General features: G+C 64.6%; 52 protein-coding genes (1 of these 52 only partly in view). 34 read left to right on the forward strand and 18 right to left on the reverse strand.

The genetic code is table 11. The features are described 5' to 3' along the window. Positions 1–1,273: cytochrome c biogenesis protein DipZ (locus AAHM38_RS06055; RefSeq protein ID WP_342234282.1), on the forward strand; the 1,273-nt coding region annotated here is incomplete at its 5' end. Between the two features lie 253 nt (positions 1,274–1,526). On the opposite strand, the gene AAHM38_RS06060 is transcribed toward AAHM38_RS06055, so the two are convergent. From AAHM38_RS06060 to AAHM38_RS06105, 10 genes are all read right to left on the reverse strand, one after another. Next, positions 1,527–1,787: a hypothetical protein gene (locus AAHM38_RS06060; protein ID WP_004633335.1), complete on the reverse strand. Its 261-nt coding sequence runs from the start codon at positions 1,785–1,787 to the stop codon at positions 1,527–1,529. 24 nt (positions 1,788–1,811) lie between these two features. Then, positions 1,812–2,273 (reverse strand): hotdog family protein, encoded by a 462-nt coding sequence (locus AAHM38_RS06065; protein ID WP_012761118.1) that lies wholly within the window; start codon positions 2,271–2,273, stop codon positions 1,812–1,814. Next, entirely contained in the window at positions 2,270–3,073 is an 804-nt protein-coding gene (locus tag AAHM38_RS06070; protein ID WP_116575841.1) for a beta-ketoacyl synthase chain length factor, read from the reverse strand. Before AAHM38_RS06070 ends, AAHM38_RS06065 begins: the two co-directional genes overlap by 4 nt. Then, positions 3,070–4,287, reverse strand: coding sequence for a beta-ketoacyl-[acyl-carrier-protein] synthase family protein (locus tag AAHM38_RS06075; protein WP_116575842.1), 1,218 nt, complete (start codon positions 4,285–4,287; stop codon positions 3,070–3,072). The genes AAHM38_RS06070 and AAHM38_RS06075 overlap by 4 nt, the downstream gene beginning before the upstream one ends. Positions 4,288–4,360: 73 nt before the next feature. After that, entirely contained in the window at positions 4,361–5,224 is an 864-nt protein-coding gene (locus AAHM38_RS06080) for a polysaccharide deacetylase family protein (RefSeq protein ID WP_116575843.1), read from the reverse strand. Continuing rightward, positions 5,221–7,641 (reverse strand): MMPL family transporter, encoded by a 2,421-nt coding sequence (locus AAHM38_RS06085; protein ID WP_116575844.1) that lies wholly within the window; start codon positions 7,639–7,641, stop codon positions 5,221–5,223. Before AAHM38_RS06085 ends, AAHM38_RS06080 begins: the two co-directional genes overlap by 4 nt. Before the next feature lie 13 nt (positions 7,642–7,654). Beyond that, positions 7,655–8,251, reverse strand: a complete 597-nt coding sequence (locus AAHM38_RS06090) for a LolA family protein (RefSeq protein ID WP_012761123.1) — start codon at positions 8,249–8,251, stop codon at positions 7,655–7,657. Beyond that, positions 8,248–9,210, reverse strand: a complete 963-nt coding sequence (locus AAHM38_RS06095) for an LpxL/LpxP family acyltransferase (RefSeq protein WP_012761124.1) — start codon at positions 9,208–9,210, stop codon at positions 8,248–8,250. Before AAHM38_RS06095 ends, AAHM38_RS06090 begins: the two co-directional genes overlap by 4 nt. Then, positions 9,207–10,904 (reverse strand): AMP-binding protein, encoded by a 1,698-nt coding sequence (locus tag AAHM38_RS06100; RefSeq protein WP_116575845.1) that lies wholly within the window; start codon positions 10,902–10,904, stop codon positions 9,207–9,209. The genes AAHM38_RS06095 and AAHM38_RS06100 overlap by 4 nt, the downstream gene beginning before the upstream one ends. 25 nt (positions 10,905–10,929) lie before the next feature. Further along, on the reverse strand, positions 10,930–11,604 hold the full coding sequence (locus AAHM38_RS06105; protein ID WP_116575846.1) for a COG4648 family protein: 675 nt from the start codon (positions 11,602–11,604) through the stop codon (positions 10,930–10,932). A 412-nt stretch (positions 11,605–12,016) separates the two neighbouring features. Here AAHM38_RS06105 and AAHM38_RS06110 point away from each other — a divergent pair, with 412 nt between their 5' ends. Beyond that, a complete protein-coding gene (locus AAHM38_RS06110) occupies positions 12,017–12,277 on the forward strand; it encodes a phosphopantetheine-binding protein (protein WP_065859639.1) in 261 nt (86 codons plus the stop codon). Positions 12,278–12,331: 54 nt separating this feature from the next. After that, a complete protein-coding gene (locus AAHM38_RS06115; protein ID WP_037027631.1) occupies positions 12,332–13,102 on the forward strand; it encodes a glycosyltransferase family 2 protein in 771 nt (256 codons plus the stop codon). A 16-nt stretch (positions 13,103–13,118) separates the two neighbouring features. On the opposite strand, the gene AAHM38_RS06120 is transcribed toward AAHM38_RS06115, so the two are convergent. Genes AAHM38_RS06120 through AAHM38_RS06135 form a run of 4 tightly spaced genes read right to left on the reverse strand, consistent with a single transcriptional unit; the run spans position 13,119 to position 14,525 of the window. Further along, positions 13,119–13,478 (reverse strand): TetR family transcriptional regulator C-terminal domain-containing protein, encoded by a 360-nt coding sequence (locus AAHM38_RS06120; protein ID WP_257019854.1) that lies wholly within the window; start codon positions 13,476–13,478, stop codon positions 13,119–13,121. 39 nt (positions 13,479–13,517) lie between these two features. After that, positions 13,518–13,625 (reverse strand): TetR family transcriptional regulator, encoded by a 108-nt coding sequence (locus tag AAHM38_RS06125; protein ID WP_116575848.1) that lies wholly within the window; start codon positions 13,623–13,625, stop codon positions 13,518–13,520. A 50-nt stretch (positions 13,626–13,675) separates the two neighbouring features. Then, positions 13,676–14,089, reverse strand: a complete 414-nt coding sequence (locus AAHM38_RS06130) for a DUF6691 family protein (protein ID WP_012761132.1) — start codon at positions 14,087–14,089, stop codon at positions 13,676–13,678. A gap of 1 nt (position 14,090) precedes the next feature. Next, positions 14,091–14,525, reverse strand: coding sequence for a YeeE/YedE family protein (locus tag AAHM38_RS06135; RefSeq protein ID WP_116575849.1), 435 nt, complete (start codon positions 14,523–14,525; stop codon positions 14,091–14,093). A gap of 332 nt (positions 14,526–14,857) precedes the next feature. Here AAHM38_RS06135 and AAHM38_RS06140 point away from each other — a divergent pair, with 332 nt between their 5' ends. Then, the gene (locus tag AAHM38_RS06140; RefSeq protein ID WP_116575850.1) at positions 14,858–15,829 is read left to right on the forward strand and encodes an alpha/beta hydrolase; all 972 of its coding nucleotides are present in this window, start codon (positions 14,858–14,860) and stop codon (positions 15,827–15,829) included. 58 nt (positions 15,830–15,887) lie between these two features. After that, complete coding sequence (locus tag AAHM38_RS06145; protein WP_116575851.1) at positions 15,888–16,682, forward strand: hypothetical protein; 795 nt, start codon at positions 15,888–15,890, stop codon at positions 16,680–16,682. 19 nt (positions 16,683–16,701) lie between these two features. Here the strand turns inward: AAHM38_RS06145 and AAHM38_RS06150 are convergent, their stop codons facing one another. Beyond that, on the reverse strand, positions 16,702–17,211 hold the full coding sequence (locus AAHM38_RS06150) for a gluconokinase (protein WP_065859648.1): 510 nt from the start codon (positions 17,209–17,211) through the stop codon (positions 16,702–16,704). A gap of 232 nt (positions 17,212–17,443) precedes the next feature. On the opposite strand from AAHM38_RS06150, the gene AAHM38_RS06155 reads away from it, so the two are divergent. The 5 genes from AAHM38_RS06155 to AAHM38_RS06175 all read left to right on the forward strand — a co-directional run bounded on the left by AAHM38_RS06155 (position 17,444) and on the right by AAHM38_RS06175 (position 22,982). Continuing rightward, positions 17,444–19,159, forward strand: a complete 1,716-nt coding sequence (locus tag AAHM38_RS06155; protein ID WP_116575852.1) for an AMP-binding protein — start codon at positions 17,444–17,446, stop codon at positions 19,157–19,159. A gap of 701 nt (positions 19,160–19,860) precedes the next feature. Next, positions 19,861–21,147 carry a hypothetical protein gene (locus AAHM38_RS06160; protein WP_116575853.1) on the forward strand — a complete coding sequence of 429 codons (1,287 nt, stop codon included), beginning with the start codon at positions 19,861–19,863 and terminating at the stop codon, positions 21,145–21,147. Between the two features lie 123 nt (positions 21,148–21,270). Continuing rightward, complete coding sequence (locus tag AAHM38_RS06165; protein ID WP_065859091.1) at positions 21,271–21,705, forward strand: hypothetical protein; 435 nt, start codon at positions 21,271–21,273, stop codon at positions 21,703–21,705. Positions 21,706–21,721: 16 nt separating this feature from the next. Next, positions 21,722–22,405: a C39 family peptidase gene (locus AAHM38_RS06170; RefSeq protein WP_116575854.1), complete on the forward strand. Its 684-nt coding sequence runs from the start codon at positions 21,722–21,724 to the stop codon at positions 22,403–22,405. Positions 22,406–22,448: 43 nt separating this feature from the next. Then, positions 22,449–22,982 (forward strand): hypothetical protein, encoded by a 534-nt coding sequence (locus AAHM38_RS06175; RefSeq protein ID WP_065859093.1) that lies wholly within the window; start codon positions 22,449–22,451, stop codon positions 22,980–22,982. Positions 22,983–22,987: 5 nt separating this feature from the next. Here AAHM38_RS06175 and AAHM38_RS06180 read toward each other — a convergent pair whose 3' ends face one another. From AAHM38_RS06180 to ilvA, 3 genes are all read right to left on the reverse strand, one after another. After that, a complete protein-coding gene (locus tag AAHM38_RS06180; RefSeq protein WP_116575855.1) occupies positions 22,988–24,298 on the reverse strand; it encodes a transporter in 1,311 nt (436 codons plus the stop codon). A gap of 224 nt (positions 24,299–24,522) precedes the next feature. Further along, positions 24,523–25,359 (reverse strand): NADPH-dependent 7-cyano-7-deazaguanine reductase QueF, encoded by an 837-nt coding sequence (gene queF / locus AAHM38_RS06185; RefSeq protein WP_012761142.1) that lies wholly within the window; start codon positions 25,357–25,359, stop codon positions 24,523–24,525. After that, positions 25,359–26,879 (reverse strand): threonine ammonia-lyase, biosynthetic, encoded by a 1,521-nt coding sequence (gene ilvA / locus AAHM38_RS06190; protein ID WP_012761143.1) that lies wholly within the window; start codon positions 26,877–26,879, stop codon positions 25,359–25,361. The genes queF and ilvA overlap by 1 nt, the downstream gene beginning before the upstream one ends. Positions 26,880–27,022: 143 nt before the next feature. Between ilvA and AAHM38_RS06195 the strand changes: the two genes are divergently transcribed. From AAHM38_RS06195 to AAHM38_RS06310, 24 genes are all read left to right on the forward strand, one after another. Beyond that, positions 27,023–27,940 carry an ion channel gene (locus tag AAHM38_RS06195; protein WP_012761144.1) on the forward strand — a complete coding sequence of 306 codons (918 nt, stop codon included), beginning with the start codon at positions 27,023–27,025 and terminating at the stop codon, positions 27,938–27,940. Between the two features lie 31 nt (positions 27,941–27,971). After that, the gene (locus tag AAHM38_RS06200) at positions 27,972–29,219 is read left to right on the forward strand and encodes a nucleoside recognition domain-containing protein (RefSeq protein WP_116575856.1); all 1,248 of its coding nucleotides are present in this window, start codon (positions 27,972–27,974) and stop codon (positions 29,217–29,219) included. 57 nt (positions 29,220–29,276) lie between these two features. Next, positions 29,277–29,858, forward strand: a complete 582-nt coding sequence (locus tag AAHM38_RS06205) for a YqaA family protein (RefSeq protein ID WP_116575857.1) — start codon at positions 29,277–29,279, stop codon at positions 29,856–29,858. Positions 29,859–30,058: 200 nt separating this feature from the next. After that, positions 30,059–34,096, forward strand: coding sequence for a DUF3683 domain-containing protein (locus tag AAHM38_RS06210; protein ID WP_116575858.1), 4,038 nt, complete (start codon positions 30,059–30,061; stop codon positions 34,094–34,096). Further along, the gene (locus AAHM38_RS06215) at positions 34,093–34,545 is read left to right on the forward strand and encodes an HIT family protein (protein ID WP_012761148.1); all 453 of its coding nucleotides are present in this window, start codon (positions 34,093–34,095) and stop codon (positions 34,543–34,545) included. The genes AAHM38_RS06210 and AAHM38_RS06215 overlap by 4 nt, the downstream gene beginning before the upstream one ends. Before the next feature lie 114 nt (positions 34,546–34,659). Then, complete coding sequence (locus AAHM38_RS06220) at positions 34,660–36,504, forward strand: ABC transporter ATP-binding protein/permease (protein WP_012761149.1); 1,845 nt, start codon at positions 34,660–34,662, stop codon at positions 36,502–36,504. 31 nt (positions 36,505–36,535) lie between these two features. After that, complete coding sequence (locus AAHM38_RS06225; RefSeq protein WP_012761150.1) at positions 36,536–36,952, forward strand: gamma-butyrobetaine hydroxylase-like domain-containing protein; 417 nt, start codon at positions 36,536–36,538, stop codon at positions 36,950–36,952. A 52-nt stretch (positions 36,953–37,004) separates the two neighbouring features. Further along, the gene (ubiE, locus tag AAHM38_RS06230) at positions 37,005–37,736 is read left to right on the forward strand and encodes a bifunctional demethylmenaquinone methyltransferase/2-methoxy-6-polyprenyl-1,4-benzoquinol methylase UbiE (RefSeq protein WP_012761151.1); all 732 of its coding nucleotides are present in this window, start codon (positions 37,005–37,007) and stop codon (positions 37,734–37,736) included. Between the two features lie 127 nt (positions 37,737–37,863). Continuing rightward, positions 37,864–38,910 (forward strand): Tim44 domain-containing protein, encoded by a 1,047-nt coding sequence (locus tag AAHM38_RS06235; protein ID WP_027693098.1) that lies wholly within the window; start codon positions 37,864–37,866, stop codon positions 38,908–38,910. Positions 38,911–39,055: 145 nt separating this feature from the next. Then, on the forward strand, positions 39,056–39,718 hold the full coding sequence (locus AAHM38_RS06240) for a ubiquinone biosynthesis accessory factor UbiJ (RefSeq protein WP_012761153.1): 663 nt from the start codon (positions 39,056–39,058) through the stop codon (positions 39,716–39,718). After that, entirely contained in the window at positions 39,715–41,292 is a 1,578-nt protein-coding gene (gene ubiB, locus AAHM38_RS06245) for a ubiquinone biosynthesis regulatory protein kinase UbiB (protein ID WP_009239137.1), read from the forward strand. The genes AAHM38_RS06240 and ubiB overlap by 4 nt, the downstream gene beginning before the upstream one ends. Positions 41,293–41,315: 23 nt before the next feature. Then, entirely contained in the window at positions 41,316–41,945 is a 630-nt protein-coding gene (locus AAHM38_RS06250; RefSeq protein WP_012761154.1) for a methyltransferase domain-containing protein, read from the forward strand. Between the two features lie 232 nt (positions 41,946–42,177). Next, complete coding sequence (locus AAHM38_RS06255) at positions 42,178–43,617, forward strand: sodium:solute symporter family protein (protein WP_037027599.1); 1,440 nt, start codon at positions 42,178–42,180, stop codon at positions 43,615–43,617. A gap of 252 nt (positions 43,618–43,869) precedes the next feature. Next, the gene (locus tag AAHM38_RS06260; RefSeq protein ID WP_116575859.1) at positions 43,870–44,211 is read left to right on the forward strand and encodes an FmdB family zinc ribbon protein; all 342 of its coding nucleotides are present in this window, start codon (positions 43,870–43,872) and stop codon (positions 44,209–44,211) included. 30 nt (positions 44,212–44,241) lie between these two features. Then, positions 44,242–44,979: a DUF502 domain-containing protein gene (locus AAHM38_RS06265; protein ID WP_012761157.1), complete on the forward strand. Its 738-nt coding sequence runs from the start codon at positions 44,242–44,244 to the stop codon at positions 44,977–44,979. 98 nt (positions 44,980–45,077) lie between these two features. Continuing rightward, the gene (gene aspS / locus AAHM38_RS06270) at positions 45,078–46,904 is read left to right on the forward strand and encodes an aspartate--tRNA ligase (RefSeq protein ID WP_116575908.1); all 1,827 of its coding nucleotides are present in this window, start codon (positions 45,078–45,080) and stop codon (positions 46,902–46,904) included. Positions 46,905–47,051: 147 nt separating this feature from the next. After that, the gene (locus AAHM38_RS06275) at positions 47,052–47,912 is read left to right on the forward strand and encodes a hypothetical protein (RefSeq protein ID WP_116575860.1); all 861 of its coding nucleotides are present in this window, start codon (positions 47,052–47,054) and stop codon (positions 47,910–47,912) included. 102 nt (positions 47,913–48,014) lie between these two features. Then, positions 48,015–48,500: a dihydroneopterin triphosphate diphosphatase gene (gene nudB, locus AAHM38_RS06280; protein ID WP_116575861.1), complete on the forward strand. Its 486-nt coding sequence runs from the start codon at positions 48,015–48,017 to the stop codon at positions 48,498–48,500. Between the two features lies 1 nt (position 48,501). Then, a complete protein-coding gene (locus AAHM38_RS06285) occupies positions 48,502–49,248 on the forward strand; it encodes an endonuclease/exonuclease/phosphatase family protein (protein ID WP_037027591.1) in 747 nt (248 codons plus the stop codon). Continuing rightward, positions 49,245–50,513, forward strand: a complete 1,269-nt coding sequence (gene clsB, locus AAHM38_RS06290) for a cardiolipin synthase ClsB (RefSeq protein WP_116575862.1) — start codon at positions 49,245–49,247, stop codon at positions 50,511–50,513. Before AAHM38_RS06285 ends, clsB begins: the two co-directional genes overlap by 4 nt. Before the next feature lie 44 nt (positions 50,514–50,557). Further along, a complete protein-coding gene (locus AAHM38_RS06295; RefSeq protein ID WP_116575863.1) occupies positions 50,558–52,222 on the forward strand; it encodes an acyl CoA:acetate/3-ketoacid CoA transferase in 1,665 nt (554 codons plus the stop codon). 404 nt (positions 52,223–52,626) lie between these two features. Next, positions 52,627–53,217 (forward strand): TetR/AcrR family transcriptional regulator, encoded by a 591-nt coding sequence (locus tag AAHM38_RS06300; protein ID WP_021196492.1) that lies wholly within the window; start codon positions 52,627–52,629, stop codon positions 53,215–53,217. Between the two features lie 51 nt (positions 53,218–53,268). Next, the gene (locus tag AAHM38_RS06305) at positions 53,269–55,056 is read left to right on the forward strand and encodes an acyl-CoA dehydrogenase C-terminal domain-containing protein (RefSeq protein WP_116575864.1); all 1,788 of its coding nucleotides are present in this window, start codon (positions 53,269–53,271) and stop codon (positions 55,054–55,056) included. A gap of 75 nt (positions 55,057–55,131) precedes the next feature. Further along, a protein-coding gene (locus tag AAHM38_RS06310) for a 3-hydroxyacyl-CoA dehydrogenase/enoyl-CoA hydratase family protein (protein WP_116575865.1) crosses the window boundary here: on the forward strand, positions 55,132–57,054 show its 5' portion. 558 nt of this gene lie beyond the right edge of the window; only the first 1,923 of its 2,481 coding nucleotides appear in the window; the start codon lies at positions 55,132–55,134; the stop codon falls past the right edge of the window.

The raw sequence follows: 57,054 nt of genomic DNA on the forward strand, positions 1-57,054 counted from the left end.
GGTGGGGATGGCCTCCACTTTTACAGCGGTCGGAACACTTGGCGCTGCGGCAGGCAGTTGGGCAGTAGAAGCCAACGAGTACGGCCGAATCGCTGCAACCGCGTTGCTAGGGCTCATGGGAGCTGCGATGGTCTTTCCTCGCCTAGCTGAACGTCTCACACGCCCCCTGGTCTCTGTTGGCTTGGATCTGTCCAATGCCGCCAATGCACATACTGCAATGGCCGGGAACTGTGTGCTCCCCTCCTTTATTCGGGGGGTCGCGACGGGGCTTCTATGGGCGCCATGTGCCGGTCCGATACTTGGATTAATTCTTACTGGCGCTGTTCTTCAAGGGCCAAACGTCAAAACCTCTCTGTTGCTGTTAGCGTACGGCGCTGGCGCCGTGAGTTCTCTTGCACTGGTTCTCCTGACCGGCCACAGGATTTTTGCCGCCATGAAGCGCTCCCTCGGCATTAGCGAGTGGTTTCGAAAAGGTCTAGGGATCACAGTGCTTTCTGGCGCGGTCGTAGTCATGACCGGCGTAGACACAGGGTGGCTTGCTCAAGTTTCATCGGGCAGCGTCGAAGCGTCGGTTGAAAGAATGCTGCTCCAACATTTCGCTCCAAGGCAGACCGGGAAAATGCCTATCGTTGACGGGCAACAGCAGGCAAAAAGGAATGCACCCGGAGGTCGTCTCATCCTTGTACAGGCGCAGCAGAATCGACAACCCCTGAATTTGCCAGTTGAGGGGCTTTTTCCACCGTTGACTGGCGCCGTTGACTGGTTGAACTCACCTCCGCTCACGGTTGAGGCGTTGCGCGGCAAGGTGGTGCTGGTGAATTTCTGGACCTTCGGTTGTATCAATTGCCGCAACGTCCTGCCCTATGTGCGCGAATGGGACCGGAAATACAAGGACCAGGGACTTGTTGTCGTGAGTGTTCATGCCCCCGAGTTTGCGTACGAAAAGAACATCGAGAACGTAAAGCGTGCCGCAAGCGAACTTGGCGCGACCTTCCCCATAGCGATCGATAACCGATTTGAGATATGGAAAGCCTTCAACAATAACTACTGGCCGGCCAATTATTTTATTGATTCCCAGGGGCGCATTCGCTTCCATCATTTCGGTGAAGGCGAGTACGAAAAGTCAGAGCGTGTGATTCAGCAACTCCTCAAGGAGGCGCGAGTCGGAAATCGACCGGTACCCATGACCGAGACCACGCTTGAAAAGCTGAACGCTGCTTTGGCGCTCCAACGCGCGGGAGATTTCGTTGCGGCTGGAGGTGGCGCTGGATGACGAGCAGTAGTGGTCAGTCCGGCTCGGTTTAGCAACATGCCTGGCGCATACAGATAACGAAATTTGATCCCCTTGTGTTTGACAGAGTCTGCGGAGTTGTTCGTAGTTTGTTATTAAATCAATGGGTTATTGGAGATTCCACAGTGGGTGGTTCCTAACCTTTTTGAATCCGTCTCACCACATAACAAAAACCCGGCAGTCCGCCAAGGACGCCGGGTTTTTGTTGCCTGCAGCGCGCAGACCTGCCGCCGCTCTAGTCACTCTCGCAAGGTTTCTTGAAGACATGCTTCACCCCGCATTTGGTTGCATGCGCCGCGTTTTTCACGCCATGCCCGACTGCTCGTGCGGCGTTGGCCGTCGCATGCCCGGCTTCCTTCGCGGCATGACCGGTTTTTCGGGCGGCTTCCTTCGTGTCCTGCTTGATGTTCTCCTTGGTCTCGGACAAGTCGGCATGGGCCAGGGGGCTGAGCAGCGCCACCAGCAACGCGGGGATCAACAGCAGACGACCATTCACGGCGGGAATCCTCACAAAACAGGTTCATGCAACGGTCGCGTCGAGCACCACGGCGGCGCGACCGGTCAACAGGATGCGTGCGCCACTGCGCACGGTAAAGCGGTACAGCACGTTGATGCCGTCGCCGCCGATGCGTTCGGCTTCGACGTCGAGCGGCGTCTCGATTGTGTCGAGGCGCGGTACGTGTGCCTCAATGCTGCGCACACTGGCGAGAAAGCCGGCGCGCGGACGTGCTTGCGCAGCATCGCACAGGGCGCCATGCACGGCCATCGCCTGAGCGGCGTATTCGATGCCACAGACGGCGGCCAATTGACCGTGCGAACGCAGCGGGTTGGCAATGTCACGATGGCTCGTGGCGCTGCAATAGATGTGTGCTTCGTCCCAGGCGATGACAGCGTCGAGCAGACACATCGCGCCGCTGTGCGGAATGCGTGCCGCAATCCAGTCGCGATCGAGCGGCGGGGTTGGCTGCGCGCTGGACGTCATGTCGTGCCGAGAGTGATGTCGACCTGCACGCGGGTTTCTGCCAAATACTCCAGCACCACCCGGCCTTGGCGCCCTTCGGCCAACGCTTCTAGCAGCGGCAGCGCGCGGGCTGCGGCGTTGCCGTGCCACAGCGTTTCGAGCCCGGGTTGTGCCAACGCCGTTAGCGGCGCGTCGGTCAGCGCAACGTCAATGCGCGCGAGCGTGCGCGGGCCGGCTTCGGGCGCGAGCACCAGCGCCACTGCAAACAGATCGGGCACGGCGCGCACCGCGTTCAGCGGTTCCGGGTAGTCGCCGTCATAGGCGATCAGCAGCGTTGGCGTGGCGTCAATTGCGACCTGGCAGAGGCTGTCCAGCAGGCCGGCGGCAAAGCTGCCGTCGTACGCGCACAGCACGTTGGACGGTGCCATCGCGTGCGTGGCGATGCTCCAGTAGCCGGCTGGCGCGTTGTGCACGGAGTTGTGAAAACGCGTAGGTGAGAGCTTGCGGTCGTCCCCCGCCAGGGTTTCACAGATGGCGTTGCAGTTATGGCCGTCGCCGCCGGACGAACTGAAGACCGTGGCCAGCGTAGCGGCATCGCGTCCGCTGGCAGCGACAGCCTCGTGGCCGACTGCCAGGGCGAGCTTGACCACCGGCCCCGTGCGGCGGCGTTCGGCCGACGGCAGGCCGGCTGGCGGCGGCAACTCGGTCGGTGCGTGTGCGTAGCGCGCACGGCCGGCAAGCACGTCTGTCGTATGCGACCAATCCGGCAGACCGGGCCCGAGGATGCCGACGCTCTCGATGAAGGCGCTGAGTCGGGTCATGACGACAGGCCCAGGTGATCTGCGCGGCCGAAGACCAGGCTGCAATTCGTGCCGCCAAATCCGAAGGCGTTGCTGAGTGCCGTGCGAACGCGGGCGTGGCCGCGCTCCGTCAGATAGTTGGCGATGAGCGCCGGGTCCGGTTGCGTGGTGTTGATGCCGGCAGGCAGAAATTGATGGCGCAGCGCCAGTGCTGTGATCACGGCTTCCAAAGCTCCGGCCGCGCCCAGCGTGTGGCCGGTCGCGCCCTTGGTCGAACTGCACGCCGTGCTGTGGAACAGCGCCTGGATGGCGCGGGACTCCGCTGCGTCATTGCTGGGTGTGCCGGTGCCGTGCAGGTTGATGTAGTCGATGTCCGCCGTGCTCAGGCCGCTGGTAGCGAGCGCTTGCGCCATGGCAGCGCGTGCCCCCAGCCCTTCGGGGTGCGGCGACGACATGTGATGCGCATCGCTCGATTCGCCAATGCCGAGCAGCAGGATGGCATCGTCGTCCAGCGCGTCGTTTGCCTCGGGGGCACGCTCCAGCAGCGCAAAGGCGGCGGCCTCGCCGATGGAGATGCCGTCACGCGCCACGTCGTACGGCCGGCACGGTTGCCGCGACAGCAGCTCCAGCGAGTTGAACCCGTACAGCGCCGTCAGGCACAGCGAATCGACACCACCAACCACCGCCGCATCGATCAGCCCCGCAGTCAGCATGCGCCGCGCCGAGGCAAACACCTTGGCCCCCGACGAACACGCCGACGAGATCGCCATGGCCGGCCCGCTCAACCCGAAGTACGCGCGCACAAATGCGGCTGGAGAATAGATATTGTGCGTCTGCGCGTAGTGAAAGCTGGCCGGCAGCGCGCCCGTTTGCGGATCGCGCTGCTGGTAGGCGCGTTCCGTTTCGAGAATGCCCGACGTGCTGGTGCCGATGAACACGCCGACGCGCGCGGCGCCATGGCGGACTTTGGCGGCTTCAACGCTTTCGGCAAAGCCGTCCTGTGTCAGCCCGATCTGGGCGAGCCGATTGTTGCGGCAGTCGAAATCGGCCAGGTCTGCGCGTACGGGCGCGGCATCGGCGCCAGGCACTTCGCCGATCCACGTGTCGAGATCGGCGCGCGGGAAGGTGCACGGCGCGAGGCCGCCCCGTTGCCCGCGCAACGCGTCGAGCGTGGCGTCAAGGCCACGTCCGAGGCAGCTCGTGGCGGTGAAATGCGTGAGCAGGACGGGCTTCACTGGGGGCGATGTCGCGGCGATGGTGGGGTGGGATGGTTCGGCAGACTGGCGTGCCGATCGTTAACAAATTTTATCAAATGGCCATTTGCGGGCGCGCGGGCTGCGCCGGCTGGGCCGGGAGGGCAGCGCGCAACGTCGTGCACTGCAATTGCGCGCGCGCGGCGGTTTCGAGCACCTTCGGCAATACGGTCAGCAGGACGGGGTCGCCGTGTGCATCGCCCGCCGCATGGCCGTCGTGGAGCAGCAGGATGTCTTGCGGCGCCAGACCGTGCAGCAGGCGTTGGGTGACGGCTTCGGGATTGCGCGAGCGGGTATCGAAGCCGCGGCGCGTCCAGCTCGCCAGTTGCAGGCCAAGCTGGCACAGCACGGGCTCCAGAAACGGGTTGCGCAGTCCGGCCGGCGCGCGGAAGAACAGCGGCCGCGTGCCGGTGATTTGCGTGAGCGTGTCCTGTGCGGCAGCAATCTCGCGCCGCAACGCGCCTGGCCCCTGCAGCGAGAACGTATGCCGGTGGCGCTGACTGTGGTTTTCCACCGCGTGCCCGCGCGCGACGATGGCCTCGACGCAGCGCGGGTGCCGCTGCGCCAATTCGCCGATGCAGAAGAAGGTGGCTTTAGCACCGTACTGGTCCAGTATGTCCAGCACGCGCGGCGTGACATCGGGGTCAGGGCCGTCGTCGATGGTCAACGCGATGTGCCGCTCCGCCGTGACGGGCAGACGTGTCCAGTTCGGGCCGAGCCAGCTGCTGCGCGGCCACAGACCGCCGGCCATCAGCACGAGATGGGAAGCGATGACGCTGCCGCCCGCCCACGGCCACGTCGACGGATCGGCCGCAACGGCAACGGCCGCAACGGCGTGCAGCGCCAGTGCGCCGTTGATCAGCGGGCTCGGCTTCCAGCGGCGCGCCGTGCCAAGCGGTGAGGTGGTCGGTGAATTCATGCGGCAGCGTGGTGATCGTGATGGGCGCGTGGCGCCAGGATGGCGGCAAACACCAGCGCGAGCATGGCGCCCGGGCCGACGGTCAGCCCGAAGGTTTCCAGCATCGGTACCCGCGAGAATGCCAGCAGGCCGAAGCCCGCCACGGTTGCCAGGTTGGCCACCAGCAGTGACACCAGCGTCTGCGGCGCAATGGCCTGCGACCGTTGATTGAAGAACAGCGCGTAGTTTGATCCTACCGCCACGATCAGCAGCATGCCGACAAGATGCAGGATGGTCAGCGGCACGCGTGCCAGCGCAAAGCCGGCCGTCACCACCAGCACCGCCGCCACCAAGGGCGCCAACGCGCGCAGTGTCCGCTGCGGTGAGTGCAGCGCCACGAGCAGCAGCAACGCGATCGCCGCAAAACCGGCGAGTGACAGGCGGAGGTCTTCCCGCACGTAGTCCACGTACAGCCGATCGGCTTCGGCCTTCATGTCGACGAAGAGCGCGCCGGGCACGTTCGCATGCTCGACGGCCGCGCGAATCGGCGCAGCATCGAGGCTGGGCGGATTGGACGCGTTCTTCGTGGTGGCCGGCGCGGCTGATGGTGCGCGCAATGGCAACATGGCGCTCCATTGGCCGGCGCGTTCGGTCAGCAGAGCTTCCACAGCCAATGCCATCGACGTGCCTTTTAGGTCTGTGCGCCGCAGCAGGGGCTGCGCGCGTGCCGCGTCCACATCGGCGATGAACGGGGCGAAGAGATCAGGCTTCACGCGGATCGGTTGATCTTCAACGGCGCTGCGCATGCGGGCGGCCAGTGCATCACCGGGGGGCAGGCTTGCCAGGCGCGCGCGCTGTGTGGCATCGCTCGGCAGGTAGCGTGCGGGGTTCTCGAAGCCGGCGAGCACGCCGTTGTCCACCAGTGGCTGCAATTGCGCGGCGACCTTTTCGGCGCCTTCAAGCGCGGCCTGTTCGGTTGCGGCCGGAATCACCACCAAATAGCGCACGTCGGGCGCCCCCACGTCTGCGCGCAGGCTGGCGTCGAGCGCCTGGCTTTTCGCGGGCACGGGGCTCAGCGCAGCGAGTTCGCGGCTCCACAGGCCATCGCGATGCAGCGCAAGCGCCGCACATGCACCCACGAGCACCATCGCCAACACCCAGCGCAGACGTGGCGCAGCATGCGTGGCCTGTGCGAGCCACGCCCCCACGCGCGACACATCCCGCGTCGCCACTTCCGCTCCACGCGGATGCGGCAGCACGTAGCGCGTGACAAGTGCCGCCGTCACCAACCCGACAATCGAATACAGCCCTAACTGCACGAGGCCCGGAAAGCCCGAGAACAGCATCGACGCAAAGCCGCACACCGAGGTCAGCACACCCAGGCGGATGGTCGGCCAGTACGTGGCAATCCATGCGCGCAGGCTGTCGTTGGGAGTGGCGCCGTGCAGGCGGGCGGATTGCACGAACAGGTAGATCGAATAGTCGACCGCCTCGCCGATGAGCGTGGTGCCGAAGCCGAGCGTGAGCCCGTGCACCGCGCCAAACGTGAGGCTGACCGCTGCCACGCCAGCCGCCACGCCGGACAGCACCGGCAGCAACCCCAGCACCACCGTACGCGGCGAGCGGTACACCGTGAGCAGCAGCGCCACCACCAGCACGAGGCTGACGGCGGAAAGCCGCTCGACGTCGTGCTTGATGGTGTCGCGCGATTCGACGGAGAACACGCCCGGGCCGGTCATCAGGATGCGCGTTGACGCGGCGTTTGGCACTGCGCGCGCAACCGCATCGAACGCGCCGCGCACGGCATCAATGGCATGCGCCTGTGCGTCGGTGTCGGAGCCTGCGGCCGTTGTCTGCACGACCAGCACGGCACGCTGGCCATCGCGCGACGCCCACACGCCGTGCTTCGACGACGGCAGCGCGGTGTTGTCGAGCTGGCTGACGATTGCCGCCACCTCGCCAGTCGGGTCACGCGGCAGCATGTTCTTGGCGACGAGCCCTGCCGATGAACTCAACAGATCGAGGCTTTCACCTAGCGCCGCATGTAGCCCTTCGGCGGAAAAGCGCTGCGGCGTGACCGCGGGGCTCAGCACGTAGCGGTGGTCGAAGATGAACTGCCGGTCGCGCGCTTCGCTCACGGGCTCACCGTTGTTGACGGCGTTGAATTGCGTGTCGGTACGCAGCCTCGCAGCGAGCTGCTTTGACAGCGTTGCACGGGTGGCCGCGTCACCACCCTCGATGCCGACGAGGATGAGCCGCGACACCAGCCCCTCGCGCAACTGGTCGACCAGCACGCGCTGCTCCGCACTCGGCGATCGCGGCAGAAACGCCGACAAGTCCGCCGTAAAACTGGTACGTCCGATCACGACCGCGCACAGCAGCAGGCCAGTCAACCAGACCAGCACCGCAGGGCGACGCAGGGCGTGCAAGCGTTTCATGTGCGCGCCATCCTTAGTTGCCGGGCACGCGTTGCAGGCGCATCAGCGAATGATCGCCGTCGGCCTGGCGGATGGCGACGCTGCGCAGCACATCGCGCGTGCCCTCCAGCGTGATGGTGCGCACCACTTGCTGCATGCGCGTGTCGATGGGCGAAAGGGTGAGCGTCCAGTCATCGCCGTGGCCCGCGATGGCGACCTTGTAGATCGCTTCGAGCGCGTAGCGGTTACCGGCCAGCGTCGCGCGGATGCTCTCGATAAAGGCGCCCAGCTCGGGGTACTGCGACAGCGGCATCGTGAACTTGCGCTGATTGCGCTCCACGGTCAGCTTGTCACCGTCGATGACGAGATGCTCGGGCTTCGGCGCCAGGGTGTGCTTTTCCAGATGATCGGGCGCGACGAACACCAACTCGCCGGACGATTCGATGGGCTGGGCCGCGATCGACAGCGTCTTTGTTTCCGTGAACGTGGCGCGCCCCGATTTGTTGCGGGCGAGCGTGGACATCAGGCGGTCGAGTGTCCAGGCGGTATCCGCAGCGTGAGCGGTCGCGCCCAGCATGCTGGCCGCGAGCAAGGCCAGGAAGGCGCGGAAGAATGGGCGCGTTGCAGTCATGGCGTTTGCGTGGTCTGGTGGTCGGCGGGGGTGTGATCCGGCGCCCCGGCCGCGTCGGCATCCTGCCAGAAGTCGAAGTAATTGAACCAGTTGTACGGTGCGGTGCGGCAGTAATGTTCAACGCGTTCCACATAGCGGCCGAGCGCGGCTTGCACGGCGGCGGCGCGATCTTCGCGGCGCACATCGGCGAAATCCGCCAACAGATCGAAATGCACGGCGTAGCGGTTGCCGCCCAGGTGCAGCCCCGTCATGAACAGCACGGGGCGTTTGAGCATGGCGGCCATGTGCAGCGGCCCCAACGGAAACGCCGCCGGGCTGCCGAGAAAATCCATGTGCCGGACTGACGGCCCCGCATCGCGCAACAGCGTGCGATCGGCCAGCATGCCGACGAGCCGGTTGTCATCCAGCGCTTCGCGCACCCGCAGCATGGCGTCTACCTGGCCCAGCGGAATCACCTCAGGCGCCGCGGCCGGGTTGATGGCGGCAACGGCCGCGTTGATGTTTCGCGCGTTCTCTTCGTACATGGCGACAGCCACGCGTAGATCCGGCACCGTCCGGCCGAGCGCGCGTACCACCTCGAAACTGCCCAGGTGCGCGCCCAGCAGGAACGCGCCGCGCCCCTGCGCCAGCACGTTGTGCACGTGCTGTTGGCCCTGCAACTGGATGTCGAACAGACCGAAGCGCCCGCTGATCAGGTAGATGCGGTCATGAATGGTCGTGGCGAACGTGAGCATGTGGCGGAACACCTCGCGCAGCGTTGCAGGGCGGCCGAACGCGCGGCGCAGATACTCACGCGAAGCACGCCGCGCCGCTGGCGAGGCTGCCACGAAATACAACGCAATCAGGCGCAGCAGGACCCGGCCAAACGGCCGCCCGAGCCGCAGCGAGAGCCACGTCATCAGGCGCAGCAGCGCGAGGTTGCTGCGCTCCGGCCGCTCGGCCCAGTCGGAGCGCTTCATGCGGCAACGCCCTCCGGTGCCGGGGCAGACAGCACGCCGCTGGCCACTTCACGTTCGCCCGCGCGGATTGTGAAGCGCACGGCATTGCTTGCCGTCGTCTCGAACGCGAGATCGAGCACTTCCCCGGGTGCCGCAGGACTGAGAAACTTGGCCGAGTTGATCTTGCACGCATCAAGCGAGCGGCCCTGCGCCGCACCGATCGTGTGAAGCGCATGGTCGAGCAGCACCACGCCCGGCACGATCGGATGGCCAGGAAAGTGCCCCGGCAGCGCGGGGTGATCAGCGGGAATCGTGAAGCGCATGCCGTGCTTGTGTGCGTTGCGGTGCGAATGCTGCGCGATCAGCGCGGCCAGCACATCGCGCGCCAGTTTGCCGGTTTCGTTGCGCGGCAGCGCGTCCACCAGCAGCAGCGGACGCGGCATAAACGCTGCGTCGATGCGGTCGTGCAGGGCACGCAGCACATCCGCCGCGCTGAGGCCCGGCGCCACAACCAGCGCCACCAGGCGCGTGACTGCCGCGCTGCCGTGCTTGTGCGGGGCGGCGGGCGCATCGTTCGGCATGTAGAACACGCCGTCCACCACACCGGCAATCGCGTTGAGTTGATGGTTCAGATACGCCAGCGACGACCGCTTGCCTGCAATGTTGATCAGATCGGCCTTGCGCCCGTGCAGGAGAAAGTGCGTGTCGTCGATCAGTTCGATCGCGTCACCCATCGGTACCGGGGTTTCGACGTGTTCGCCATAGACCCACACCGTCGGGCCTTCGTCTTCCGGCGTGCCGGCGCGCGATTCCATGCGAACGCCGGGGTATAGGTGCCACGCGGTTTCCTGCGCGGTGCGGCGCGTCGCAATCTGGCCGGTTTCGGTGCTGCCGTAAATCTCCAGGAGCGGCGCGGACAGGCGCGTCTCGGCTTCCCGCGCCAGCGCTTCCGACAGCGGCGCAGTGGCCGACAGCACGAGCGATGCGCTCGGCAAGGCGGCCTCCGATGCCAGCAGCGCTCGCAGATGCACCGGCGAGGTCACCAGCACGCGCGGCTGCGGCACCGCCTCCAGCGCCTCGCGAATGTCCGCCGGATAGAACGGCTGCCGGCTGCTGAACGCCAGACCGCCTTGCAGGGCCAGCAGCACCGTCACTTCAAAGCCGTACATGTGCTGCGCCGGCACGGTGCCGACCAGCGTGAACGCGCGCCCGTCGCCCAGGCCGAGATGGTCGACGGCCGTGCGCATGCAGCGCACCAGCGCGCCCCACGTCTTGCGATGCGGCACCGGCGTGCCCGTCGATCCGGACGTAAACAGCACCGCCATGATTTGCGAGGCGTCGATCTGCGGCACGTCGATGGGCGCGGTGTCGGCATCCAACGCATCGGGATAACAAAAGCCCGGCAGGTCGACGGGGCAGGCCGCCGCGTCGTGCAGGCAGAACACATCCGGCGCGAATGCCGAAAGCTGACGCACCATCTGCGGCGTCTGCATGGGCGGCAGCAGGCTGATCTTGCCGGCCACCAGCGTCGCGCACAGGCCGACGGCAAAGCGGTAGCGGTCTGCGCAGGCATTGAATACGTGGGCGCCTGGCGGCAGCATCGGGGCCAGCGCCATCACATCGGCCAGGAACGCGCGTGCGGAGACGGGCGTACCGTCACGCCAGGCGAGCGTGCGGTCGAGTGTTGAATGGGAGACCAGCGGGTAAGTCGGCATGAAGCGAATCTTGAAGCGTGCGGGTTCAGCGGGGGCGCTCTGTGGCGATGGGCGTTGCGTGCCCGGATTGTTCCGATTGTCGATACGCGCGCACTGCATCGAACAGGCTGGAGCGCGGCTCGCCGCGCAGCACGATGCGGCGGCAGAGGTATTCCGCCACGAACATCACGCCCACCAACGGCAGCGAAAGGTAGTTGGCAAACGTCGACCACGCGACAGTCGATGCCGTGGCAAACAGCAGCGTGGATACGGCGGCGGTCGCCAGGAAAAACAGGGTCCACGCCAGCGTGACTTGCCGCGAGTAACGCGCAATGCGCGGCGTCAGCGTGCCGTGCACCATGTGAGCAAAGTGCGTGCACAGCGGCTCGCGCCCCGCCACCAGCGTGCGGCCGAACACGTAGGCCATCATCAGGTTGAAGCTTGCATGCTCGAGGTACAGGCCCCAGTCAAAATGCGCTGCCAGCGGCGCGCGCGCCCTCCACAGCACTGAGCAGACGAGCAACCACAGCGGCAACAGCCATGCACGATGCGTGGTACGTGTGGCCGCCACCAGCGCGATTGCCAACGGCGGTAACAGCGCCATTGCCAGGCCCACGCCATGCGCGCCCGGCGTGGCCGCTGCGTAATGCGCACCGACCTGATACGCCACGATCGCACCCACGCCCGCCGCGCCTCGCGCAAAGCTGGTCAGTCGGTGCATGGCAGGGCAAGGTGCGGGGAGCGGCGCTGCATGGTTGTCGTAGGGGCGTGCACGGCAGTTTCATCATAGGGCGGGGCACATTCTAGGGCCCCGAGCCTGTCTCGCCCGATCCGGCGGCGGCGTGTTTGTAACCGGATGTACGCGCTCGGCCGGCCGTGCGACGGCGCCCCTTGCCGCTTTGTGGCGCCACACAAGCCGTTGAATCGTTTGCGTCACTTCGTGAAAGCGCCGCGATATGCGGTGTTTGTCACGGTTTCGCGCTATACGGGGTGTACCCCTTCGTCTAGAATCCGCCTAGCTTAAACGACCCCCTTCACAGGCTGGGCTGGACAAGGCAGGGGCTTCGCGCAAGGAGAACGTCGTTGGCTCTGGCCGCAATTCCCGCCCCATGCCGCCTGTGGTTGCAAGACCGATGAACGACCTGGAAAAAGAGCTCGCCGCACTCATGATCGGCGAACTGAATCTCGAAGACATGCAACTCGATGCCCTGACGGCGGACACACCGCTGTATGGCGAAGGGTTCGGTCTCGATTCCATCGATATCCTCGAAGTTGCGCTGCTGATCTCCAAGAAATTCGGTTTTGAGCTGCGCTCCGGCAATCCCGACAACCAGAAGATCTTCGCCTCGCTGGGCTCGCTCGCGGCCTACGTGGCAGAACACCGCACGCGATAGGCTCGCGCCAGCGCCCGACGCATTCCGCTTTCAACGTTTGGCCGGACCGACGCCATGCCGATGACCGGCGCTTCCACTTCGCACCTCGTTCTGATTCCAAGCTACAACCCTGGCCCCAAGGTTGACGACACCGTGCGCAGTGCGCGCGCACAGTGGAACCCGGTCTGGGTGGTGGTGGACGGCAGTACCGACGGCAGCACCGAACGCTTGCAGGCCATGGCCGCGCAAGACCCGGGGCTGCGGGTGATCGTGCTGCCGCGCAATCGCGGCAAGGGCGTGGCCGTACTGGCTGGTCTGGAGGCCGCTGCGGCAGCAGGCTTTACCTACGTGCTGACCATGGACGCCGATGGGCAGCATCCTGCCAACCTGATCCCCGAATTCATGGCTGCCTCGCAGGCGGCGCCCGACGCGATGATCCTCGGCCAGCCGGTGTTCGACGCAACGGCGCCGCAGATGCGTGTGCAGGGCCGGCGCCTGTCCAATGGCTGCGCGGACATCGAGACCCTGTGGGCTGGAATTGGCGATACGCTGTTCGGCTTTCGCGTTTATCCAATTGCACCGCTGGCCGAGATCATGCGCCGGCAGAGCTGGATGCGCGGTTTCGATTTCGACCCGGAAGCGGCAGTGCGCCTGTGCTGGGCCGGCGTACGTCCGATCCGGCTGGCGGCGCCGGTGCGTTACTTCCGCCCGAACGAGGGCGGCGTGTCGCATTTCCGGTATCTGCGTGACAACATCCTGCTGATCGCGATGCATCTGCGCTTGGCGGCTGAGGGCTTGCTGCGCTTGCCCTCGATGATCGCGCGACGCCTGCAGCGCGGTTGGTAGTCCGCGGCAGGCGGATTCAGACCGCTTCCGTGGCGGCCCTGGCCTGGTGCAGCAGGGTTTCTGCGGCGTGCCAGGCCTGTGACGCGGCAGACGGATCGCCAATCGCGCGGGCGTCGGCCGTGAAGCCCGCGAGCAGCATCACGTACACCCCGGCAAGCCGGCGCGCCGTGTTGGCGGGCACCACATCATTGAGCAGCGTTTCCATCATTGCGAGCAGATCGTCGCGGTAGAGCACCGCCACGTCGGTGACCTCGGGGCAGGTGTCGCCAAACTCCGCCAGCGCGTGCTCGAACAGGCAGCCCGCGAACTCTGGAGTGCGGAACCACGTGCCGTACCGGTCGAAGATGCCCTTGAGGCGGGTGGTGGCGTCAGGCATGGGGCCGAGCTTCCCGGCAATGCTGCCCACGACGAAGCTCTAGCGTTGCTCCAGCACTTCCTTGATCAGATCTTCCTTGCCGGCAAAGTGCCGGTACAACGTCATACGCGCGACGTCGGACTCGTCGATGAGCTTGCGCAGCGTCATGTTGTCCTCTGTAGGTGGGTTATCGGTTTGTATGCGGCACTGCCGCCAGCCTAGCGCTTGCGTTGCAGCCAACTGAAGACAGCCATGCCCGCCAGCATGGCGGCGACAAAACCGACAGCCTTTGGCACGCCCGCGCCCAGCGCCACCAATGCCGGCCCCGGGCAGAAACCTGCCAGCCCCCAACCGATGCCGAACACGGCGCTGCCGAGCACGAGCCGCGCGGTCACGCCTGTTGCCGAAGGCAATTGGATCGGCGTGCCAAGCCACGAGCGGCCGCGCCGACCCGCCACAAAGAAGGCGATCACGCCAACGGCAATCGCTCCGGCCATCACGAATGCCAATGAAGGATCCCATTGGCCGAACAGATCGAGAAAGCCGAGCACCTTGGCCGGATTGGCCATGCCCGACACGATGAGCCCCGTCCCAAACAGCAGGCCCGCGACGAGTGCGATCACGATGGCCATGTCAGCCTCCAAACACGTGCCGCACCACGAACACGGTGACGATGCCGGCAGTCATGAAGGAGAGGGTGGCCACCAGCGAGCGCACCGAGCCGCGCGACAACCCGCACACGCCGTGGCCGCTTGTGCAGCCGCCTGCGTAGCGTGTTCCGATGCCGACCAGGAACCCAGCCGCCAGCACCTCACCCCAACCGGCGGCGATCTCCGGAACCACGGGGTGGCCAAGCAGTGCGGCAACCACTGGCGCCCCCATCAGGCCGATCAGGAACGCGATGCGCCAGTCCATATCGCCGCGCGGGCGCAGCAGCAGCCCGCCGACGATGCCGCTGATGCCGGCAATGCGGCCGGTGCCCAGCACCAGCACGGCCGCCGCCAGCCCGATGATCAGGCCGCCGACGAGCGCCGCGTCTGGAGTGAAATGTGTGAAGTCGATCGACATGTGAAGCAGGGGGAACAATCTAGGTTCGAATAATATATAAATTTATAGATTGTTTGTCATGTGCCGAGGCAAGGAAGCGCCAGGCGCGGTGCCCGGCGCGATGGAGGCGAGGCCTCAAAACCGGACGACATAGCACGTGCTCAACGCGTGGAGAGGCAAGACAATGCGGCAGTGCCCGGCGCCCTGGCTGCGATGCCTTGAGTAGGCTTGATGCTGCGGTTTCGCAGACGGCGTTGCCCGATGGGGACACTCGCCGTTCAAACAGGGTGCGAACCGATTGTCTGGGTAGCGCTTCCTCGCTAGGCTGGGACTTTGCAGCGGAGGGTTGCGCGATGAGCTGGCAGAACTGGATCGTCTCTAGGATGGTGCGCAACCAGATCAAGAAGCCGACCGAGCGGGAGCCCTTCGACCCCATCGCCACGCGCCTGCATGCCGAGAAGCGCAAGATGCCTTCGCCGGTGGAATTGCCGCCGGATTGGCGTATCGTCCCGGCCTCTGGAGCCAACGGCGATGGCCTCACCGGCGAATGGATCGAACCCGCTGATCGAGACCTGTATGACGACGCGCCCGTCGTCCTGTATCTGCATGGCGGCGGCTATTTTTTCTGCAGCCCCCGCACACATCGCCCGATCACCATTGGGCTTGCCACACATGCGCGTGCCCGCGTGTGCGTCCCGGACTACCGGCTGGCACCTGAGCACCCGTTTCCCGCGCCGGTCGAAGATGCGCTGTTGACGTACCGCACGCTGCTGGCACAGGGCGTGGCCCCATCGCGCATTGTGGTGGCCGGCGATTCCGCGGGCGGCGGGCTGGCGTTGGCGCTGCTGGTGGCCTTGCGTGATGCGGCAGACCCGCTGCCGGCGGGCGCGGTGCTGTATTCGCCGTGGACGGATCTTGCCGCCACCGGCCAAAGCCTGATCGAAAACGATGAATCCGACGTGATGTTTCGCGGAGCCTGGATGGCGCACGGTGCGGCGTTGTACCTGGGCGACTCTGGGGCGCCGACGGACCATCCGCTCGCCTCGCCGCTGTATGCCGATTTCACGGGGCTGCCGACGCTGCACTGCTATGTCAGCACCAGCGAAGTGCTGCGCGACGACACCCTCCGAATGGCCGAGCGTGCGCGGGCGGCTGGGGTATCCGTTTCGGTAGAAATGGGGCGGCGGCTTCCGCACGTGTGGCCGATCTTCTATCCTTTCCTTCCAGAGGCGCGTGTAGCGCTCAAACGATCGGGCGAGCAGATCAGGCGACTGGTTGCCGCCCGGCACGAGAACCGAGAACCGGTGGCACTGACGCCGGCATGACCGGACCGGCGGCGCCCCTTGCGTAGCCCGGTCGGGATGCGCAAACGGGGAGCCCAGCATGCGTCGGGTGGTGGTATTGGGTGTGGTGCTGGCCGTGGCGGCCGGCGCCTGGCAGTGGAGCCGGCTGCATCGGCTGAGGCTGGCCGATGTGCGTTTTGCTCCGATCGAAAATGTTCTTGCCGCGACCGGGGTCGCGGGCGCCCCTGCGCGCAATGCCAACAAATCCCACTGGCTCAAGGCCTGCGACCAGGCGCTGGGCCCGATGCGCGTGGAGGTGCGCGCCACCGAAACGCCGCTGTCCTTTTCCAACGACCGCTCGGTCGAGCAACTGACAGCCGAGGCGCCGCCGTACGACCGCTCAGCGCGCGTGCTCGGCAAAACCTATGCGACGCTCGTGGCGCGATTCGACGTCACCAGCCGCTACATGGCCATCGCGACGCAGCCGGCCACGACCTGCCTGCGGCCGTCCATTTCGGTGGAACTGGTGCTGAGCAACTTCAGGGTGACGGTGGCGCGTGAATTTGCGCCGGGCACTTGCGCCTACAACGCGATCCGCGAGCATGAGCTGCGGCACGTCGCTGTGAACCGCGCGGTGCTGCCGCACGCCGCCGAGATGATTCGCAAGGAAATCGAGAGCGAATACGGCGGCCGGCTTTACTTTGGCGATCCGGACCGCATTGCCGCAGATTTGCAGGCAGCGCTCACGCGCCATTGGCTCCCGCGCGCGCAATCACTGATCGAGCTGGGCTTGCAGGCGCACGAGCAGATCGATACGCCGCGTGAACAGGATCGCATGAGCCGCGTGTGCAACGGCGAGGTGCAGGCTGTGTTGCAGCAACTCACGCGCGGCTAGCGCGTGACCGCGTGCGAATTCACGCGGCCGGGCGGTGCGCGGCGCGGGCCTGCAGTTGGGCGACAGCTTGGTCGACGATGGCCTCGGGCGGCAGGGCAATGTCGACGACGATGGCGTCGGCGGGCTCTTCGAGCGTCTCGAACTGGCTGCGCAGCAGGTTCGGGTTGAAGAAGTGATCTTTCCGGGCGGCAAGGCGGCCTTGCAGCAGATCGAAATCGCCCTTCAGGTAGACAAATTCAGCGTTGCCGGCGGGGCCGCGCAGCACATCGCGGTAACGCTGTTTGAGAGCGGAGCAGGCAACCACCAGCGATTGCCCGTTGCTCGTCTTGTCGTCCATGTAGGCGCGGATGGATTCTAGCCAGGGTTTGCGATCGTCATCGTTCAGGGGGATGCCGGCGTGCATCTTGGCGCGGTTGGCTTCGGAGTGAAACTCGTCGCCATCACGGAACGCGCAGCCCAGTCGCTCGGCGATCTTCTGGCCCACCGTGGATTTGCCGCAACCCGAAACACCCATCACTACTACGATCATCGTCGATCCCTACGTGCAAGAAAGCCCAAAACGTCAGGCCGGCATGTTAGCGCGTTGGCGAGCGCGCCCGCCGATTTTTGCTGCTGCAGCGCAGCAATTGTTCCGCGTCATTGTTCGTCTGGGAACGGATTGCCAAATGCGTCAAGCTGCGTCAAATTGCGAGCGACGCAGTGGTGACAAATCATTCAGAACAAGGCCCCAAAAAGGCCAACGTTGATTGGAGGAGATACCCATGGCTGGTGAGGTTTTCGACGCGCGCCCGCGCAACGGTGCATCGTATGTGGTGGGCGATACGGCCGTGCCGCTGGTGCATCTCACGGTCTCGGCGTTGCTGGCGGATACCGTGCGACGCTGCCGCGACGACGAGGCCGTCGTGTTCCGCGAACAGAACGTGCGCTGGACGTGGCGTGCCTTTGCCGAGCAGGTCGATGCGCTTGCCGCCGGGTTACACGCGCTCGGGCTGGGGCGGGGCGACCGCATCGGCATCTGGTCGCCCAACCGCGTGGAATGGGTGCTTACACAGTTCGCGACGGCGCGCCTGGGGCTTATCCTCGTCAACATCAATCCGGCGTATCGGCTGTCGGAGCTGGAATACGCCCTCAACAAGGTCGGCTGCAAGGCCATTGTGGCGGCCGAGGCGTTCAAGACCTCGCGCTACCTGGAAATGCTGCAGACGCTGGCGCCGGAACTGGCGTCTGCGCAGCCCGGCGCTCTGAACGCGGCCAAGCTGCCGGCCTTGCGCTGGGTCATCCGGATGGGCGAGGCCCATACGCCGGGCATGCTCAACTTTGCCGACGTGATTGCGCGTGGAAAAAGCGTACCCGTTGATGCGCTGGATGCCATCACGGCCACGCTGTCGCCCGACGATGCCATCAACATCCAATTCACCAGCGGCACGACGGGCGCACCCAAGGGCGCCACGCTCACGCACGTCAACGTCGTCAACAACGCGCGCTTCGTTGCCATGGCGATGAACCTGCAAGAGGGCGATCGACTGTGTATTCCGGTGCCGCTGTATCACTGCTTCGGCATGGTCATGTCGGTGCTGACCTGCACGGCGACCGGCGCATGCATGGTGTTTCCGGGCGAAGCGTTCGACCCGCTGGCCACGCTACGCACGGTGGCGGAGGAGCGCTGCACGCAGCTGCACGGTGTGCCGACGATGTTCATTGCGCAGCTCGATCATCCGGACTTCAAGCGCTTTGACGTATCGACGCTGCGCGGCGGCATCATGGCCGGATCGCCGTGCCCGATCGAGGTGATGAAGCGCGTGGTGTCGGAACTGAATCTGCGCGAAGTCACCATCGCGTATGGCATGACCGAGACGAGCCCCGTGTCCTTCCAGAGCGCCGTGACCGATCCGCTCGACAAGCGCGTCACAACCGTTGGCCGCATCCAGCCGCATCTGCAGGTCAAGCTCGTTGATGGCGCGGGAGAGGTAGTGCCGGTAGGGGAGAAGGGCGAACTGTGCACCAAGGGCTATTCGGTCATGCTTGGCTACTGGGACGACGAGGCCAAGACCGCCGAATCGATCCAGGACGGCTGGATGCGCACGGGCGATCTGGCAACGTTCGATGCCGAGGGCTACTGCAACATCGTCGGTCGCGTGAAGGACATGCTGATCCGCGGCGGCGAGAACGTTTACCCGCGCGAAATCGAAGAGTTTCTCTTCCGGCACCCGAAGGTGCAGGCAGTCAACGTATTTGGCGTGCCCGACCCGAAGTACGGTGAAGAGGTCTGTGCGTGGATCGTGCTCAAGCCCGGCCAGCAGGCCACGGAAGACGAGATCCGCGCGTTCTGCCAGGGCCAGATCGCGCACTACAAGATTCCGCGCTACATCCGCTTCGTTACCGAGATGCCGATGACGGTGACGGGCAAGGTGCAGAAGTTCGTCATGCGCGATCGCATGATCGAAGAACTCAAGCTGACAGTGGCCGCCACTGCCTGAATCGAGCTTGCAGTTTCGCGGTTGAAATGCGATCGGGTTGCGCGCGGCTTTTCGTTGCCATGAAGGTGCGTGCCGCGCGCCGTTTCGTTCTCCTGCCCGGGCAGGCCGCGAGGAAAAAACCGAGACACGTTTCCCGCATGCGTCTTGCCGATAGGGGGCGCTCGCAGTCAAGCCTCCACGCAAGACGCCATGTTTGCGGTCCGCACATCATCGAGGTGCGCCACGCGACGCGACGTGCGCCACGGGATGCTCGACCCCCGGGGCCCACCGCCCACGCAATGTGAGCGACGATGCCCCGATGTATCACGCCTGAAACATCCATCCGATCGCTTGTCTGAAACGCCTTTGCCGTGCGTATGCGCGCGCGGGGTTTGCGTCTTGGGGCGGACGTCATGCAAGGCGTGGCTGCCAGGCGTTCCACGGCGATGTATCAGCGCTGCAACAGAAAGGGCCAAAACCCGCTGCCGAAAATGGACGTCTCGACACGATCGCGCGGCGCTGCGTGCACCTCTAGACGCCGGTCTCGCTGAATCTTCCGCGTTTTCAATCACTTAGAACAGCCGCGTAAAGCGTGCCCGGAAGTTGGCACCGATTATGCAAACGAGCCGCCCCGGGGTGGGTCATGTTTTTCCCACAGGCAGAGCGCGCCGGCCTTACTGGCTGCGTTTCCAGCCGTCCCTCTTACCTTTATGGAGTGCGTTATGAAGAAGACCTTACTGGCCACCGCGATCGCCATGGGATTAGGGGTCTCTGGCGTTGCATTGGCCGATATCGGGAATACGGCGTCCGGCTCGGGTAACAAGACCCAGACCAACACGTCGACCATCAACAGAACCAGCACGGAGACGACGACAAGCACCGCAACGACCACGACGACCACGGCAACCGACAACTCGAATCAGCACAACAACCAAAGCCAGGGCAGCAACCGCGACAACAGCGGCTGGGCCAGCGCTGAAGGCTATGGCACCGCTGCCGCCAACAACGGTGGCGTAGCGACCGCAACATTCACCAACTCCTTCAACACCAGCAAGGCGATTGCCGTCTCCAAGCTGGAAGGCACCGTCACTAACATCAGCGTATCTGGCATCGGCAATGTCGCTACCAACAATGGCGGCACCGCCAATGGCGGCGCCGGTGGGCGTGGCGGCTACGGCTACGGCGGCACAGGCTCTGGCGGCAACGGCGGCGCAGGCGGTGCCGGCGGTGGCGGCGGCGCAGGCGGCAGCTCGGGCAGCGTCACGCATGGCAGCGCAACCAACGGTGGCGCGACGGCCGGCAATGGCGGCAATGGCGGCAATGCCGGTGGGAACGCCGGCGGTGGCGGTAACGGCGGCAGCTCCGGCACGCTGTCAGCGAGCCTGGGCGCAGGGCTGGGCGGCCTGGCAGGCAGCACCAGTGCGGCCGGCGGCGGCGCTGGAGGCAGCGGCGGTGGTGCCGGTGGCTCCGATGGCGGTGACGCCAACCGCCATAACGGCTCAGGCTCGGCAACGGGCGGCGCTGCAGCCGCAGCCGGCGGAAATGGCGCGGCGGGCGGCACCGGCACCAGTGGCACCGCTACCGCCTCGGGTGGCGCCGGCACTGGCACGAGCACGGCCACTGGCACCAGCACGGGTGGCGCAGGCGCGGCCGGCGGGGCGTCTACCAACGTGGCCGGCACTGGTGGTGCAGGCGGTACTTCCACGAATGGCAGCGCGACCAATGGAGCAGCATCGTCCACGGCCGGCAATGGCGCTGTGGGCGCAGTCGGCGCGGCCGGCGGCGCAGGTGGTGTTGGTAATGGTGGCGTCGGCAATGGTGCGGTGGGTGGCACGGGCGGTGCAGGTGGCACGGTTGTGGTGGACGCAGGTACGTTCAACATGTCCAACGCCATGACCAGCGTCGGCCAGTCTGCAGCAGGCGTGATGGTGGCGAACCAGAACAGCGGCTTCGCCTCTCTCATCCAGCAAAGCATCAACGTGCAGGCCAACCTGAATGTGGGCAAATAGCCCGGTACGGGCATGAGCGGGGAAGCGCCGCGGCGCGAGCGATGAAGCTTCGCGCATGACGGTGGATGGGGCCGGACTGCTTCGGCGGTCCGGCCTGCAGTTGGAGCGTGTAGGAGACATTCGATGCGATCCGACAGAAGAACCACAGCAGGATGGGCGGCATGGTGGTTGGCATGCGGCCTGGCAGTGTGGCCAGCGGCAGCAGCGATGGCGGCGGACGACGTGCCGATCGCAGACGGTGCGCAGGTCGCCAACACGGAAGCGGTGCGTCCCCCGGTCGCCGCGGCCGTGTCGGTGCCTGGGTTCGGTCATGCGGTGGGGGCGGATCGGCTCGACAGCTATCGCGGCGGCACGCAGGACCTCTACCAGACCGTCAATGACGCACGCTTGTCGGGCACTGTGAGCGAGAACGCCGCCATAAACGTGGCGACGGGGTCGAACATTGTGCGCGACGGCTCGTTCGCCAACGCAAGCGGGATCCCCACGGTCATCCAGAACAGCGGAGCGAACGTGTTGATCCAGAACGCCACCATCGTCAACGTGCAGTTCCGGCCTTGAGTTTGCAAGGGGCGGAATGATGCGCAAGACGTTGGGTGCAGTGCTGATGGCGCTGGCGTGCGGGCCTGCGTGGGCGGGCGCGATCGACATGCTCGGCACGGGCGGCGGCACTTATGCCGTGCCGGTGACGAGCATGAAGGCCGCGCGCTACCTGCGTACCGTGCATCAGCGTTTCGACTTCAGTTGCGGGTCGGCCGCGGTGGCGACGCTGCTCACGTATCAGTACGGTTATCCGGTGACCGAGCAGACCGTGTTCCAGGCCATGTACGAGCATGGCAACCAGGAGAAGATCCGGCGAGAAGGCTTTTCGCTGCTCGATATCAAACGCTATCTAGCATCGCTTGGTTTCGAGGCGGATGGTTTCGAGCAGCCGCTGGATGCATTGAAGGACGCCCACTTGCCGGCCATCGTGCTGTTGACCGAGAACGGCTATCACCACTTCGTGGTGGTCAAGGGCGTGCAGGAAGGGCGTGTGCTGGTGGGCGATCCGGCCATGGGCACGCGCGCGATACCGCGTGCAAATTTCGAGAGCATGTGGGACAACCATTTGCTGTTCGTCGTCCACAACCGCGAGGCGGGGGCGACGTTCAACGCTTCATCGGACTGGCGCGTGGCACCGCGTGCGCCGCTGGAAGAAGGCATGGACCGCAGTGGCCTTGGAACCATCGTGGTTCCCAAGCATGGTCCGTCCGACTTTTGAGCGTCGTGTGCGCGATGGTGCGGTAGTCCGGCAGGAGGGCATCATGAAGCGGTTTGGCAAGGTAGCGTGGGCCGGGTGGTTCGTGCTGGCTGCGGCCGGGCATGCCTGCGCGTCCAGCATTGACGGCACGGACAACAACCCCGTCCATGCCTGGAAGGCCGTGTCCGAAGACAAGCTCGACGACATGCGCGGCGGGTTTGATGTGCCCTCGCTCGCGGGGTTGCACATTTCGTTCGGTATCGACCGTGCGGTCTTCATCAACGGCGATCTGGTGGCGAGCGCATCAGTCAATATCCCCGATGTAGCGCGCATGACCGCCACGCAGGCGCAGCAACTGGCCTCCGTGGTCAACACGGTGAACCTCGTGCAGAACGGGCCCAACAATGTTGCGCCACCCGAAGTCACCGCGGGTGCGGCAGCGGCGGCTACGGTCATCCAGAACAGCCTGAACAATCAGACGCTGCAGGCAGTGACGACCATCAATGCAGCGGTCAATAGCCTGCCGCAGTTTCGTCAGCTGAATCTCTCCAACGTGCTGCAGGGCGCGCTGGCCAACGTCGCCACCCTGCTGCACTGAGCTAGCTAGAACTGGATCGGCAGTCGAAGCGTGACGGTCAGGTCCGGCGTGTCGCGCGTCAGGCCTGCGCCCACAGACAGGTTCAGCGTCATCTTGGGCGAGATCCGGTACGAATAGCCGACCAGCAGCGTGCCGAGAATGGTTCGCACCGAGCCCGGTACGCGCTCACCGTTCTGCTTGGTCGGCGCGATGATGCTCTGGTCGTAGCCGATGGAGAACGACGCCTTCTCATTCAGCGCCAGGCCCATGCCGAAGTTCAGGCCGATGATGTCGCCGGCCTTCACGTTGCCCAGGAACTGCTTCGAGCCGTCCACCAGGTTCAGGCTCACGTCCTTGCGCTCGAAGTTGTGCAGGTAGCTGATGCTGCCGAAGAACACCGCCGGATCCGTCGGGAACAACCACGTCAGCCCCGGCTGCACGGCGAAGAAGCCCGAGCCCGTCGGTTGCTGCAAGGGCAGGCCGGTGCCCGTGGTATTGCTCACGCAGCGCGTCACGCAATCGGTGGTGACCTCAAACGGATCCTTGCCGGTGCGTGTCTTGAAGCGCAGCCAGCCGATGTAGAACGGCTTGTCGACGCCGCCCGCATTGAGTTGGTAGCGCGCGGTCAGCTCCACATCGCCGATGCCGTGCCCGTGCGAGCTGAAGGCACGGTCGGTCGCCGTGCCGGTAAACAATTCGCTGCTGACGGTGTCGCTCGAGCTGTAGACATAGGGCACGCGCGCTTCCAGTTCCCAGCGTCGCGCCAGGCCGTAGCGCACCGCTACTGTGCCGGTCAGCGTGGTGGTCTTGACCTGCCGTACGTCGATCAGCCCGATCAGCAGCGCGGGGATGATGGTGTAGCCCACGAGCGCCACGCGGTCCGACGACGAATAGGCCATCTGCAAAGACGGCTCGACGACCACCTTGCCCGGCGGAGTCAGGGCGCTGGGCTCGTCGAAGATCTGCGCAATGCGTGGTGGCCGGTCAGGAGGCTCCGGCGGTTTGCCGACCGGCGTGGTGCCGGTCTCGTCGTTCTGTGCAATTTGCGATGCCTCGCCCGCCACGCCGGGAGCGCCGGCTCCGCGCACCGTGTCGAGGCGCCCCTCGCTCATGCCGAGTGCCCGCCGCATGTGCCGCAGATGCGCTTCCTGTTGCTGGATCGAGCGCTTGAGCTCCTGCAGGCGCGCCTGCGTATCGGCAAGCTCGCGCTGCAGCGATTCCAGGCTGGGTGGCTTGTCGTCCACCGGCTCGTTGGTCTGTGCTAGTGCCGACCTGCCGCATAGCAGCAGGCATGCGCACGCAACCGCACGAAGCGGCCCCCATGGTGCGTTCTTCATGGCGATATCCCCGTCGAGAGTGCCCTGTCCACGAAAAGCGGATGGGCCCTTCACGATTTCCCCCGGGTGGCGTACTGCGGATACCACTATAGGCGAGTGGGCGTGAAACGATAGGGCATTGGCGTCCACAAAATGGACGAGGCCGAAATGCCCGTTTGGGGGATCGCTCAGGCAAGAAAAAAGGCGCCCGAAGGCGCCTTGCGTGTTTTGCCCGGCGTCAGCGCTTACTGACGTGCATTGCGCAAGTTGTCCGGCCACGGTGTGTTGTAGTTTGTGCGGAACGGATTGATGTCCAGCCCGCCGCGACGTGTGTAGCGCGCATACACGGCCAGCTTGACCGGGTGGCACTGGCGGAGGATGTCGGTAAAGATCCGCTCCACACACTGCTCGTGAAATTCATTGTGTTCGCGGAATGAGATCAGATACTTCAGCAGTGCTTCCTGGTTGATCGGCGCGCCCACGTAGCGGATCTGCACGCTGCCCCAGTCCGGCTGACCCGTCACCAGGCAATTGGACTTCAGCAGGTGCGACACCAGCGTTTCTTCGACCGGGCTTTCTTCCTCATCGGCATGTAGCAGCTCGGGCGTGGGCTGGTAGACATCTGTTTCGATGTCCAGGCGGTCGAGCAGCAGGCCATCGAGTTCGCCCATCTTCTGCCGCGCGAACTCTTCCTGCGTGACGATGCGCACCTGCACCGGCGCACCGCATGCCTCAGACAGATCGTGGTGAATCAGCTGCTGCAGCGCTTCGTGCGACGCCACCTTCGTCTGGTTGAACGAATTCAGATACAGCTTGAACGACTTCGATTCAACGATGTTGGGCGAATCCGCCGGCACGATCACGGTGCCCAGCGCCACCTGCGGCTTGCCCCGCAGGTTCAGCCACGACAACTCGTACAGGTTCCAGAGGTCCACGCCGAAGAAGGGCAGCGGCGTGCCGGCCGCGAGGCCGATTTCGTCGCGCTTGCCCTGGCGCGGAATCGGAAACAGCAGGCTCGGGTCGTATTCCGTCTTGTAGGCGGACGTCTTGCCCAGCGGCGAATGTTCGGGTTGGTTGCTCATCACAAAAACAGACTGTAGACGGGGTTCTCGCTTTCGTCCCAATAGGTATAGCCCAGCGTGGCGAGGAACGCCTTGAACTCGCGTTTCTCGTTCTTCGGCACCTGGATGCCGACGAGGATGTTGCTCGAATCCGCGCCCTGATTCCGGTAGTGGAACAGGCTGATGTTCCAGTTCGGGCTCATGCTCGAGAGAAACTTCATCAGCGCACCGGGCCGCTCGGGAAACTCGAAGCGGTAGAGATGCTCGTTTTCCGCCAGCGGCGAGCGGCCGCCCACCATGTAGCGGATGTGCTGTTTGGCCAGTTCGTCGTTCGACAGGTCCAGCGTGGGGAAACCGTGCTTGCGGAAGTTCTCGGCAATCTTGTCGCCCTCTGCGCGCGATGCAATTTGCACGCCCACGAAGATATGCGCAGCGTCCTTGCTCGCAATGCGGTAGTTGAACTCCGTCACGTTGCGCGACCAGCCGACCAGTTCGCAGAAGCGCTTGAAGCTGCCGCGCTCTTCGGGAATCGTCACGGCAAACACGGCTTCGCGCGCCTCGCCCACTTCGGCGCGCTCGGCCACGAAGCGCAGGCGGTCGAAGTTCATGTTCGCGCCGCTGGCCACGGCCACGAGCGATTCGTTCTTCAGCTTGTGCGTCTCGGCATACTGCTTGAGGCCGGCCAGCGCCAGCGCGCCCGACGGCTCCAGCAAGCTGCGCGTGTCCTGGAACACGTCCTTGAGCGCCGCGCAGATGGCATCCGTATCCACGGTGATGATCTCGTCGACGAGTTCGCGCGTGATGCGGAAGGTCTCCTTGCCAACCAGCTTGACTGCCGTGCCGTCAGCAAACAGGCCCACCTCTTTCAGTTCGACGCGCTTGCCGGCGGCCACCGAGCGCGCCATCGCGTCGGAATCCACGCTTTGCACACCGATGACCTTGACGTCCGGCCGTACGGCCTTCACGTAGGCCGCAATGCCCGAGATCAGGCCGCCCCCGCCGATCGAGCAAAAGATTGCATGGATCGGCTGTGGATGCTGGCGCAGGATTTCCATGGCGATCGTGCCCTGGCCGGCAATCACTTCCGGGTCGTCGAACGGGTGCACGAAGGTGTAGCCGTGTTTTTCCTGCAGCTGGGCGGCGTGGTTGTACGCGTCGGAATAGCTTTCGCCGTGCAGCACGACCTCGACCCAATCGCCGCCGCGCGAGCGCACGCCGTCAATCTTCAGCTGCGGCGTCGTCACCGGCATGCAGATCACGGCCTTGCATTCCATGCGCGCCGCGCTGAACGCCACGCCCTGCGCGTGGTTGCCCGCCGATGCCGTGATTACCCCGCGCTTGCGCTCGGCCGGCGTGAGCGAGGCCATCTTGTTGTAGGCGCCGCGCAGCTTGAACGAGAACACCGGCTGGTCATCCTCGCGCTTGAGGTACACGCGGTTGCCGGTGCGCGCCGACAGGTTGGGCGCGAACTTCAGCTCGGTTTCGACCGCGACGTCATAGACCTTCGCAGTCAGGATTTTCTTGAGGTAATCGATGGCCATGGTGCGGACCGGGGTTGGACGTGAGCAGAGCCCGTAAGCCTATCACGCGGCGTCTTGCCCGCCTTGCCGGACTGGCGTGCCGGTCGGTACACTGCCCCGGCCGTGTCCGGGCGGGCGCGGCGCATCATCGGCGAGAGGCCTCCATGAACACCCCGTCGTCTTCCTCCCAGCTTTCCCGGCCCGCGCGCCGGGGCCGCACAGTCTGGTCCGGCACGCAGCACGTCATCGCCTACGGCATGCCGCCGCTGGGCTGGCGCGACGTTTACCACCATGCGCTGGAGGTCAACTGGCCGACCTTCTTCGCGCTGCTGGCGACCATGTTCCTGGCGCTGAATGCAGTATTCGCAGGGCTGTATTCGCTCGGCGACGGCGCGATCGCGAATCAGTCGCCGCCCGGCTTCGTCGGGGCCTTCTTCTTCAGCGTCGAAACGCTGGCCACGGTCGGCTACGGCGACATGCACCCGCAAACGCTCTACGCCCACGTCATCGCCACGCTGGAGATCTTCATCGGCATGTCGGGCATTGCCATGGCGACGGGCCTGGTGTTTGCCCGCTTCTCTCGCCCGCGCGCCAAGATCATGTTTGCGCGCAACGTTGTTGTGCGGCCGCTCAACGGCAAATCCACGCTGATGCTGCGCGCCGCCAATGCGCGCCAGAACGTCATCGCCGAGGCCACCGCCCGGCTGCGCCTGATGCAGGACGAGGTCTCGCCCGAGGGCTACTCGATCTACAAGATCCACGACCTGAAGCTGGAGCGCAGCGAGCACCCGATCTTCCTGCTGGGCTGGGTGATGATGCATGTCATCGATGAAGCCAGCCCGCTGCATGGCGCCACCGCAGAGTCGCTTGCGGCCGGTGACGCCTTGCTGCTGCTCACCATCGAGGGCGCTGACGAGACTGCCGCGCAGACTGTGCAGGCGCGCTATTCCTGGCGGCACGACGAGATCCGCTGGAACTATCGCTATGCCGACCTGATTCACGACGAGGGCGGCGTCACATCGGTCGACTACGACAACTTCCACCTGATCCACCCGCTCGAGACGTCCCCGCAGGCACAATGACCGGCTTGTCCGATCCCAACGCGCAACCCCTGTGGCCCTGAACCTCGTCTGGCTCGCCTTCTTTCTCGTCGCCTTCGTCACCGCGTGCGTGCAGGTGGTGCAGGGCGACATGGAAGTCTTCTCGCGCATGTTGACCGGCATGTTCGATGCCGCGCGCACCGGCTTCGAAATCGCGATCGGCCTGACCGGCATGATGGCGCTGTGGCTGGGCATCATGCGCGTGGGCGAGCGCGCCGGCGTGGTGGATCTGTTCGCGCGTCTTGTGAACCCGCTGATGCGGCACCTGTTTCCTTCCGTGCCCGCCGGCCACCCGGCCAACGGCGCGATGATGATGAACGTCTCGGCCAACGTGCTCGGGCTGGATAACGCCGCCACTCCACTGGGCCTGCAGGCCATGCGCGAGCTGCAGCAGATCAATCCGCAGCCGCAGCGCGCCAGCGATGCGCAGTTGATGTTCGTGGTGCTCAACACAGCGGGGGTGACGCTGGTGCCCACCTCCGTCATCGCCATCCGCCAGGCCATGGCGGTCAAGCAGGGCCTGGTCGGTTTCAATGCGGCAGACATTTTCCTGCCGACCTTGTTGTCCACGTTCATCGGCTTCTGCGCAGGCATTGCGGCGGTGGCGTGGTATCAGCGCATCAACCTGTTCAAGCCTGCGCTGCTTGCGTATTTCGGCGGCTTCGTCGCGACGATGGGGCTGCTTTTTGCGTGGCTGCGCCAGTTTCCGCCGCAGCAGATGGCGGCATGGATCGGCCTGATCGGCGCGGGCGCCATCCTCACCATCGTCGTGGCGTTCCTGGTCTGTGGGGCAATTCGTCGCATCAACGTGTACGAAACCTTCGTCGATGGCGCCAAGGATGGCTTCCAGGTCGCCATCGGCATCGTTCCGTACCTCGTCGCGGTGCTGGTGGGCATTGCCGTGTTTCGCGCGGCCGGGTGCATGGATGTCCTGATGCACGGGCTTTCTGCGCTGTTCACGCACCTGGGCATCGATACGCGTTTCGTGCCGGCGCTGCCGGTGGGACTGATGAAGACGTTGTCGGGCGCAGGCGCGCGCGGCCTGATGGTCGATGTGATGACCACTTACGGCGTCGATTCCTTCCAGGGCAAGCTGGCCGCCATCATCCAGGGTTCGACCGAGACCACGTTTTACGTGCTGGCCGTGTATTTCGGCAGCGTTGGCATCAAGGACACGCGCTACGCGCTGGCGTGTGGCCTGTGGGCGGACCTGATCGGGCTGATTGGCGCCGTGCTTGTCGCCTACCTGTTCTTCGCCTGAGGGGCTAGGGCGGCCCCCAAGCGACGCCGCGCCCGCCCGCCCTCTACAATCGGCCGCATGGAACAGTGGATCGACACGCTTTTTGCCACGCTCGCCCTGCCCAAGGTCGGGCTGCCCGCCGTCTTCGTCGTCAGTTTCATTTCGGCGACACTCTTGCCGCTCGGTTCCGAGCCTGCGGTTTTTGCGTACATCAAGCTCAATCCGGACATGTTTTGGCCGGCCATCGTGGTGGCCACGCTCGGCAATACGCTGGGGGGCGTGGTCGATTGGTGGATGGGTTACGCGGCCAAGCTGGCGCTAGTGCGCTATCACCTGGCGCGCCGCCGCCGGCAGCACAACGTCGAGCACGCCCAGCACGTGCCGCACCCCAAGCGCCATCGCGAGCCTCCGCTCGACAAGAAATACTTCCGCTGGATGCGCCGCATCGGGCCGGTGTCGCTGCTCGTATCGTGGCTGCCAGGCATCGGCGACCCGCTCTGTACGCTGGCCGGCTGGCTGCGCCTGAAGTTCTGGCCCAGCGTCATGTACATGGCCATCGGCAAATTCCTGCGCTATCTGGCGATGACCGCGGCCCTCATGACCCTGCCCGACGGCTTCTGGCATGGCATCCTGGGCTGGATCAAGAGCGTGATGATGTGACGTTTGCGTGGCGTTTGGCGCACCCTGACGCCCCCGCGCTTTTCGCAAGCCATTGAAAACGCGACGGTTTTCCCGCCCATATCGGTCGCAGGGATACCGTTGTTGCAACGCATCAACTGCGTGCGTTGCAGTACAATCGCCCTTTAAAGACCGCGCGGCTCAAGCCCTCTTTGCCGCGACCTCCTCCCCAGCGGCACGCCATGAATGCCCCACTTCTGATCGACGCCAAACTCACGGCGCAGGACGCTGCGCCCCGGCTGCGCGAGATTCCGTACAACTACACTTCGTTCTCGGATCGGGAAATCGTCATCCGTCTGCTGGGCGAGTCTGCGTGGCAGATCCTGGACGAACTGCGCGCTGAGCGCCGCACCGGCCGATCGGCACGCATGCTGTACGAAGTGCTGGGCGACATCTGGGTGGTGCGCCGCAACCCGTATCTGCAGGACGACCTGCTCGACAACCCGAAGCGCCGGCAGATGCTGATCGACGCACTCAATCACCGCCTGGCGGAGATCGAGAAGCGCCGCGTGGCCGACCACGATTCGCATCACGACCCCGTGGGCGACGAGCGCGCCAGCAAGGTGCAGCAACTCGTCGTGCATGCCCGCCGTGCCGTCAAGGCGTTCCAGGAAGAATTCGCCCAGGTGTACGACCTGCGCCGCCGCGCCCAGAAAGTGCTCGGCCGCGTCACCGCGAAGGACAACATCAAGTTCGACGGCCTGTCGCGCGTGTCGCACGTGACAGACGCCACCGACTGGCGTGTCGAATATCCGTTCGTCGTGCTCACGCCCGATACGGAAGAAGAGATTGCCGGCATCGTGAAGGGCTGCTTCGAGCTGGGCCTGACCATCATCCCGCGCGGAGGCGGCACCGGCTATACCGGCGGCGCCGTGCCGCTCACGCCGTTCTCGGCGGTCATCAATACCGAAAAGCTGGAACGCCTGGATGCGGTCGAGATGACCGACCTGCCGGGCGTTGACCACCCTGTGGCGACCATCTATTCGGGCGCCGGCGTGGTGACGCGACGCGTGGCCGATGCGGCGGAAAAGGCCGGCCTCGTCTTCGCCGTGGACCCGACCTCGATCGACGCGTCGTGCATCGGCGGCAACGTCGCCATGAACGCGGGCGGCAAAAAGGCGGTGCTGTGGGGCACCGCGCTGGATAACCTCGCCTGGTGGCGCATGGTCGACCCGGACGGCAACTGGCTCGAAGTCACGCGCCTCAATCACAACCTGGGCAAGATCCACGATGCGCCGGTCGTCACCTTCGAGCTGAAGTGGTTCGACGGCAATGCGCCGGTCGGCGCCAAGCTGCTGCGCACCGAGACCCTGACCATCGAAGGCCGCAAGTTCCGCAAGGAAGGCCTCGGCAAGGATGTCACCGACAAGTTCCTGGCCGGCCTGCCCGGCGTGCAGAAGGAAGGCTGCGACGGCATCATCACCAGCGCGCGCTGGATTCTGCACCGCATGCCCAAGTCGATCCGCACCGTGTGCCTGGAGTTCTTCGGCCAGGCACGCGACGCGATCCCCAGCATCGTCGAGATCAAGGATTACCTCGACGCCGAAACCAAGAAGCCCGGCGGCGCGATCCTCGCGGGCCTGGAACACCTTGATGAGCGCTACCTGCGCGCGGTCGGCTACGCCACCAAGAGCAAGCGCAACGCGTTTCCGAAGATGGTGCTGATCGGTGACATCGTCGGGGATGACGACGACGCCGTGGCGCGCGCCACCTCGGAAGTGATCCGCCTGGCCAACGGCAAGAGCGGCGAAGGTTTCGTGGCCGTGAGCCCCGAGGCCCGCAAGAAATTCTGGCTGGACCGCTCGCGCACAGCCGCGATCGCCAAGCACACCAACGCCTTCAAGATCAACGAAGACGTGGTGATCCCGCTCAATCGCATGGGCGAGTACACCGACGGCATCGAGCGCATCAACATCGAGCTGTCGATCAAGAGCAAGCTCAAGCTGACCGACGCGCTGCTCGATTTCTTTGCCGGCAGCAACCTGCCGCTGGGCCGCACCGACGACGCCAATGAAATCCCCAGCGCTGAACTGCTGGAAGACCGCGTGCAACAGGCGCAGCAACTGCTGCGTGCCACGCGCGCACGTTGGCAATATCTGCTGGACCATCTCGACACGCCGGTCACCACGGCGCGCGCGAGCCTCATCGGGCTTGGCCTGGGCTACCTTGCGCAGACCATCGACGACCGTCTGGTGAACCAGCCCGACGCGAACCTGTTCCACCTGCTGCAGGATCGGACGATCCGCGTGTCGTGGAAGGCGGAGATTCGCGCCGAGCTGCGCAAGATCTTCAACGGCGGCGAGTTCAAGCCGATCCTCGACGAGGCCCAGGCGATCCACAAGAAGGTGCTGCGCGGCCGTGTGTTCGTGGCGCTGCACATGCACGCCGGCGACGGCAACGTGCACACCAACATTCCCGTCAACTCGGATGATTACGACATGCTGCAGGACGCCCACAAGGCGGTGGCCCGCATCATGACACTGGCGCGTTCGCTGGACGGCGTGATTTCAGGCGAGCACGGCATCGGCATCACCAAGCTGGAATTCCTGACCGACGAAGAGATCGCCGACTTTGCTGCCTACAAGCGCCGCGTCGACCCGAACGGCCGCTTCAACAAGGGCAAGCTGCTGCGCGACATCAATGACCCGCAAGGCCTGGCCGCCGACCTTCGCAACGCCTACACGCCGTCGTTCGGCCTGATGGGGCACGAGTCGATCATCATGCAGCAGAGCGACATCGGCGCCATCTCGGAGTCGATCAAGGACTGCCTGCGCTGCGGCAAGTGCAAGCCGGTGTGTGCCACGCACGTGCCGCGCGCCAACCTGCTGTACAGCCCGCGCAACAAGATCCTCGCCACGTCGCTGCTCATCGAGGCCTTCCTGTACGAAGAACAGACGCGCCGCGGCGTATCGGTCAAGCACTGGGAAGAGTTTGCCGACGTGGGCGATCACTGCACGGTCTGCCACAAGTGCGTGACGCCGTGCCCGGTCAAGATCGACTTCGGCGATGTGTCGATGAACATGCGCAACCTGCTGCGCAAGATGGGGCAGAAGAAGTTCAACCCCGGCACCGCAGCGGCGATGTTCTACCTGAACGCGACCAACCCCGAGACCATCAACCTCACGCGCAAGGTGATGTTCGACTGGGGTTACAAGGCGCAGCGTCTGGGCAATGACATCCTGAAGAAGTTCGCCAAGAAGCAGACCGCTCATCCCCCGGCAACGGTGGGCAGGCCGCCGGTGCGCGAGCAGGTGATTCACTTCATCAACAAGAAGATGCCGGGCAACCTGCCCAAGAAGACAGCGCGTGCGTTGCTGGACATCGAAGACAACGAGATCGTCCCGATCATCCGCAACCCGAAGGCGACCACGCCCGATAGCGAAGCGGTGTTCTACTTCCCGGGCTGCGGCTCGGAGCGGCTGTTCTCGCAGGTGGGTCTCGCTACGCAGGCAATGCTGTGGCACGCCGGCGTGCAAACGGTGCTGCCGCCGGGCTACCTGTGCTGCGGCTACCCCCAGCGCGGCACGGGCCAGTTCGACAAGGCCGAGAAGATCGTCACCGACAACCGCGTGCTGTTTCATCGCGTGGCCAACACGCTCAACTACCTCGACATCAAGACGGTGGTGGTGAGCTGCGGCACCTGCTACGACCAGCTCGCGGGGTATGAATTCGACAAGATCTTCCCGGGCTGCCGCATCATCGACATTCACGAATACCTGCTGGAGAAGGGCGTGAAGATCGACGGTGTGCAGGGTACGCGGTACATGTACCACGACCCTTGCCACACCCCCATCAAGACGATGGACCCGACCAAGCTGGTCAACCAGCTGATGGGCGGCAACATCGGCGCGGATGGCCAGACCAGCGCGATCGAGAAGAACGACCGCTGCTGCGGCGAGTCCGGGACGCTGGCGATTTCACGCCCGGACATTTCGACGCAGGTCCGCTTCCGCAAGGAAGAGGAGATGCAGAAGGGTGCCGACAAGCTGCGCAGCCTTGGCCAGACCAGCGGCCAGGGCGGCGAGGCGTTCAACGGCGACGTGAAGATTCTCACGAGCTGCCCGGCATGTCTGCAGGGCCTGTCGCGCTACACCGAAGACGTCTCGGTACAGGCCGACTACATCGTGGTCGAGATGGCGCGTCACGTGCTCGGCGAAACCTGGCTGCAGGACTACGTTGCGCAGGCCAACGCCGGCGGCATCGAGCGGGTTCTGGTGTGACGGTTGCGACGACCGGCGAGCGCGCGCCCGGCTGCGCCCTGTGCGAGGCGGACGGCGGCGAGCCCGTCTGGCGTAATGCCAAGGCGCGGGTGGTGCTGGTCGAGCACGCGCGCTTCCCCGGCTTCTGCCGCGTCATCTGGAACGATCACGTGGCCGAGCAGACCGACTTGTCCGACGCAGATCGCCACTGGCTGATGGACGTCGTCAGCCGGGTTGAGCGCGTGCTGCGGGCCGAACTGGCGCCCGACAAGATCAACCTCGCCAGCTTCGGCAATTTCGTGCCGCATCTGCATTGGCACGTCATCCCGCGCTATCGTTGGGACACGCATTTTCCAGAGGCCGTCTGGGGCCCCGAGCAGCGCGCCCCTGATACCGCGCGCATGGCCGAGATCACGGCCAGGTTGCCGGCACTGTCGTACGCGCTGCACGCGGCGCTGGCCAACGCTTGAGGGCTGTTGACGGTAGGCTGCCTAGCGCCTGGTAACGCATCGCCCCGTCGTGCGCGGAACCCCCGTGGCGCGCACGACGTCTGATTCTCTTTCTGTTGCGCCAACGCCCTCGCCATGACGACACCGCGCACCGCCGCTACGCCCGATTCCCACAAGGATTCCATCTCCGAGTTGACCGTTCACCATGGACGGCTGAACCTCTCGGAGACTTGGCAACTGATCCGCCCGTACTGGTTTTCGGAAGACCGCCACAAGGCCTGGGGGCTGCTTGCATTGGTGGTCGCCCTGAACCTGTTTCTGGTCTACATGAACGTGCTGTTCACGGACTGGAACCGGCTTTTCTACAATGCGCTCGAGCAGAAGAACTACGGCGAATTCTGGACGCAGCTGGGCCGCTTTTCATGGATTGCCGCGTTGCTGATCTTTGGCTCGATCATGCGTTTGTATTACTCGATGATGCTGCAGATGCGGTGGCGGACGTGGATCACCGGTAGCTTCCTCGACGACTGGCTCAGCAAGCAGGCGTTCTACCGCCTCGAACAGACGCACAGCGCCGACAACCCCGACCAACGGATCGCCGACGACCTGCGCAACTTCACCGATGCGACGCTCACCTTGGCGCTGGGTTTCCTGAATTCCGCTGTCACGCTGGTGTCGTTCTTCGGCATCCTGTGGGCGGTGTCGGGGCCGCTGGCGTTCAGCCTGGGCGGCCACGACTTCGTGATTCCCGGCTACATGGTGTGGTTTGCGCTGCTGTACTCGATCGTGGGCTCGGTCATCATCCACTTTGTGGGGCGGCCGCTGATCGGGCTGTCGTTCCAGCAGGAGCGTTACGAGGCGTACTTCCGTTTCCTGCTCGTGCGCGTGCGTGAGAACAGCGAAAGCATCGCCCTGTACCGCGGCGAGCCGACCGAAAAAGCCATCCTGCGCGGCCGTTTCGAACGCATCCGCACCAACTGGAACCAGTTGATGGACTACACACGGCGCCTGACCTTTGCCAGTTCCGGCTATGCGCAGTTCGCCATCATCTTCCCGTTTCTGGTGTCGGCGCCGCGCTACTTTGGCGGCACGCTCACGCTGGGCGGAATGATGCAGGTCGCCACGGCGTTCGGGCAGGTACAGGATGCGATGTCGTGGTTTGTCACGAACTACCGCACGCTCGTCACCTGGAAAGCTTCCACCAACCGTCTGATCGAATTCCAGCGCGCCATCCGCGCCGCCGAGCGCGAAGAAGAGCACCGCGCCGGCGTGCGGGATGTCGAGGTCGAAACCGCCGCCGTACCCGCCATCGAAGCCCGCGGCCTCGCGTTGAATCTGCCGAACCGCAAGCCCGAAGACTTGCTGGTCAAACCCTTCGACATGACGCTCGCACGGGGTGAGCGCGTGCTCGTCAACGGCCCGTCGGGCTGCGGCAAAAGCACGCTGGTGCGTGCCGTGGCCGGCATCTGGCCGTACGGCAGCGGTCGCATCGAGGTGCCGGACGATGCTCGCGTGCTGTTCCTGCCACAGCGTAGCTACCTGCCGTCGGGCACGCTGGCCGATGCGCTGTCGTATCCGGATTTGGCCACCCAGTACACCGCTGAGCGTCTGACCCAGGTGCTGAACGCATGCCGGTTGCCGGCACTGGTTGATCTACTGGACGAGGTCAGCAACTGGAGCCTGCGCCTGTCGCCGGGCGAGCAGCAGCGCCTCGCTTTTGCTCGTGCGTTGCTGCAGCGCCCCGATTACCTCTTCCTCGACGAGGCCACCAGCGCACTCGACGAAGACACCGAGGCGTTCATGTACAGCCTGATGCTCGAATCGATGCCTGATGTGACCATCGTCAGCGTGGCGCACCGCAGTACCGTCGCACGATTCCACCACCGCCGCCTGCGCTACATCCCCGAGGGCGATCCGTTGACTGCGGTAAGCTATCGGGTGGTGGAAGAGCCTGCGCACATGGCGCTGGCAGCTTCCTGAAACACCGTTTTTGACTCGACGAGACGTTTTCATGGCCGGACTTTCCGCCGACACCCCACACCCGACCGGTATTACCGTCCACACGCAATCGCGCGTGCTGGAAATTGCCTTCGCCGATGGCAAGCAGTTCAGCCTGCCATTCGAATACTTGCGCGTGCTGTCGCCGTCGGCGGAAGTGCAGGGGCATGGGCCCGGACAGGAGGTTCTGCAGACCGGCAAGCGCGAGGTGGGCATCGTCGGCGTGGAGCCGGTCGGCAATTACGCGATCCGGCCACTGTTCTCCGACGGTCACGATTCCGGCATCTACGATTGGGCTTATCTATACCGCCTCGGCGTCGAACACGACGCGCTCTGGCAAGCGTATCTCGATCGGCTGACCGCCGCCGGTGTCGACCGTGACGCCCCGATGGCAGCGAACGCCGGCCACGCCTGTGGCCACAGCCACTGATTCCCAATTCACTTTGCGGCGCCGTTGCGCTGCGTCCGTATCCCTTTCTGTCATGAGCCAAACCCACTTCGGATTTCAGCAGGTCGATGAGCAGGAAAAGGCCGGCAAGGTTGCCGGCGTGTTCCATTCCGTCGCGAGCAAATACGACGTGATGAACGACCTGATGTCCGGCGGCCTGCACCGCGTGTGGAAAATGTTCACCATTGCCCAGGCAGCAGTGCGCCCGGGCTACAAGGTGCTCGACATCGCCGGCGGGACTGGTGATCTGGCCAAGGCCTTCGCGCGCCAGGCAGGTCCGACCGGCGAGGTCTGGCTGACCGACATCAACGAGTCGATGCTGCGCGTCGGCCGTGACCGGCTGCTCGATGCTGGCGTGCTCACCCCCACCGCCCTGTGCGACGCCGAGCACATTCCCTTTCCGAATGCTTACTTCGATGTGGTGACAGTGGCATTCGGCTTGCGCAACATGACGCACAAGGATCGCGCGCTTGCTGAAATGCGCCGCGTGGTGAAGCCGGGCGGCAAGGTCATGGTGCTGGAGTTTTCCAAGGTGTGGCAGCCGCTGGAGAAGGCCTATGACCTGTACTCTTTCAAGGTACTGCCGTGGTTGGGCAGCAAAGTGGCGGGCGACCCCGAGAGCTACCGCTATCTGGCCGAGTCCATCCGCATGCACCCGGATCAGGAAACGCTCAAGCAGATGATGGAACAGGCCGGATTGGACTCGGTCGAATACTTCAATCTGACGGCGGGTGTCGTGGCTCTGCACGTCGGCCGTCGCCTTTAAGTGTTGCCGTCGTTCCACCGGATGGGCGATGTAGCGCGTTGCGGCGATATGCCACGATCCTTCACATTGAATTTCGGCGTTGACGTCTTCATCTAATGGCGTCACTGCCACTGGAGAGAAGACAGCGATGAGTTTGCATTGGGGTGGAAAATTGATGGCGGGCGCGCTGGTCGCGACGCTCGCACTGGGCACGGCAATCGACGCCAACGCCAAGCGCATGGGTGGCAGCCGCAGCATCGGCAAGCAGTCGTCCACCGTGACGCAACGCCAACAGACGCCGCCGGCCACGACGCCGTCGCCGACGCAGCAGGCCGCGCCTGCCGCACAACCTTCACCGGCCGCACCGGCTCCGGGCGCTCCGGCCGCAAAGCCCGGACGTAACTGGGGCGGCATGCTGGGCGGCCTGGCTGCCGGTCTGGGTATCGGTTATCTGCTGTCGAAGTTCGGTCTGGGCGCGGGCCTCGCCTCGTTGCTGTCGAACCTGATCCTGATCGCACTCGTCGCCTTCGTGGTGATGTGGATCATTCGCAAGGTCCGCGGCAGCCGTCCGCAAGGTCCTGCCTATGCCACGGGTGGCCCGTCGCTGGGCGGCGACCGTGAACCGTACGTGCCGCAACCTGCCGCACCGGCCCCGCAGGCTTCTGCTCCGGCGGCCGCATCGCTCAACACCGGCAACACGTCGGGCCTCGGCGCCGGCGCGGCAACCGCCGCACAGTCGTGGAACCTGGGTGGTTCGGCTGCGAGCGCGCAGGCCGTCAACGCTCAGCCTGCTGCAGCCGCACCGCAGCAGCCGTGGGGCGTGCCGGCAGATTTCGACACGCAAGCCTTCCTGCGCAACGCCAAGGTGTACTTCATCCGCCTCCAGGCCGCTTGGGACGCGGGCAATCTCAACGACATCCGGGAGTTCACCACGCCGGAAATGTTTGCCGAGATCAAGATGGACCTGGCCGACCGCGGCACTTCGCCCAACAAGACCGACGTGGTCTCGGTTGAAGCCGAAATGCTGGGCATTGAAACGCAGGCCGCCGAGTACCTCGCCAGCGTGCGCTTCTCGGGCATGATCCGCGAAGAAGCCAATGCACCCGCGCAGCCGTTTGCCGAGGTGTGGAACCTGACAAAGCCGACGCAGGGTGCGGGGGGGTGGGTGTTGGCGGGCATTCAGCAGTTGCAGTGATGCCGTAACAACTTGAAGCGGCGCAAACGGCCGTTTCAACATTCCCCGTAAAATAGGGTCCGACCGTCTGGTTCGGGCCCTTTTTGTTGCCCGCCGCTAGCCCGCTTTTTGCTGCTTTCTTGCTGTTTTTGCGCACCGTCACCGCATGTCCTCGACAGCCACTTCGTCTCCGTCTTCGTTTCCGCTCGTGCTGATGCAGCCGCTGCTGCTCGCGCTCAACCATCTGCTGCGCCAGGAGCCCTGGGCGCAGGAGACGTTGCGGCCCTTCGCAGGCCGCGTGGCGCGCTTTGACCTGGCGCCCATGTCGATGACGTTGCAGGTGGACGCCGCCGGCCTGGTGACCGCTCCCCCGCCTGATGTCGAACCGGCTGTGACCGTTGTCGTGCCGCTCGCGGCCGCTGCCGGCGATTACGCCACGGGCGGGCAGGCCGCCGTGCTCAAGCACGTGCGCATCGAGGGCGAGGCCGAGTTCGCCAACGTGTTGTCCACCCTGCTGCGCAATCTGCGCTGGGATGCGGCGGAAGATCTCTCGCGCCTGTTTGGCGATGTCATCGCGCAGCGCATGGTGAGCGGTGCGCAGGCCGCCCGCACTGAGGCCACGCGTGTCAGTCGTTCGCTGGCGGAATCGGTGGCGTCTTACCTCACGGATGAGCAACCGACGCTTGTCCGCCATGCGCGCCTTGCGCAGTTCGCCGACGATGTGGCCGCACTGCGTGACGCCGAAGCGCGTCTGGTCAAACGGCTGGAGCGGCTCGAAAAACTTCCACGACCGGCCACCCGGATCGCACGTCAGGGTGAATCGGCATGACGCGCTTCTTCCGGTTGGGCAAGATCGTTTTCGTCATTCTCTATTACGGGCTGGATCAACTCGCGTTGTCGGGCTTCAAGAGCCGCCGCATTCGCGCGCTGGTCTGGTTGCTGACGCTGGGCCGCAAGCCGAAGCTGCCCCGCGGCGAGCGCCTGCGCCTGGCGCTGGAGCAGCTTGGGCCCATCTTCGTGAAGTTCGGGCAGGTGCTGTCGACGCGGCGCGATCTGCTGCCGCCGGATGTGGCCGACGAATTGGCCAAGCTGCAGGATCGTGTGCCGCCGTTCGACCCGAAGGTGGCCGCCGCCATCGTGGAGAAATCGCTCGGCAAGCCGCTCTCGGCGCTGTTCCATCGTTTCGATCATCACCCTGTGGCGAGCGCGTCGATTGCACAGGTGCATTTCGCCACGTTGCGCGGCGGCCCCTATGATGGTCGCGAGGTGGCGGTCAAGGTCTTGCGCCCGGGCATGCTGCCTGTGATCGACAGCGACCTCGCGCTCATGCGGGATCTCGCGACCTGGATCGAAAAGCTGTGGGCCGACGCCAAGCGCCTGAAGCCGCGCGAGGTGGTCGCCGAGTTCGACAAGTACCTGCACGACGAGCTGGACCTGATGCGCGAGGCGGCCAACGCCAGCCAGCTGCGCCGCAATTTTGCCAAGTCCGATCTGTTGCTGGTGCCCGAGGTGTTCTGGGATTGGTGCACGTCTGAAGTGTTCGTGATGGAGCGCATGCACGGCATGCGGATCTCGCACACTGAAGAGCTGCGTGCCGCCGGTGTCGACATGCACAAGCTCGCCCGCGACGGCGTGGAGATCTTCTTCACGCAGGTCTTTCGCGACGGTTTTTTTCATGCCGACATGCACCCCGGCAACATCCTCGTGAGCGTGGCACCCGAGACGCTGGGCCGCTATATCGCGCTGGATTTCGGCATCGTCGGCGCGCTGTCGGAGTTCGACAAGAATTACCTCGCGCAGAATTTCCTGGCGTTTTTCCAGCGCGACTACCACCGCGTGGCGGTCCTGCACATTGAGTCCGGCTGGGCGCCGGAAGAGACGCGCGTGGAAGAACTGGAAGGCGCCATCCGCGCGTGCTGTGAGCCTTATTTCGATCGGCCGCTGGGTGAGATCTCGCTGGGTCTGGTGTTGATGCGGCTGTTCCAGACTTCGCGCCGCTTCAATGTGGAAGTCCAGCCGCAGCTTGTGCTGCTCCAGAAGACGCTGCTGAACGTCGAAGGGCTGGGCCGCCAGCTCGATCCGGATCTGGACCTGTGGAAGACGGCCAAGCCGTTCCTCGAACGCTGGATGCACGAGCAGATCGGCTGGCGCGGTTTTGTCGAGCGACTGAAGGTCGAGGCGCCGCAATGGGCCAACAAGCTGCCGGACTTCCCGCGCCTGGTGCACCAGATTCTGGATCGCCACTCCCGCGAGGACGGCAATGCGCAGACCGCGGCGCTCACCGCGCTGCTTGCCGAGCAAAAGCGCACGAACCGGCTGCTGTCCGCCGCGCTGCTGTTCGTCGGTGGTTTCGCGGTCGGCATTGTCGCGACGCATGTGCTGGCCTGGATGGCCCGCTACTGATTTGCTGTCAACTTTCGAGCGCCATGGCCGAACCGCCCGTCTTTCAATCCCGCGACGCCGCCGATCCCGCCTTCTGGGACGAGCGGTTCAGCCGCGAGCACACCCCATGGGACGCGGCCGGTGTGCCTGCCGCATTCCAGCAATTTTGTGAATCGCAGCCTGTGCCGCTTTCCACCTTGATCCCCGGTTGCGGCAGTGCCTACGAGGCCGGCTGGCTGGCCGAGCGCGGCTGGCCGGTCACGGCGATCGACTTTGCACCGAGCGCCGTGGCATCGGCCAGAGCCGTGCTGGGCCCGCACGCCGACGTGGTGGAAATGGCGGATTTCTTCGGCTTTTCGCCGGCTCGCTCGGTGCAATGGATCTACGAACGCGCATTTCTGTGTGCGATGCCGCGTCGGCTGTGGCCCGACTACGCCGCGCAGGTGGCGAAATTGCTACCGCCGGGCGGGTTGCTTGCGGGCTTCTTTGCCGTGGTGGAAGGCCGCGAGGCGGTGCCTAAGGGGCCACCCTTTGAAACCACGCAGCCCGAGCTGGATGCGCTGCTGTCGCCCGCGTTCGAGCGCATCAGCGATATACCCATTGCCGAGGCAGACTCGATTCCGGTGTTCGCGGGGCGCGAGCGTTGGCAAGTCTGGCGGCGCCGCGCTGATTGATCTGTCTACCCGGCCAGTGTTGGTGCGAAGCAACATGGGCCATGGTCAGGGAAAAGCCTGCCCGCGCCCGTTGCGGGCCGTCGCACAAAAATCTGGCAATCGGGGCGGCATTCGTGGTCGCACCGATGCCCCGGCGCGCAGTCCCATCGCTATAATCCGGCCACTTTGCCCGGCGCCCCCGGGGCCCAAAACCGGGCCACCATGGGGTTTTCCTGCTTCTTTCCGCGCTGCCATGCTGATCTGGTTTGTCATTGTTTACTGGGTGATTTCGGTCGGGATCGGCCTCTGGGCGGCGCTGCGCGTGCGCAATACCGCCGATTTCGCCGTGGCTGGCCGCAGCCTGCCGTTCTACGTCGTGACCGCCACGGTGTTCGCCACCTGGTTTGGCTCCGAGGCGGTGCTCGGGATTCCCGCAGAATTTCTCAAGGACGGCCTGCACGGTGTGGTGGCCGATCCGTTCGGTTCGTCGTTGTGCCTGGTGTTGGTGGGTCTGTTCTTCGCCAAGCCGCTGTACCGGATGAACCTGCTCACCATTGGTGACTTCTATCGCAACCGCTTTGGCCGCGTGGCCGAAACGCTGACCACGCTGTGCATCGTCGTGTCGTACCTGGGCTGGGTGGCAGCGCAGATCAAGGCGCTGGGGCTGGTGTTCTACACCGTGTCTGACGGCGCGGTTTCGCAAGACCTCGGGATGATGATCGGCGCGGGCAGCGTCCTCGTTTACACGCTGTTCGGCGGCATGTGGTCGGTGGCGGTGACGGACTTCATCCAGATGATCATCATCGTGATCGGCATGCTGTACATCGGCTGGGAAGTGTCGGGTCAGGCCGGTGGCGTCGGCACGGTGGTGGCGCACGCGGCGGCTTCGGGCAAGTTTTCGTTCTGGCCGGCGTTCAATCCGATCGAAATCATCGGCTTCGTGACGGCGTGGATCACCATGATGCTCGGCTCGATCCCGCAGCAGGACGTGTTCCAGCGGGTGACGTCGTCGCGCACGGAGCGCATTGCCGGCACAGCTTCGGTGCTGGGCGGCGTGCTGTATTTCATGTTCGCGTTCGTGCCGATGTTCCTGGCCTATTCCGCCACGCTCATCGATCCGCAGATGGTGGCAAAGTACATCGATACCGATTCGCAGATGATTCTGCCGAACCTGGTGCTGCAGCATGCGCCGATCTTTGCGCAGGTGATGTTCTTCGGCGCGCTGCTCTCAGCCATCAAGAGCTGCGCCAGCGCGACGCTGCTCGCGCCGTCCGTGACGTTTGCCGAAAACGTGCTGCGCCCGTTGTTGCCGAACATGGACGACAAGCGCTTCCTGCGCGTCATGCAGGCCGTGGTGCTGACGTTCACGGTGCTGGTGACGCTGTTTGCGCTGAACTCGCACCTGTCGATCTTCCACATGGTCGAAAGTGCTTATAAGGTAACGCTGGTGGCTGCCTTCGTGCCGCTGGCCTTTGGCCTGTTTTGGAAGCGCGCGACGAAGCAGGGTGGGCTGCTGGCGATTATCGTGGGCCTCGCGGCATGGATCTGGTGCGAAGTGTTCCTGCCCAATGCGATGCTTCCGCCACAATTGGTTGGCCTCTTGGCCAGCTTTGGCGCCATGGTCCTGGGCTCGCTCGGCCCGCAGTGGATCGAGAACCGCGCGCCGACCACGAAGGCGGCTACGCAAGCCTGAGCGTCTTGTCGAGGGCGTGCGCGGTGTGCCACTTTGTCGCACATCGCCCTCGCCCGCGCCGAATCTGCGGTCTGGAATTCCCTCAAAAGGGTTTATAATTCAAGGCTTTGCGCGCCAGCACTTGTATGGCGCGCAGTTGCCCCAATCTTGCGTAAGCCCGTGCGTGTGCGTAGTTCCCGCATCGCGTTCGCGGTATGCGCGGGCAATCCCAATCGCTTTCTTGTCATTTGTTTGCTCCTGGGTGAGGACACCATGCCGATCTATGCTTATCGATGCGACGCCTGCGGCCACGCCAAAGATGTGCTGCAGAAGATGAGCGACGCTCCGCTGACGGATTGCCCCGCATGCGGCGCGCCGGCGTTCAAGAAGCAGCTCACCGCTGCAGGCTTCCAGCTCAAGGGATCGGGTTGGTACGTGACGGACTTCCGCGGCGGTTCCGGTGGTGCATCGGCTGCCGCAGGTGGAACCGGTACGGCTGCCAAGACGGATGCCGCAGCGCCGACCGCACCGGCTGCGTCGTCGGACAGCGTGTCGTCCAGTGCCAGCGCGCCGGCTGCGTCCGGTGGCTGCGGCACGTCCTGCGCTTGCCACTGATTGCATCGCTTACCTTTTGGTCCATCGCCCATGAAACAGAAAACTAGCGCACTCAAGACATGGTTCCTGACCGGTCTTCTGGTGCTTGTCCCGCTCGCGATCACGCTGTGGGTGCTGTCGCTCATCATCGGCACGATGGACCAGAGCCTGGCGCTGCTGCCGTCGGCATGGCAGCCGGATCAGCTGTTCGGGCGGCGCATTCCTGGCGTAGGCGCGATTCTCACGCTGGCGTTCATCCTGATCGTGGGCGTGCTGGCGCACAACTTCATCGGCCAGAAGCTGGTGCTCTGGTGGGAAGCGCTTGTCGGCCGCATTCCCGTGGTCGGCCCGATCTATTCCAGCGTGAAGCAGGTGTCGGACACGCTGCTGTCGTCTAACGGCAATGCGTTTCGCAAGGCGCTGTTGGTGCAGTACCCACGTGAAGGCTCGTGGACGATCGCCTTCCTGACCGGCCGCCCCGGAGGTGATGTCGAGAACCACCTGCAGGGCGAGTACGTCAGTGTGTACGTGCCGACCACGCCGAACCCGACGTCGGGTTTCTTTCTGATGATGCCCAAGGCCGACACCATCGAGCTGGACATGACGGTGGACGCTGCGCTCAAGTACATCGTGTCGATGGGTGTGGTGGCGCCTGAAGCGCTGCCGCGCCGCATGGACCCGCCCGATGCCTCTCAACAGACGGAGGACCGGTCGCCGGCTCAAGGGCCGCGCGACCCTTCGAATCCGACCGCGCTGCCTGCAGAAGGCGGCGCCATCGCGGCACCCTGAGCCGGCGATACGAACGAAGTCAATTCGACGCCGCCCCCCCCCGATCAACTTTCACGCGCGACGCTTTCTTGGCGGCGCGCTTCGCGGAAAACCACAACATGCAAATGCGTACTCAATACTGCGGTCAGGTCACCGAACAACTGCTCGGCCAGAGCGTTACGCTGTCGGGCTGGGCCCATCGTCGTCGTGACCACGGTGGCGTGATCTTCATCGACCTGCGCGACCGTGAAGGTCTGGTACAGGTCGTGTGTGACCCAGACCGCCCGGAGATGTTCAAGGTGGCCGAAGGTGTGCGTAACGAGTTCTGCCTGCAGGTGAAGGGCGTCGTGCGCGCCCGCCCGGAAGGCACGACCAACGCCAACCTCACCAGCGGCAAGGTTGAAGTGCTGTGCCACGAGCTGACGGTGCTCAACGCTTCGGTCACGCCGCCGTTCCAGCTGGACGATGACAACCTGTCGGAAACCACGCGCCTGACGCATCGCGTGCTGGACCTGCGCCGCCCGCAGATGCAGTACAACCTGCGCCTGCGCTACAAGGTCGCGATGGAGGTGCGCAAGTACCTGGACGACAAGGGCTTCATCGACATCGAAACGCCGATGCTGACCAAGAGCACACCGGAAGGCGCGCGCGATTATCTGGTGCCGTCGCGCGTGAACGCCGGCCAGTTCTTCGCGCTGCCGCAGTCGCCGCAGCTCTTCAAGCAGATGCTGATGGTGTCGGGCTTCGACCGTTACTACCAGATCACCAAGTGCTTCCGCGACGAAGACCTGCGCGCCGACCGCCAGCCCGAATTCACCCAGATCGACTGCGAAACGTCGTTCCTGAGCGAGCAGGAAATCCGCGACCTGTTTGAAGAAATGATCCGCACGGTGTTCAAGAACACCATGTCGGTCGAGCTGGACGCTAAGTTCCCGGTGATGGAGTTCCGCGAGGCGATGGCCCGCTTCGGTTCGGACAAGCCGGACCTGCGCGTCAAGCTGGAGTTCACCGAGCTGACCGATGCCATGAAGGACGTCGACTTCAAGGTGTTCTCGGGCCCGGCCAACGCAGAGGGCGGCCGTGTCGTGGCACTGCGCGTGCCGGGCGGGGCGTCCCTCTCGCGTGGCGATATCGACGCCTACACAAAGTTCGTCGAAATCTACGGTGCCAAGGGCCTGGCCTGGATCAAGGTCAACGAAGTGGCCAAGGGCCGCGACGGCCTGCAATCGCCGATCGTGAAGAACCTGCACGACGCGGCTATCGCCGAGATCTTGAAGCGCAGCGGCGCGCAGGATGGCGACATCCTGTTCTTCGGTGCCGACCGTGCCAAGGTCGTCAACGATGCGATGGGCGCGCTTCGTCTGAAGGTCGGCCACTCGGACTTCGCCAAGAGCACCGGCCTGTTCGAAGACGCCTGGAAGCCGCTGTGGGTGGTGGACTTCCCGATGTTCGAGTACGACGAGGAAGACGCCCGCTGGGTGGCCATGCACCACCCGTTCACGAGCCCGAAGGACGAGCACCTGGAATACCTGGAAACCGACCCGGGCAAGTGCCTGGCCAAGGCCTACGACATGGTGCTCAACGGCTGGGAAATCGGCGGTGGTTCGGTCCGGATCTTCCAGGAGGAAGTGCAGAGCAAGGTGTTCCGCGCCCTGAAGATCGGCGAGGAAGAAGCGCGTGCCAAGTTCGGCTTCCTGCTGGACGCGCTGCAGTACGGCGCGCCCCCGCACGGCGGCATCGCCTTCGGCCTGGACCGCATTGTCACGATGATGGCCGGTGCAGATTCCATTCGTGATGTGATCGCCTTCCCGAAGACGCAGCGCGCGCAGGATCTGCTCACGCAGGCACCGAGCCCGGTCGACGAGAAGCAGTTGCGCGAACTGCACATCCGTCTGCGCGCTGCCGAGGCAAAGGTCGCTGCACCCACGGCTGCAACGACCGCCTAAACGCCCGTTATCGCGCTTTACGACAAACCGCGCCGCCTGATAAGGGCGGCGCGGTTTGTTTTTGGGCGCTTGCATTGGGAACATTGCGTGCTAAACCGAATCTTTCGTTTCTGTCACGTTGGGTGACAACGAAGGAGGAGTGCTTAGATGGACTACATCGACTTTGCGCGCACATGGGTGGTCGCACACGCCGAGTTTCTGTTGACGTGTTTGATTGCCGCGCTGGTGGTGATACTGCTGGCGTGGATCGAGATTCGCCGTGCCACCCGGCGTGCCGCCATGGCGATGACCGAGGCCGTGGCCACCACGGTGGCAGCGTGCGTGCCCGAAATTGCGGCAGCGGCGCAGACCGCACATCCTGGGGCACCTGCATCGGCGGCATCTCCCGGGTTGGTTGAGGCGATGCGCGCGCTGGGTCACCTCGCTGCGGAACGGATGCACTGGCTGCATGCGGTCGCCAACCTGCGTTTGCCTGAGACGGCCTTGCCGCCGGCGGCACCGGGCATGCCCGTGCATCCGCTCGTATACGACACGCCGCGCCCGCTGGCCGAGGCTCACCTGGCGGCAGAACGCCGTTTTGCCGATCACGCGCGTGTTTTGCAGGCCGAACGCCGCGCCCTGCAAGCGCTGGAGACCGCAGAGCGCGAGGGCACCAGCGAATTGCATCGCATCGAGCGAGAGACCTCAGCCATCGTTGAACGTTTCGACCAGGCCAACGCGCAATCGGAGCAGACCGATGTGCAGCGCTTCCTCATCCAGAAATTCAACACGCTTGGCAATCGCGAACGCGAGTTGACCACGCAGCTCGCCGCGCTTCGCCAACAACTCGGCGAGCGTACGGAGGCGTTGTGGGCGCAATCGCAGCGCGCGGCCGATGACTATGCTGCGATGCTTGATCCGCTGCTGGCGGTAGCCCGTTGCAAGCTTGGTCATGAAACGGCGACGGACGAGACGGCACTGTGGCTCGCCCGCGCCCGCGCCGGACAAGGGCCGCTGCGCGCGGTTTGATTGCTGTCACGGCAGCACAGCGAGCGTCACGGTGGCACGCTTCTGGCTGCGGTAAGCTATGGCCTTGCAGCGCGATCGCGCCGTCCATCGAAGCACGCCCCCATGCCGCACAAGATTCCCGTTTCCGTTCTGGTCGTCATTCACACGCCCGACTTGCATGTGTTGGTGATGGAGCGGGCCGATCATCCGGGCTTCTGGCAATCCGTGACAGGCAGCTGCGATGCCCTCGACGAACCGCTGGCCGACACCGCCCGCCGGGAGGTGCTGGAAGAAACCGGCATCGACGCAGCCCAGCATCATCTGATCGACTGGGGCCACCAGATCGAATACGAAATCTACCCGCGCTGGCGGCATCGCTACGCGCCGGGCGTCACGCGCAACACCGAGCATTGGTTCGGCCTGCTGGTGAGCGGCAAGGTGCCGGTGCGGATGTCGCCGCGCGAGCATGTGCAGGCCGAATGGCTGCCCTATCAAGATGCCGCCGCGCGGTGCTTCTCGCGCAGCAACGCCGAAGCCATTCTGCAGTTGCCCGAACGCCTCGCTGCCTATCACGCGCGTCAGGCGGCACTGACAAAGGACCAAGCCTGACATGCTGCGTTTGCGCGTTGCCACTTACAACATCCACAAGGGCGTGACGGGCATTGCGCGGCGTGTGCGCGTGCATGACGTGCGGCAGGGTCTGCACACCATGGACGCCGACATCGTTTTCCTGCAGGAGGTGCAGGACCGCAACGACCGTCTCGTCGCCGCAGAACTGTTCGACCCGAATTACACGCAGCTGCGCTACCTTGCGACGGACGTCTATCCGCACACCGTCTATGGCCGCAATGCCGTCTACGAGCACGGGCACCACGGCAACGCCATTCTGTCGCGGTTTCCGATCCTGCTGTCGGAAAACTTGGATATCTCCGACCACCGTTTCGAGCAGCGCGGACTGCTGCACGCCGTGACCGATCTCGGCTTCGGCGAGGTGCATCTGCTGTGCGCGCACTTCGGCTTGTTTGCCCGCAGCCGGCAGAGGCAGGCGGAGGCGCTCGTCGATCGCGTGCGTTCGGTCGTGCCACCCGATGCGCCGCTCGTGGTGGCGGGCGATTTCAACGATTGGAACAACCGGCTCGATCGCACGATTTGCCAGGCGCTGGGGGCGACCGAAGTGGCCGACAAGGCCGCCGATGCGCGCCCGGTCCGCACCTTCCCCAGCCAGATGCCGTGGCTGCGGCTGGACCGCATCTACGTGCGCGGTTTTGACATCGAGCGTGCGCATGCGCTGACCGGCCGCGAATGGGCGCAGCGCTCCGATCACGTTCCCCTGCTAGCTGAACTGGCGCATCCATGAGGGTCGTGCGCGATGCGGGTCCGCTGCGCTCGGAGTGGCGGCGGGGTAAGCCCCTGCCCGGCAACGACGTCGACCTGCTGTGCGGTGGCGCTGAATTCTTCCCCGCACTGATCCAGGCCATCGATGCTGCGCAGCGCCGCGTCGCACTCGAGACCTACATCTACACCGACGATGCCACCGCCCACAGCGTGACCGAGGCGCTCGCCCGCGCGGCGCGGCGCGGCGTGGATGTCCACCTGACCCTCGACGGCTTCGGCACCGGCCTGCTGCCCGCGACCATCGCCACGATGCTGAAAGAGGCGGGCGTGCGGTTGCGTATCTATCGACCGCTGCGCGGTTTCCGCCTGCAACGCCGCCACCTGCGACGGCTGCATCGCAAGATCGCCGTCATCGATAATGACGTGGCGTTCGTGGGCGGCATCAACATCATCGACGACCTAAACCACGCGCCATTCAACGACACCGCGCTGGGGCCGCGTTACGACTTTGCGGTGCGGGTGCAAGGGCCACTGGTCGCGCAGATTGCGCTGACCGTCGACCGGCTCTGGTGGCAGATGGGCGTGCGCGCCGGCATGCGCGAGGTGGGCGTTACGGGCGTCGCCGCAGAATTTCCGGTGATCACCGATACGCCGCGGCCACGGCATCGAGGCGCATCCGGCCAGGAAAGCGAGCGCGCACCGGGCAACGTATTGGCCTCGCTGGTGCTGCGCGACAACGTCCGCAACCGGCGGGCGATCGAACGCGAATATCTGCGCGCGCTGGGCGCCGCACGACAAGAGGTGATCATCGCCAACGCGTACTTTTTGCCCGGTGTGCGTTTCATGAGGGCTCTGGCTGCATGCCGACGGCGCGGTGTGCGCGTGCGCCTGTTGCTGCAAGGGCAGGTTGAATACCGGCTGCAGCACTATGCAACGCGTTCGCTGTATCACATGCTGCTGCGCGATAACGTCGAGATCCACGAATACACCGCCAGCTTCCTGCACGCCAAGGTGGCCGTGGTGGATGATCGCTGGGCAACGGTCGGCTCGAGCAACATCGACCCATTCAGCCTGCTGCTTGCACGTGAAGCAAACGTGGTGGTGTGGGATGCGACCGTCGCCAACGAACTGCGCGCGGCACTCGAAGATGCCATCGCCCGTCACGCACGCCGCATCTTGGCGGATGAGCATGCCGCGCGCCGCTGGTGGTGGCGCTTCGCAGATTGGTGCGCCTATCGGCTCGTGCGCCTTGGCGTGGTCATCAGCGGGCGCGCGGCGCAGTACTAGCGGTACCGTTACAGACCTACAAGACACTACAAGACGGAGGAGACATGCAAGTCATCACAGCGGATGCGGCCGCGCGGTTGGTGCAGCCAGGGTGGACGGTGGCATGCGCGGGGTTTGTCGGCGCGGGCCATGCAGAGGCGGTCACGCACGCGCTCGAGCGCCGGTTCCTGACCACCGGCGAACCGCGGGACCTTACGCTCGTCTACTCCGCCGGGCAGGGCGATCGCGCCACGCGCGGCGTCAACCACTTCGGCAATCCCGGGATGACGCGCTGTGTTGTCGGTGGGCATTGGCGCTCCGCCACGCGACTCGCGGACATGGCGCTTGCCGAGCAGTGCGATGCATTCAATTTGCCGCAGGGTGTGCTCACGCATCTGTATCGCGCCATCGCAGGCGGCAAGCCCGGCGTGTTGACGAAGATGGGCCTGCACACCTTCGTCGACCCACGCACGGAGCTTGACCCGCGCTACCACGGCGGGGCGATCAATCAGCGCGCCAAGGCGGCGCGGGCGGCCGGTAAGGCGTCGTGGGTTGAGTACGAGCGCTTTCGCGGCGAAGACTATCTCTTTTACCCGAGCTTCCCGCTGCACTGCGTCTTCCTGCGCGGCACCGCTGCCGACCCGCGCGGCAACATCAGCACGCACGAAGAAGCCTTTCATCACGAGCTGCTGGCCATGGCGCAGGCCGCCCGCAACTCGGGCGGCATCGTCATCGCCCATGTGCGCCGGCTCGTTGATCGGCATGACAACCTGCAGGCGATCCACGTGCCCGGCATCCTCGTCGATTACGTGGTCGTTGCCGACGATGAAGCCGAACACCAGATGACCTTCGGCGAAGCGTTCAATCCGACCTATATCCGCCCTTGGCAAGGCGAGGCAATCCAGCTCAAGGAAGACGCCATCGAAGCGAGCGAGGCGCTGGAGGCTAATCACCACGGCGCGCTCGACGCCCGCACGCTGGTGCAACGCCGCGCCGTGCTGGAACTGATCGCGCAGCAACCGCGTGTCGTCAACCTCGGCGTGGGCATGCCCGCGGCCGTCGGCGCCCTGGCTGAACAGGAGGGGGCGCGCGGTTTCACACTGACTGTGGAGGCCGGCCCCATTGGCGGTACGCCGGCAGATGGCCTCAGCTTCGGCGCGTCGGCCTATCCCGAAGCGGTCGTGGATCAGCCCGCGCAGTTCGACTTCTACGAAGGGGGCGGCATCGATCTCGCCATCCTCGGACTGGCGGAATTGGACGGCGCCGGCAACGTCAACGTCAGCCTGTTCGGCGAGGGCGGCGACACCATCGTTGCGGGCGTGGGGGGATTCATCAACATCACGCAGAGCGCGCGCTCCGTCGTGTTCATGGGCACACTCACCGCCGGCGGCCTCCAGGTCGAAGCCGAAGACGGCAAGCTGCGCATCGTGCGCGAAGGGCGGCTCAAGAAGATCGTGCCAGCGGTATCGCACCTCACCTTCAACGGGGAATATGCGGCCCGGTCGGGCATTCCTGTGCGCTACATGACCGAGCGCGCCGTTTTCGAGATGCGCGAGGATGGACGCGGCGGTCGGCGCCTCACGCTCACAGAAATCGCGCCCGGCATCGACCTACAGCGGGACGTACTGGATCAATGCGCCGCGGACGTTGCCGTGGCAGCCGACCTGCGTGAAATGGATGCACGCATCTTTCGCCGTGGCGCCATGCATACCGCCATCACGCCGGTTTGATTTTCCGGCTGTTTATTTACTGATGGGTAGCACTAGAAAATCCGTCAGAAATGCTGCGCCAAGCCCCTCTTATGGGTGCGGCGCACACCGCGCAGATCCTTTACCTGAAAGGGTTTGCAGGATTCGCGCTGCGCCGCGCAAGGTGACGATTCAATGTCGCCATTTAGATGGCGCTTTCTAATAAAACACTTGCCGCTCAAAGGCCCCCTGTAAATAATTGAACGACCGTTCGATTTTGGGCTAGAGTGTTTGCGCAGGCTGGTTTACAGTCCTGCCCGGCACGCAAAAGGCGCCCTGCAGCAAGCCAATTTTCTCGCGTGTCACGCCCCAGAAAAGAACGGAGAGAAATCATCATGCGTCACCCGACCGCTCGTCTCGAATCGAATCACGCAGCAGCTACGCCGATGCGCAAGGGCGAGCTGACACGTGCAGCGATTCTCGATGCCGCGCTGGAACTGGCCTCGCGCGACGGACTGGAAGGATTGACGATCGGTGTGCTCGCGGAGCGCATGCAGATGAGCAAGAGCGGGGTGTTTGCACACTTCGGCTCGCGTGAGGATCTGCAGGTGGAAGTGGTTCGCGAGTATCACAAACGGTTCGAGCAGGAAGTCTTCTACCCGAGCTTGACGGAACCGCGCGGTCTGCCGCGCCTGTGGAGCATGGTGCGACGCTGGATGGAGCGCCGCATTCAGGAAGTGACCACGGGCTGCATCTACATCAGCGGCGCGGTGGAGTACGACGATCGTGCCGAAAGCCCGGTGCGTGACGAACTCGTCAAGAGCGTGACGATCTGGCGTGCGGCATTGGCCCGTGCGATCGCTCAGGCAAAGGAAGAGGGCCACCTGCGTGCAGAAGCGGACCCGCAATTGATGCTCTTCGAGATGTACAGCCTGGAGTTAGGGCTGCATCACGATGCGCGTTTCCTGCGGTTGCCGAACAGCGCCGAACTGGCCATGGTGGCGCTCAACAAACTCATTCAGTCTTACCGAACCTGACGCGGCATCGCACACCTAGCGGTCGCGCAGTACACACCAAGGAGTTGCAAGATGGGTCAATACACCGCACCGCTGCGTGACATGCAGTTTGTTCTCCATGAGCTTCTCGGCGTCGAGAACCACCTGAAGGAGATGCCGCAGCACGCGGAGATCGATGCCGACACCATCAACCAGGTGATCGAAGAAGCCGGCAAGTTCTGCTCTGAAGTCATCTTCCCGCTCAATCAATCCGGCGATCGCGAGGGCTGCACGTACCACGGCGACGGCGTGGTGACTGCACCCAAGGGTTTCAAGGAAGCCTATCAACAGTACGTCGAGGCCGGCTGGCCCTCGCTGGGCTGCGATCCCGAGTACGGTGGCCAGGGTCTGCCCATCCTGATCAACAACGCGCTGTACGAGATGCTGAACTCGGCCAACCAGGCCTGGACGATGTATCCGGGCCTGTCGCATGGCGCCTACGAAGCCTTGCACGCACACGGCACCGATGAGCTCAAGCAGCGGTATCTGCCGAAGCTGGTGTCGGGCGTGTGGACTGGCACGATGTGTCTGACCGAGCCGCATTGCGGCACCGACCTGGGCATCCTGCGCACCAAGGCTGAACCGCTGGCCGATGGCTCGTATGCCATCACGGGCACGAAGATCTTCATCTCGGCGGGCGAGCACGACCTGGCCGAGAACATCATTCACCTGGTGCTGGCACGTCTGCCGGACGCGCCGGGCGGCACGAAGGGCATCTCGCTGTTCGTTGTGCCGAAGTTCATTCCCGATGCCAGCGGCAATCCGGGCGAGCGCAACGGCGTGAAGTGCGGCTCCATCGAACACAAGATGGGCATCCACGGCAACGCCACCTGCGTGATCAACCTGGATGGCGCAAAAGGGTGGATGGTCGGCGAGCCGAACAAGGGCCTGAACGCCATGTTCGTGATGATGAACGCGGCGCGTCTGGGCGTCGGCATGCAGAGCCTGGGCTTGACCGAGGTTGCTTATCAAAACTCCGCAGCCTACGCCAAGGAGCGCCTGCAGATGCGTAGCCTCTCGGGCCCGAAGGCACCGGACAAGCCGGCCGACCCGATCATCGTGCATCCGGATGTGCGCCGCATGCTGCTGACGCAGCGTGCCTTCGCCGAAGGCGGCCGGGCATTCAGCTACTGGATCGCCCTGCAGATCGACCGCGAGCTGTCGCACGAAGACGAGTCCGTGCGCAAGGACGCGGCGGATCTGGTCGCGCTGCTCACCCCGATCGCCAAGGCCTTCCTGAGCGACAACGCATTCATCGCCACCAACGAAGGCATGCAGGTGTTCGGTGGCCACGGCTACATCGCCGAGTGGGGCATGGAGCAATACGTGCGCGACGCCCGCATCAACATGATCTACGAAGGCACGAACACCGTGCAGTCGCTGGACCTGCTGGGTCGCAAGATCCTGGGCGACATGGGCGCCAAGATGAAGAAGTTCGGCAAGCTGGTCCAGGACTTCGTGGAAGCCGAAGGCACCAACGAAGCCATGCAGGAATTCATCAACCCGCTGGCCGACATTGGCGACAAGGTCCAGAAGCTGACCATGGAAATCGGCATGAAGGCCATGGCCAACCCGGATGAAGTCGGCGCTGCCGCTGTGCCGTATCTGCGTGTGGTCGGCCACTTGGTGTTTTCGTACTTCTGGGCCCGCATGGCCAAGATCGCCCTGGAAAAGCAAGACAGCGGCGACTCCTTCTACAAGGTCAAGCTCGCAACGGCGCGCTTCTACTTCGCCAAGCTGCTGCCGGAGACGGCCTCGCAGATCCGCATGGCCCGCGCCGGCGGTGCGACGCTGATGGCTCTCGAAGCCGACCTGTTCTAACAGGCGCACTCACCCGGGGCGACGCACAAAGACCGTCGCCCCGCTCGTCTCTTCCTCACCTCCCGCGAGGACACCATGACCCGCACTGAACTCCCCACCAGCGCGCAGCCGCAGGCCGGCCAGCGTTCCAACTTCCTCGTCCGGCGCGTTGCCGTGCTGGGCGCCGGCGTGATGGGTGCGCAGATTGCCGCGCACCTGATCAACGCCAAGGTTCCTGTCACGCTATTCGACCTGCCCGCCAAGGAAGGCCCCAAGAGCGGCATCGCGCTCAAGGCCATTGAAAACCTGAAGAAGCTGTCGCCGGCGCCGCTGGGCATCAAAGAGGACGCCAACCTCATCCAGGCTGCCAACTACGAAGACGACATCGAGCGCCTGCGCGATTGCGATCTCGTTATCGAAGCGATTGCCGAGCGCATGGACTGGAAGCACGACCTGTACAAGAAGGTCGCGCCGCACATCGCCCCGCATGCGATCTTTGCCTCCAACACGTCGGGTCTGTCGATCACCGAACTGTCGGACGGCTTTGATGCCGAGCTGAAGTCGCGCTTCTGCGGCGTGCACTTCTTCAATCCGCCGCGCTACATGCTCCTGGTCGAGCTGATCCCGACCGCACACACGCGCGGCGACATCCTCGACAAGCTGGAAACGTTCCTGACCTCCGCGCTCGGCAAGGGCGTGGTGCGTGCGAAGGACACGCCCAACTTCATCGCCAACCGCGTCGGCATCTTCTCGATCCTGGCGGTGTTTGCAGAATCAGCCAAGTACGGTATTCCGTTTGACGTGGTGGATGACCTGACGGGTTCGAAGCTGGGCCGTGCCAAGTCGGCGACGTTCCGTACGGCCGACGTGGTGGGCCTGGACACGATGGCGCACGTCATCAAGACGATGCAGGACAATCTGAAGGACGATCCGTTCGCTCCGGTCTACGCCACGCCGCCCGTGCTGGCCAAGCTGGTGGAAGCAGGTGCCCTGGGCCAGAAGACCGGCGCCGGTTTCTACAAGAAGGAAGGCAAGGAAATCAAGGTGCTGGATCCGCAAAGCGGCCAGTACGGCCCGAGCGGCAAGAAGGCCGATGACATCGTCGTGCGCATCCTGAAGAAGGAGCCGGCTGAGCGCCTGAAGCTGCTGCGCGAATCCAACAACCCGCAGGCGCAATTCCTGTGGGCTGTGTTCCGGGACGTATTCCATTACATCGCGGTGTACCTGGAGCAGATTGCGGATTCGGCGGCGGAAGTCGATCTGGCGATCCGTTGGGGCTTCGGCTGGAACAGCGGCCCGTTCGAAGACTGGCAGGAAGCCGGCTGGAAGCAGGTGGCCGAGTGGGTGAAGGAAGACATCGAAGCCGGCAAGGCGCTGTCGGACGCGCCCCTGCCGCAGTGGGTGTTCTCGGGCCCGGTGGCGGACAACGGCGGTGTGCATTCGACGCAGGGTTCGTGGTCGGCGCATCAGGGCACGTTCCTCTCGCGTAGCACGCTGCCGGTGTACGGCCGCCAGGTGTTCCGTGCACCGATCAAGGGTGCGACGACGGTCAACCCGCTCACCTACGGCAAGACTATCGAAGAGACCGATGCCGTGCGCATCTGGGTGGACGACGCGGCCGGTCAGGACGACGTGCTGATCGTTTCGTTCAAGAGCAAGATGAACACGATCGGACCGAGCGTCATCGACGGTCTGACGCGTGCCGTTGATCTGGCCGAAGTGGGCTACAAGGGCCTGGTGGTGTGGCAGCCGACGTCGCTCAAGCTCGGTGCGCCGGGGGGTCCGTTCTCTGCCGGTGCCAATCTGGAAGAAGCCATGCCGGCCTTCATGATGGGCGGCGCCAAGGGCATCGAGCCGTTCGTCAAGAAGTTCCAGGACGGCATGATGCGTGTGAAATACGCCGGCGTGCCCGTTGTGTCCGCGGCGTCGGGCATCGCACTGGGCGGCGGTTGCGAACTGCTGCTGCACTCGGCGAAGCGCGTGGCTGCGTTGGAAACATACATCGGTCTGGTGGAAGTG

The sequence above is a fragment of the Ralstonia sp. OTU4908 genome, assembly GCF_038440115.1.
Classification (GTDB): Bacteria; Pseudomonadota; Gammaproteobacteria; order Burkholderiales; family Burkholderiaceae; genus Ralstonia; species Ralstonia pickettii.

What these genes read in the sequence shown, in the direction of transcription:
- AAHM38_RS06065 (WP_012761118.1), bottom strand. Translation starts at nt 2,273, where the DNA reads ATGACGTCCAGCGCGCAGCCAACCCCGCCGCTCGATCGCGACTGGATT.
- AAHM38_RS06070 (WP_116575841.1), bottom strand. Translation starts at nt 3,073, where the DNA reads ATGACCCGACTCAGCGCCTTCATCGAGAGCGTCGGCATCCTCGGGCCC.
- AAHM38_RS06080 (WP_116575843.1), bottom strand. Translation starts at nt 5,224, where the DNA reads ATGAATTCACCGACCACCTCACCGCTTGGCACGGCGCGCCGCTGGAAG.
- AAHM38_RS06085 (WP_116575844.1), bottom strand. Translation starts at nt 7,641, where the DNA reads ATGAAACGCTTGCACGCCCTGCGTCGCCCTGCGGTGCTGGTCTGGTTG.
- AAHM38_RS06090 (WP_012761123.1), bottom strand. Translation starts at nt 8,251, where the DNA reads ATGACTGCAACGCGCCCATTCTTCCGCGCCTTCCTGGCCTTGCTCGCG.
- AAHM38_RS06095 (WP_012761124.1), bottom strand. Translation starts at nt 9,210, where the DNA reads ATGAAGCGCTCCGACTGGGCCGAGCGGCCGGAGCGCAGCAACCTCGCG.
- AAHM38_RS06100 (WP_116575845.1), bottom strand. Translation starts at nt 10,904, where the DNA reads ATGCCGACTTACCCGCTGGTCTCCCATTCAACACTCGACCGCACGCTC.
- AAHM38_RS06105 (WP_116575846.1), bottom strand. Translation starts at nt 11,604, where the DNA reads ATGCACCGACTGACCAGCTTTGCGCGAGGCGCGGCGGGCGTGGGTGCG.
- AAHM38_RS06110 (WP_065859639.1), top strand. Translation starts at nt 12,017, where the DNA reads ATGAACGACCTGGAAAAAGAGCTCGCCGCACTCATGATCGGCGAACTG.
- AAHM38_RS06115 (WP_037027631.1), top strand. Translation starts at nt 12,332, where the DNA reads ATGCCGATGACCGGCGCTTCCACTTCGCACCTCGTTCTGATTCCAAGC.
- AAHM38_RS06120 (WP_257019854.1), bottom strand. Translation starts at nt 13,478, where the DNA reads ATGCCTGACGCCACCACCCGCCTCAAGGGCATCTTCGACCGGTACGGC.
- AAHM38_RS06125 (WP_116575848.1), bottom strand. Translation starts at nt 13,625, where the DNA reads ATGACGCTGCGCAAGCTCATCGACGAGTCCGACGTCGCGCGTATGACG.
- AAHM38_RS06130 (WP_012761132.1), bottom strand. Translation starts at nt 14,089, where the DNA reads ATGGCCATCGTGATCGCACTCGTCGCGGGCCTGCTGTTTGGGACGGGG.
- AAHM38_RS06135 (WP_116575849.1), bottom strand. Translation starts at nt 14,525, where the DNA reads ATGTCGATCGACTTCACACATTTCACTCCAGACGCGGCGCTCGTCGGC.
- AAHM38_RS06140 (WP_116575850.1), top strand. Translation starts at nt 14,858, where the DNA reads ATGAGCTGGCAGAACTGGATCGTCTCTAGGATGGTGCGCAACCAGATC.
- AAHM38_RS06145 (WP_116575851.1), top strand. Translation starts at nt 15,888, where the DNA reads ATGCGTCGGGTGGTGGTATTGGGTGTGGTGCTGGCCGTGGCGGCCGGC.
- AAHM38_RS06150 (WP_065859648.1), bottom strand. Translation starts at nt 17,211, where the DNA reads ATGATCGTAGTAGTGATGGGTGTTTCGGGTTGCGGCAAATCCACGGTG.
- AAHM38_RS06155 (WP_116575852.1), top strand. Translation starts at nt 17,444, where the DNA reads ATGGCTGGTGAGGTTTTCGACGCGCGCCCGCGCAACGGTGCATCGTAT.
- AAHM38_RS06160 (WP_116575853.1), top strand. Translation starts at nt 19,861, where the DNA reads ATGAAGAAGACCTTACTGGCCACCGCGATCGCCATGGGATTAGGGGTC.
- AAHM38_RS06165 (WP_065859091.1), top strand. Translation starts at nt 21,271, where the DNA reads ATGCGATCCGACAGAAGAACCACAGCAGGATGGGCGGCATGGTGGTTG.
- AAHM38_RS06170 (WP_116575854.1), top strand. Translation starts at nt 21,722, where the DNA reads ATGATGCGCAAGACGTTGGGTGCAGTGCTGATGGCGCTGGCGTGCGGG.
- AAHM38_RS06175 (WP_065859093.1), top strand. Translation starts at nt 22,449, where the DNA reads ATGAAGCGGTTTGGCAAGGTAGCGTGGGCCGGGTGGTTCGTGCTGGCT.
- AAHM38_RS06180 (WP_116575855.1), bottom strand. Translation starts at nt 24,298, where the DNA reads ATGAAGAACGCACCATGGGGGCCGCTTCGTGCGGTTGCGTGCGCATGC.
- queF (WP_012761142.1), bottom strand. Translation starts at nt 25,359, where the DNA reads ATGAGCAACCAACCCGAACATTCGCCGCTGGGCAAGACGTCCGCCTAC.
- ilvA (WP_012761143.1), bottom strand. Translation starts at nt 26,879, where the DNA reads ATGGCCATCGATTACCTCAAGAAAATCCTGACTGCGAAGGTCTATGAC.
- AAHM38_RS06195 (WP_012761144.1), top strand. Translation starts at nt 27,023, where the DNA reads ATGAACACCCCGTCGTCTTCCTCCCAGCTTTCCCGGCCCGCGCGCCGG.
- AAHM38_RS06205 (WP_116575857.1), top strand. Translation starts at nt 29,277, where the DNA reads ATGGAACAGTGGATCGACACGCTTTTTGCCACGCTCGCCCTGCCCAAG.
- AAHM38_RS06210 (WP_116575858.1), top strand. Translation starts at nt 30,059, where the DNA reads ATGAATGCCCCACTTCTGATCGACGCCAAACTCACGGCGCAGGACGCT.
- AAHM38_RS06220 (WP_012761149.1), top strand. Translation starts at nt 34,660, where the DNA reads ATGACGACACCGCGCACCGCCGCTACGCCCGATTCCCACAAGGATTCC.
- AAHM38_RS06225 (WP_012761150.1), top strand. Translation starts at nt 36,536, where the DNA reads ATGGCCGGACTTTCCGCCGACACCCCACACCCGACCGGTATTACCGTC.
- ubiE (WP_012761151.1), top strand. Translation starts at nt 37,005, where the DNA reads ATGAGCCAAACCCACTTCGGATTTCAGCAGGTCGATGAGCAGGAAAAG.
- AAHM38_RS06235 (WP_027693098.1), top strand. Translation starts at nt 37,864, where the DNA reads ATGAGTTTGCATTGGGGTGGAAAATTGATGGCGGGCGCGCTGGTCGCG.
- AAHM38_RS06240 (WP_012761153.1), top strand. Translation starts at nt 39,056, where the DNA reads ATGTCCTCGACAGCCACTTCGTCTCCGTCTTCGTTTCCGCTCGTGCTG.
- ubiB (WP_009239137.1), top strand. Translation starts at nt 39,715, where the DNA reads ATGACGCGCTTCTTCCGGTTGGGCAAGATCGTTTTCGTCATTCTCTAT.
- AAHM38_RS06250 (WP_012761154.1), top strand. Translation starts at nt 41,316, where the DNA reads ATGGCCGAACCGCCCGTCTTTCAATCCCGCGACGCCGCCGATCCCGCC.
- AAHM38_RS06255 (WP_037027599.1), top strand. Translation starts at nt 42,178, where the DNA reads ATGCTGATCTGGTTTGTCATTGTTTACTGGGTGATTTCGGTCGGGATC.
- AAHM38_RS06260 (WP_116575859.1), top strand. Translation starts at nt 43,870, where the DNA reads ATGCCGATCTATGCTTATCGATGCGACGCCTGCGGCCACGCCAAAGAT.
- AAHM38_RS06265 (WP_012761157.1), top strand. Translation starts at nt 44,242, where the DNA reads ATGAAACAGAAAACTAGCGCACTCAAGACATGGTTCCTGACCGGTCTT.
- aspS (WP_116575908.1), top strand. Translation starts at nt 45,078, where the DNA reads ATGCAAATGCGTACTCAATACTGCGGTCAGGTCACCGAACAACTGCTC.
- AAHM38_RS06275 (WP_116575860.1), top strand. Translation starts at nt 47,052, where the DNA reads ATGGACTACATCGACTTTGCGCGCACATGGGTGGTCGCACACGCCGAG.
- nudB (WP_116575861.1), top strand. Translation starts at nt 48,015, where the DNA reads ATGCCGCACAAGATTCCCGTTTCCGTTCTGGTCGTCATTCACACGCCC.
- AAHM38_RS06285 (WP_037027591.1), top strand. Translation starts at nt 48,502, where the DNA reads ATGCTGCGTTTGCGCGTTGCCACTTACAACATCCACAAGGGCGTGACG.
- clsB (WP_116575862.1), top strand. Translation starts at nt 49,245, where the DNA reads ATGAGGGTCGTGCGCGATGCGGGTCCGCTGCGCTCGGAGTGGCGGCGG.
- AAHM38_RS06295 (WP_116575863.1), top strand. Translation starts at nt 50,558, where the DNA reads ATGCAAGTCATCACAGCGGATGCGGCCGCGCGGTTGGTGCAGCCAGGG.
- AAHM38_RS06300 (WP_021196492.1), top strand. Translation starts at nt 52,627, where the DNA reads ATGCGCAAGGGCGAGCTGACACGTGCAGCGATTCTCGATGCCGCGCTG.
- AAHM38_RS06305 (WP_116575864.1), top strand. Translation starts at nt 53,269, where the DNA reads ATGGGTCAATACACCGCACCGCTGCGTGACATGCAGTTTGTTCTCCAT.